The sequence below is a fragment of the Pseudomonas sp. AC083 genome, assembly GCF_979253165.1.
The window spans coordinates 54,595-112,265 of the sequence record NZ_CEEDDH010000017.1 but is presented as its reverse complement, the minus strand read 5'-3'; the positions used below and the strand labels follow the sequence as shown (position 1 = coordinate 112,265).

48 protein-coding genes and 1 tRNA gene (1 of these 49 running past the window's edge) are annotated in these 57,671 nt (G+C 60.1%); 31 read left to right on the top strand and 18 right to left on the bottom strand.

Going from position 1 to position 57,671, the window contains the following annotated elements; translation table 11 throughout:
• Window positions 1-845: the 5' portion of an aminoglycoside phosphotransferase family protein gene (locus AC0IXA_RS21860; RefSeq protein ID WP_016772900.1), read on the bottom strand. It extends 175 nt beyond the left edge of the window; the window shows 845 of its 1,020 coding nt (coding positions 1-845); its start codon is at window positions 843-845; its stop codon lies off the left edge, out of view.
• Between the two features lie 130 nt (window positions 846-975).
• Here AC0IXA_RS21860 and AC0IXA_RS21855 point away from each other — a divergent pair, with 130 nt between their 5' ends.
• From AC0IXA_RS21855 to AC0IXA_RS21805, 11 genes are all read left to right on the top strand, one after another.
• On the top strand, window positions 976-3,777 hold the full coding sequence (locus AC0IXA_RS21855; protein ID WP_341638038.1) for an LPS-assembly protein LptD: 2,802 nt from the start codon (window positions 976-978) through the stop codon (window positions 3,775-3,777).
• On the top strand, window positions 3,752-5,074 hold the full coding sequence (surA, locus tag AC0IXA_RS21850) for a peptidylprolyl isomerase SurA (protein ID WP_177318478.1): 1,323 nt from the start codon (window positions 3,752-3,754) through the stop codon (window positions 5,072-5,074). The genes AC0IXA_RS21855 and surA overlap by 26 nt, the downstream gene beginning before the upstream one ends.
• Window positions 5,071-6,060 (top strand): 4-hydroxythreonine-4-phosphate dehydrogenase PdxA, encoded by a 990-nt coding sequence (gene pdxA / locus AC0IXA_RS21845; RefSeq protein ID WP_341638039.1) that lies wholly within the window; start codon window positions 5,071-5,073, stop codon window positions 6,058-6,060. The genes surA and pdxA overlap by 4 nt, the downstream gene beginning before the upstream one ends.
• Window positions 6,057-6,875, top strand: coding sequence for a 16S rRNA (adenine(1518)-N(6)/adenine(1519)-N(6))-dimethyltransferase RsmA (gene rsmA / locus AC0IXA_RS21840; RefSeq protein ID WP_130887897.1), 819 nt, complete (start codon window positions 6,057-6,059; stop codon window positions 6,873-6,875). Before pdxA ends, rsmA begins: the two co-directional genes overlap by 4 nt.
• 113 nt (window positions 6,876-6,988) lie before the next feature.
• Window positions 6,989-7,369, top strand: a complete 381-nt coding sequence (gene apaG / locus AC0IXA_RS21835) for a Co2+/Mg2+ efflux protein ApaG (RefSeq protein WP_122506055.1) — start codon at window positions 6,989-6,991, stop codon at window positions 7,367-7,369.
• The gene (locus AC0IXA_RS21830) at window positions 7,369-8,250 is read left to right on the top strand and encodes a symmetrical bis(5'-nucleosyl)-tetraphosphatase (protein WP_341638040.1); all 882 of its coding nucleotides are present in this window, start codon (window positions 7,369-7,371) and stop codon (window positions 8,248-8,250) included. The genes apaG and AC0IXA_RS21830 overlap by 1 nt, the downstream gene beginning before the upstream one ends.
• 33 nt (window positions 8,251-8,283) lie before the next feature.
• Complete coding sequence (gene glpE, locus AC0IXA_RS21825; protein WP_016772893.1) at window positions 8,284-8,613, top strand: thiosulfate sulfurtransferase GlpE; 330 nt, start codon at window positions 8,284-8,286, stop codon at window positions 8,611-8,613.
• A 296-nt stretch (window positions 8,614-8,909) separates the two neighbouring features.
• Window positions 8,910-10,832, top strand: coding sequence for a PrkA family serine protein kinase (locus AC0IXA_RS21820; RefSeq protein WP_016772892.1), 1,923 nt, complete (start codon window positions 8,910-8,912; stop codon window positions 10,830-10,832).
• Window positions 10,833-10,951: 119 nt separating this feature from the next.
• Window positions 10,952-12,223 (top strand): YeaH/YhbH family protein, encoded by a 1,272-nt coding sequence (locus AC0IXA_RS21815; protein ID WP_039757709.1) that lies wholly within the window; start codon window positions 10,952-10,954, stop codon window positions 12,221-12,223.
• Window positions 12,220-13,782, top strand: coding sequence for a SpoVR family protein (locus tag AC0IXA_RS21810; protein WP_024014545.1), 1,563 nt, complete (start codon window positions 12,220-12,222; stop codon window positions 13,780-13,782). The genes AC0IXA_RS21815 and AC0IXA_RS21810 overlap by 4 nt, the downstream gene beginning before the upstream one ends.
• Before the next feature lie 63 nt (window positions 13,783-13,845).
• Window positions 13,846-15,075: a multifunctional CCA addition/repair protein gene (locus tag AC0IXA_RS21805; RefSeq protein WP_471814494.1), complete on the top strand. Its 1,230-nt coding sequence runs from the start codon at window positions 13,846-13,848 to the stop codon at window positions 15,073-15,075.
• 84 nt (window positions 15,076-15,159) lie between these two features.
• Here AC0IXA_RS21805 and folK read toward each other — a convergent pair whose 3' ends face one another.
• Both folK and folB read right to left on the bottom strand, forming a co-directional pair.
• Window positions 15,160-15,678, bottom strand: coding sequence for a 2-amino-4-hydroxy-6-hydroxymethyldihydropteridine diphosphokinase (folK, locus tag AC0IXA_RS21800; protein WP_341638042.1), 519 nt, complete (start codon window positions 15,676-15,678; stop codon window positions 15,160-15,162).
• The gene (folB, locus tag AC0IXA_RS21795; protein ID WP_341638043.1) at window positions 15,669-16,025 is read right to left on the bottom strand and encodes a dihydroneopterin aldolase; all 357 of its coding nucleotides are present in this window, start codon (window positions 16,023-16,025) and stop codon (window positions 15,669-15,671) included. The genes folK and folB overlap by 10 nt, the downstream gene beginning before the upstream one ends.
• Before the next feature lie 74 nt (window positions 16,026-16,099).
• Between folB and plsY the strand changes: the two genes are divergently transcribed.
• A complete protein-coding gene (gene plsY / locus AC0IXA_RS21790; protein ID WP_186568892.1) occupies window positions 16,100-16,669 on the top strand; it encodes a glycerol-3-phosphate 1-O-acyltransferase PlsY in 570 nt (189 codons plus the stop codon).
• 23 nt (window positions 16,670-16,692) lie between these two features.
• Here the strand turns inward: plsY and tsaD are convergent, their stop codons facing one another.
• Entirely contained in the window at window positions 16,693-17,718 is a 1,026-nt protein-coding gene (tsaD, locus tag AC0IXA_RS21785) for a tRNA (adenosine(37)-N6)-threonylcarbamoyltransferase complex transferase subunit TsaD (protein WP_341638044.1), read from the bottom strand.
• A 199-nt stretch (window positions 17,719-17,917) separates the two neighbouring features.
• Between tsaD and rpsU the strand changes: the two genes are divergently transcribed.
• The 15 genes from rpsU (at window position 17,918) to AC0IXA_RS21710 (ending at window position 37,542) form a co-directional block, all read left to right on the top strand.
• Window positions 17,918-18,133, top strand: a complete 216-nt coding sequence (gene rpsU, locus AC0IXA_RS21780; protein ID WP_002551877.1) for a 30S ribosomal protein S21 — start codon at window positions 17,918-17,920, stop codon at window positions 18,131-18,133.
• Between the two features lie 486 nt (window positions 18,134-18,619).
• On the top strand, window positions 18,620-20,584 hold the full coding sequence (dnaG, locus tag AC0IXA_RS21775) for a DNA primase (protein ID WP_341638292.1): 1,965 nt from the start codon (window positions 18,620-18,622) through the stop codon (window positions 20,582-20,584).
• A gap of 67 nt (window positions 20,585-20,651) precedes the next feature.
• Window positions 20,652-22,499: an RNA polymerase sigma factor RpoD gene (gene rpoD / locus AC0IXA_RS21770; RefSeq protein WP_024014550.1), complete on the top strand. Its 1,848-nt coding sequence runs from the start codon at window positions 20,652-20,654 to the stop codon at window positions 22,497-22,499.
• A 126-nt stretch (window positions 22,500-22,625) separates the two neighbouring features.
• Window positions 22,626-26,372: a bifunctional diguanylate cyclase/phosphodiesterase gene (locus AC0IXA_RS21765; protein ID WP_471814493.1), complete on the top strand. Its 3,747-nt coding sequence runs from the start codon at window positions 22,626-22,628 to the stop codon at window positions 26,370-26,372.
• Window positions 26,373-26,387: 15 nt separating this feature from the next.
• A tRNA-Ile gene (locus AC0IXA_RS21760) sits at window positions 26,388-26,464 on the top strand.
• Window positions 26,465-26,643: 179 nt separating this feature from the next.
• Window positions 26,644-27,105, top strand: a complete 462-nt coding sequence (locus tag AC0IXA_RS21755) for an Lrp/AsnC family transcriptional regulator (protein ID WP_016772879.1) — start codon at window positions 26,644-26,646, stop codon at window positions 27,103-27,105.
• A 215-nt stretch (window positions 27,106-27,320) separates the two neighbouring features.
• Window positions 27,321-29,003: a flavin monoamine oxidase family protein gene (locus AC0IXA_RS21750; protein ID WP_016772878.1), complete on the top strand. Its 1,683-nt coding sequence runs from the start codon at window positions 27,321-27,323 to the stop codon at window positions 29,001-29,003.
• 12 nt (window positions 29,004-29,015) lie between these two features.
• Window positions 29,016-29,810: a carbon-nitrogen hydrolase family protein gene (locus tag AC0IXA_RS21745; protein WP_471814492.1), complete on the top strand. Its 795-nt coding sequence runs from the start codon at window positions 29,016-29,018 to the stop codon at window positions 29,808-29,810.
• 38 nt (window positions 29,811-29,848) lie between these two features.
• Window positions 29,849-32,260, top strand: coding sequence for a pyrroloquinoline quinone biosynthesis protein PqqF (gene pqqF, locus AC0IXA_RS21740; RefSeq protein ID WP_471814491.1), 2,412 nt, complete (start codon window positions 29,849-29,851; stop codon window positions 32,258-32,260).
• A gap of 156 nt (window positions 32,261-32,416) precedes the next feature.
• Window positions 32,417-32,491 carry a pyrroloquinoline quinone precursor peptide PqqA gene (pqqA, locus tag AC0IXA_RS21735; RefSeq protein ID WP_003444522.1) on the top strand — a complete coding sequence of 25 codons (75 nt, stop codon included), beginning with the start codon at window positions 32,417-32,419 and terminating at the stop codon, window positions 32,489-32,491.
• Between the two features lie 81 nt (window positions 32,492-32,572).
• Entirely contained in the window at window positions 32,573-33,484 is a 912-nt protein-coding gene (gene pqqB / locus AC0IXA_RS21730; RefSeq protein WP_065616547.1) for a pyrroloquinoline quinone biosynthesis protein PqqB, read from the top strand.
• Between the two features lie 136 nt (window positions 33,485-33,620).
• Window positions 33,621-34,373 carry a pyrroloquinoline-quinone synthase PqqC gene (pqqC, locus tag AC0IXA_RS21725; protein ID WP_003228879.1) on the top strand — a complete coding sequence of 251 codons (753 nt, stop codon included), beginning with the start codon at window positions 33,621-33,623 and terminating at the stop codon, window positions 34,371-34,373.
• Window positions 34,370-34,645: a pyrroloquinoline quinone biosynthesis peptide chaperone PqqD gene (gene pqqD, locus AC0IXA_RS21720; protein WP_341638050.1), complete on the top strand. Its 276-nt coding sequence runs from the start codon at window positions 34,370-34,372 to the stop codon at window positions 34,643-34,645. The genes pqqC and pqqD overlap by 4 nt, the downstream gene beginning before the upstream one ends.
• Window positions 34,617-35,777: a pyrroloquinoline quinone biosynthesis protein PqqE gene (gene pqqE, locus AC0IXA_RS21715; protein WP_341638051.1), complete on the top strand. Its 1,161-nt coding sequence runs from the start codon at window positions 34,617-34,619 to the stop codon at window positions 35,775-35,777. Before pqqD ends, pqqE begins: the two co-directional genes overlap by 29 nt.
• Complete coding sequence (locus AC0IXA_RS21710; protein ID WP_471814490.1) at window positions 35,743-37,542, top strand: alpha/beta hydrolase family protein; 1,800 nt, start codon at window positions 35,743-35,745, stop codon at window positions 37,540-37,542. Before pqqE ends, AC0IXA_RS21710 begins: the two co-directional genes overlap by 35 nt.
• 142 nt (window positions 37,543-37,684) lie before the next feature.
• Here the strand turns inward: AC0IXA_RS21710 and AC0IXA_RS21705 are convergent, their stop codons facing one another.
• The 4 genes from AC0IXA_RS21705 to AC0IXA_RS21690 form a co-directional block, all read right to left on the bottom strand.
• The gene (locus AC0IXA_RS21705; protein WP_003228885.1) at window positions 37,685-37,843 is read right to left on the bottom strand and encodes a YqaE/Pmp3 family membrane protein; all 159 of its coding nucleotides are present in this window, start codon (window positions 37,841-37,843) and stop codon (window positions 37,685-37,687) included.
• A 95-nt stretch (window positions 37,844-37,938) separates the two neighbouring features.
• Window positions 37,939-38,259, bottom strand: coding sequence for a helix-turn-helix domain-containing protein (locus tag AC0IXA_RS21700; RefSeq protein WP_039757682.1), 321 nt, complete (start codon window positions 38,257-38,259; stop codon window positions 37,939-37,941).
• A complete protein-coding gene (locus AC0IXA_RS21695; RefSeq protein WP_039757680.1) occupies window positions 38,252-38,608 on the bottom strand; it encodes a type II toxin-antitoxin system RelE/ParE family toxin in 357 nt (118 codons plus the stop codon). The genes AC0IXA_RS21700 and AC0IXA_RS21695 overlap by 8 nt, the downstream gene beginning before the upstream one ends.
• A 250-nt stretch (window positions 38,609-38,858) precedes the next feature.
• The gene (locus AC0IXA_RS21690) at window positions 38,859-40,085 is read right to left on the bottom strand and encodes an aspartate aminotransferase family protein (protein WP_471814489.1); all 1,227 of its coding nucleotides are present in this window, start codon (window positions 40,083-40,085) and stop codon (window positions 38,859-38,861) included.
• A gap of 169 nt (window positions 40,086-40,254) precedes the next feature.
• Between AC0IXA_RS21690 and AC0IXA_RS21685 the strand changes: the two genes are divergently transcribed.
• Window positions 40,255-41,169 carry a LysR family transcriptional regulator gene (locus AC0IXA_RS21685; RefSeq protein ID WP_130902409.1) on the top strand — a complete coding sequence of 305 codons (915 nt, stop codon included), beginning with the start codon at window positions 40,255-40,257 and terminating at the stop codon, window positions 41,167-41,169.
• Between the two features lie 227 nt (window positions 41,170-41,396).
• Here the strand turns inward: AC0IXA_RS21685 and AC0IXA_RS21680 are convergent, their stop codons facing one another.
• From AC0IXA_RS21680 to bioB, 10 genes are all read right to left on the bottom strand, one after another.
• Window positions 41,397-43,175 (bottom strand): acyl-CoA dehydrogenase C-terminal domain-containing protein, encoded by a 1,779-nt coding sequence (locus AC0IXA_RS21680; protein ID WP_016772869.1) that lies wholly within the window; start codon window positions 43,173-43,175, stop codon window positions 41,397-41,399.
• A gap of 155 nt (window positions 43,176-43,330) precedes the next feature.
• Entirely contained in the window at window positions 43,331-45,127 is a 1,797-nt protein-coding gene (locus AC0IXA_RS21675; RefSeq protein ID WP_471814488.1) for an acyl-CoA dehydrogenase C-terminal domain-containing protein, read from the bottom strand.
• A 90-nt stretch (window positions 45,128-45,217) separates the two neighbouring features.
• A complete protein-coding gene (locus tag AC0IXA_RS21670; RefSeq protein WP_039757672.1) occupies window positions 45,218-46,507 on the bottom strand; it encodes a GGDEF domain-containing protein in 1,290 nt (429 codons plus the stop codon).
• A gap of 191 nt (window positions 46,508-46,698) precedes the next feature.
• Window positions 46,699-48,504 carry a phenylacyl-CoA dehydrogenase gene (locus AC0IXA_RS21665; RefSeq protein WP_133336056.1) on the bottom strand — a complete coding sequence of 602 codons (1,806 nt, stop codon included), beginning with the start codon at window positions 48,502-48,504 and terminating at the stop codon, window positions 46,699-46,701.
• 274 nt (window positions 48,505-48,778) lie between these two features.
• A complete protein-coding gene (locus AC0IXA_RS21660) occupies window positions 48,779-49,075 on the bottom strand; it encodes a hypothetical protein (RefSeq protein WP_016772865.1) in 297 nt (98 codons plus the stop codon).
• A 108-nt stretch (window positions 49,076-49,183) separates the two neighbouring features.
• Complete coding sequence (gene bioD / locus AC0IXA_RS21655) at window positions 49,184-49,864, bottom strand: dethiobiotin synthase (protein ID WP_016772864.1); 681 nt, start codon at window positions 49,862-49,864, stop codon at window positions 49,184-49,186.
• Complete coding sequence (bioC, locus tag AC0IXA_RS21650; protein WP_471814487.1) at window positions 49,861-50,670, bottom strand: malonyl-ACP O-methyltransferase BioC; 810 nt, start codon at window positions 50,668-50,670, stop codon at window positions 49,861-49,863. The genes bioD and bioC overlap by 4 nt, the downstream gene beginning before the upstream one ends.
• A complete protein-coding gene (locus AC0IXA_RS21645) occupies window positions 50,663-51,394 on the bottom strand; it encodes an alpha/beta fold hydrolase (protein WP_471814486.1) in 732 nt (243 codons plus the stop codon). The genes bioC and AC0IXA_RS21645 overlap by 8 nt, the downstream gene beginning before the upstream one ends.
• Window positions 51,387-52,565 carry an 8-amino-7-oxononanoate synthase gene (gene bioF, locus AC0IXA_RS21640; RefSeq protein ID WP_471814485.1) on the bottom strand — a complete coding sequence of 393 codons (1,179 nt, stop codon included), beginning with the start codon at window positions 52,563-52,565 and terminating at the stop codon, window positions 51,387-51,389. Before bioF ends, AC0IXA_RS21645 begins: the two co-directional genes overlap by 8 nt.
• Before the next feature lie 160 nt (window positions 52,566-52,725).
• Window positions 52,726-53,781: a biotin synthase BioB gene (bioB, locus tag AC0IXA_RS21635; RefSeq protein ID WP_016772860.1), complete on the bottom strand. Its 1,056-nt coding sequence runs from the start codon at window positions 53,779-53,781 to the stop codon at window positions 52,726-52,728.
• A 91-nt stretch (window positions 53,782-53,872) separates the two neighbouring features.
• Here bioB and AC0IXA_RS21630 point away from each other — a divergent pair, with 91 nt between their 5' ends.
• From AC0IXA_RS21630 to AC0IXA_RS21620, 3 genes are all read left to right on the top strand, one after another.
• Window positions 53,873-54,607, top strand: coding sequence for a double zinc ribbon domain-containing protein (locus AC0IXA_RS21630; protein ID WP_471814484.1), 735 nt, complete (start codon window positions 53,873-53,875; stop codon window positions 54,605-54,607).
• A gap of 186 nt (window positions 54,608-54,793) precedes the next feature.
• Window positions 54,794-55,558: a TOBE domain-containing protein gene (locus AC0IXA_RS21625; protein ID WP_471814483.1), complete on the top strand. Its 765-nt coding sequence runs from the start codon at window positions 54,794-54,796 to the stop codon at window positions 55,556-55,558.
• 69 nt (window positions 55,559-55,627) lie between these two features.
• Window positions 55,628-57,529, top strand: coding sequence for a PhoX family protein (locus tag AC0IXA_RS21620; protein WP_471814482.1), 1,902 nt, complete (start codon window positions 55,628-55,630; stop codon window positions 57,527-57,529).
• Window positions 57,530-57,671: the final 142 nt, after the last annotated feature.

The following is a 57,671-nucleotide window of genomic DNA, read 5'->3' as shown; positions in this document are numbered from 1 at the left end:
CGCTGCACGCCCATCAGGTCGCTGGCGCGCAGGAAGTCTTCAAAATCAGCTTGCACCGGAATGTCCAGTGCCGAGGCCTGCTGCCAGTAACTTTCCAGCCAGCCGCGTACACGTTCTTCCGGCCAGCTGAGGAAAGCATCCTTGAACAGGCAGGTCACGTCGTAGGTCACCGGGCCGTACACCGCGTCCTGGAAATCCAGCACGCCAGGGTTGGGCTCGCTGAGCATCAGGTTGCGCGGCATGTAGTCGCGGTGCACCAGCACTTTCGGCTGCGCCAGCGCGCTGTCGATCAGCAACTCGCTGATGTGCTGCCATTGTTGCTGCTGGGCCGCATCGAACTCGACGCCCAGCTCGCGCTTGACGTACCACTCGGGGAACAATTCCAGCTCGCGACGCAACAAGGCGACGTCGTAACTGGGCAACGGCGCAACCATCGGCAACTGTTGAAAAGCCAACAGCGCTTGCAGGGCATCGTGGAATAACGCGTCGGCATTTTCGCCATCGATGACGTCGAGATAGGTCTTGTTGCCCAGGTCATTGAGCAAAAGAAAACCGCGCTCGAGGTCTTCGGCGTAAATTTTCGGCACATTAATTCCGGATTTCGCCAGCAAAAAGGCGATATCCACGAACGGTTTGCAGTTTTCCTGAGGTGGCGGCGCGTCCATCACGACGAAGCTGCGACCATCGCCCTCCCAGCGGAAGTAGCGGCGGAAACTCGCGTCGCTGCTGGCCGCGGTCAACGTGGCCGGGGGCACGGTGCCCCAGCCCTGCTCCGCAAACAGCTTCGCCAACTGCTCATCGAGCCAAACTTTCAGGTGTTGCAAGCGTACATCTTGGTCAGGCATTGCAAGGGTCTCCGACGGCGCTAGCCGTCAAGCGGGTCATGCTTTATTATCCAGCATCTTTTTCAGACCATCGAGAGGCGTGCGGCCCACACCGCGGGCAGATGGCACGCAGGAAGCCCGGACTAATAAGATGGCATTGAAATCCCCCGCGTTTCGTAAAAAATTTCCGTTGTTGGTAACCGGCAGTCTGCTGGCTATGCAACCTCTGGCCAGTCAATTCGTTGTTGCCGCCGAGCAGTATGACTGCTCCGTCTCGGCTACGGGTGGCTGGGACTGTGCGCCCAAGTCGCCCGCCGCGGCATTGCCGCCGCGCCCAGTGCATGACGGCAGTGCCGTCAGCTCTGCTGGCGAGGCCCCGGCCGACAACGGTTCCGGCGCAGAGACCGGTGCAAAAACCGCACTGGTCACCGAGTCCAAGGGCCGCGGCCTGAAATCCCGTAGCGAAGACTACAGTCACCTCGACTGGGTTCCGCGCGAGAAGCTCACTGCCGCGCAATTGGCCGAGACCGGTCCTTACTGCTCTGGTTCCTATATCGAACCGATTCGTCCTGGCATGAATGACAAGACGAATAAAAGTGACGCGCCGACCTTCATCGGTGCCAAAGCGTCGCGTTATGAGCAGGACACACAAGTCGCCAGCCTCGCCGGTGACGTGGTCATGCGTCAGGGCAGCATGCAGGTCGAAGCCGACGAGGCCAACCTGTATCAGGCCGAGAGCCGTGGCGAACTGGCCGGCAACGTGCGCATCCGTGACAACGGCGCGCTGATCGTCGGCGACCACGCCGATGTGCAACTCGACACCGGCGAAGCCAAGGTCGACAACGCCGAATACGTGATGCACAAATCGCGCATCCGCGGTAACGCGCTGTATGCCAAGCGCGCCGAAAACGCGATCATCCGCCTGAAGGACGGCACGTACACCACGTGCGAACCTAACAGCAACGCGTGGCAGCTCAAGGGCAACAACATCACCCTGAACCCGGCCACCGGCTTCGGTACCGCGACCAACGTGACGTTGCGCGTCAAAGACATCCCGATTCTGTACACCCCGTACATCTACTTCCCGATCGACGACCGTCGCCAGTCAGGCTTCCTGCCGCCGACCATCGGTTCGGGCAGCGACACCGGCTTCATGCTGGTCACCCCTTACTACTTCAACCTTGCGCCGAACTATGACGCCACGTTGTACCCGCGCTACATGAGCAAGCGCGGCATGCTGGTCGAGGGTGAGTTCCGTTACCTGACCAAGTCGAGTGAAGGTCAGTTCGGTGCTTCGTACCTCAACGACGAGGACGATGATCGCAAGCGTCAGTCCGACTACAACGAGACTCGCTACATGTACAACTGGCAGCACAAGGGCGGTCTCGACTCCCGCGTGCTGACCCAGGTTGACTACACCAAGATCAGCGATCCGTATTACTTCCAGGACCTGCAAACTGACCAGATCGGCGTCAAGAGCGACGATTTCGTCAACCAGCAGGGCTCGGTCACTTATCGTGGCGACAGCTACACCGCACGCCTCAACGCTCAGCAGTATCAACTGGCGACCGTTTCGAACATCACACCGTATGGCCGTCTGCCGCAGATCACCTTCAATGGTCAGCTGCCGTATCACCCGGAAGGCCTCGATTTCGATTATCAGACCGAGCTGGTGCGTTTCGACCGCGATCTGAGAAGCGGCACCTTTGTGCAGGAAGACGGTATTACCACCGAGCCGCGTCTGGACAACAACATCACCGGCCTGGCTCGTGCCAATGGCGATCGCTTGAATCTGAAGCCGGGCGTCAGCCTGCCGATGAGCTGGACATATGGTTTCCTGAAGCCATCGCTGAAATATCAGTACACCCAATATCAGCTTGATCTGGACAACACCGGCAAAGCGCAGATCGATGCGCTGTCGCCAGCAAACCAGAAGCTCTATGGCAAGTTCGACAGCAACCAGAATCGTGGCGTACCGATCGCCAGCATTGATAGTGGCCTCTACTTCGACCGAAATACTTCGTACTTCGGCAAGAACTATCGCCAGACTCTGGAACCACGCCTGTTCTACCTGTACGTCCCTGAGGTCGATCAGGAAGATATTCCGGTGTTCGATACCAGCGAAACGACGTTCAGCTACTCCTCGCTGTTCCGTGACAACCGCTTTACCGGTGCCGACCGTGTCGGTGACGAGAACAAGCTGTCACTGGGTGTGACCAGCCGCTGGATCGAAGACAACGGTTTCGAGCGTCAGAAAATCAGCGTAGGCCAGGCTTATTACTTCAAGAATCGCGAAGTGCAGTTGCCTGGCATCGATGCGAAAACCCGTGAAGATTCCAAATCCAGTGTCTCGCCATACGCGCTTGAATACGAATACCGCTGGAACCGCGACTGGCGCGCCACAGCCGACTACAACTGGGACCCGGACAGCCGCAGCCCGCGCTCCGGCAGTGCGATGTTCCACTACCAGCCAGCCGACAACCCGAACAAGGTCATCAATGCCGGCTATCGCTATCGCAACGATCAGGTTCGTTATGACCAGAACACCGGTCAGTGGTCGGTGGGCGGTGGTGACTACGGCGTTCCCGGACAACCTGGCTACGTGAAGGACTACTACAAGATCCAGCAGCATGACTTCTCGGTCATCTGGCCTATCGTTCCGCAGTGGAACGCCATCAGCCGCTGGCAGTACGACTACAACCGCAATCGCACGCTGGAAGCTTTCGGTGGTTTCGAATACGACAACTGCTGCTGGAAACTGCGCCTGATCAACCGTTACTGGGTCTCCTATGACGAGTTCAGTCAGGAAGCTCCGGAAAACGAGAAAGGCGACCACGGCATTTTCCTCCAAATTGTTCTGAAGGGACTCGGCGGCCTGACTGGCGCCAAGGTAGAGAGCTTCCTCGACAAAGGCATTCAAGGTTATCGTGAACGTGAAGACCAAGCTTTCTGATTGTCTGCGCCCGGTGCTGCTGGGCGCGTTGTTCCTGGGTACGGCGGCCAACGCCGCCGTACAGTCCATCGATAAAGTAGTGGCGATCGTCGATAACGACGTCGTCATGCAGAGCCAACTGGACCAGCGCGTTCACGAAGTTCAGCAGACCATCGCCAAGCGCGGTGGCGGTCTGCCGCCTCCGGGCGTGCTCGATCAGCAAGTGCTCGAGCGTTTGATCGTCGAAAACCTGCAACTGCAGATCGGCGAACGCTCGGGCATCCGCATTACTGACGAAGAGCTGAACCAGGCTGTCGGCACCATCGCCCAACGCAACAACATGACTGTTGATCAGTTCCGTGCTGCGCTGGCTCGCGATGGCCTGAACTATGACGACGCCCGTGATCAGATCAAGCGCGAGATGATCATCAGCCGGGTGCGTCAGCGTCGCGTGGCAGAACGCATTCAGGTGTCCGAGCAGGAGGTGAAGAACTTCCTCGCCTCTGACCTCGGCAAGATGCAACTGTCCGAAGAACTGCACCTGGCCAACATCCTGATCCCGACTCCGGAAAGCGCCAACTCTGAAGCGATTCAGAGCGCTTATCGTCAGGCCATGGATGTTTACCAGCAGCTCAAGCAAGGCGCTGACTTCGGTCAGATGGCCGTGGCCAAATCCGGCAGCGACAACGCCCTGGAAGGCGGCGACATGGGCTGGCGTAAAGCCGCGCAGCTGCCGCCGCCGTTCGATCGCGAATTGAGCAGCATGGCCGTCGGCGACATCACTCAGCCTGCGCGTACGCCGGGCGGCTTCATCATTCTGAAGCTGCTGGGCAAACGCGGCGGCGAAGCGCAGATGCGCGACGAAGTGCATGTGCGTCACATCCTGGTCAAGCCAAGCCCGATCCGCGACGAAGCCAAGACCAAGGCACTGGTGCAATCGTTGTATGACCGCATCACCGCCGGCGAAGACTTTGCCGAACTGGCGAAAAACTATTCGGAAGATCCGGGTTCCGCCCTTAACGGCGGCGACCTGAACTGGATCGACCCGAACGTGCTGGTCCCGGAATTCCGCGAAGTGATGGCTTCGACCCCACAAGGTCAACTGTCCAAGCCATTCCAGACCCAATACGGCTGGCACGTGCTGGAAGTCCTTGGCCGTCGCGCCACTGACGGCACCGAACAGGCCCGTGAGCAGCAAGCCATGACCGTACTGCGTAACCGCAAATACGACGAGGAGCTGCAAACCTGGCTGCGTCAGATCCGTGACGAAGCGTACGTAGAGATCAAACTCCCTGGTGCAGACCAGGCAGCGCAGTGAAACCCAAGCGTTTCGCGCTGACACCCGGCGAACCAGCCGGCATCGGTCCCGACCTGTGCCTGCTGCTCGCCTCGCAAGCCCAGCCACATCCCCTGATTGCCATCACCAGCCGCGACCTGCTCCTTGAACGGGCCGCGCAACTGGGGCTGGCCGTCAACCTGCTGGATGTCGCGCCGGGTCAGTGGCCAGATGTTCCAGCACCGGCCAATAGTCTGTACGTCTGGGACACGCCGCTCAGCGCACCGGTAGTCGCCGGGCAACTGGACAGGGCCAACGCGGCGTTCGTCCTCGAAACCTTGACCCGCGCCGGCAACGGCTGCCTGAACGGCGACTTCGCCGGGATGATCACCGCGCCGGTGCACAAAGGTGTGATCAACGAATCGGGTATCGCGTTCTCCGGACACACAGAATTTCTCGCTGACCTGACGCACACCGCGCAGGTAGTGATGATGCTGGCCACTCGCGGTTTGCGCGTGGCGCTGGTCACCACGCATCTGCCTCTGCGCGAGATTGCCGACGCGATCACTCCAGAGCGACTGGAGCGCGTCACTCGGATCCTGCACGCCGACCTGCAAGACAAATTCGGCATCGCCCGGCCACGCATCCTGGTCTGCGGTCTTAATCCGCACGCCGGTGAAGGCGGCCACCTGGGCCATGAAGAAATCGACATCATCGAACCGACATTAGAGCGCCTGCGCGGCGAGGGCATGGACCTTCGTGGCCCGCTGCCTGCCGACACTCTGTTTACCCCCAAATATCTGGAGCACTGCGACGCAGTGCTGGCGATGTACCACGACCAGGGCTTGCCCGTGCTCAAGTACAAAGGCTTCGGCGCTGCCGTCAACGTGACGCTGGGCCTGCCGATCATCCGCACCTCGGTCGACCATGGCACCGCCCTGGATCTGGCCGGCAGCGGCAGGATCGACACCGGCAGCCTGCAAGTCGCCCTGGAAACCGCCTACCAGATGGCCGAGACCCGTTTATGAACGAGCAATACCAACACAAGGCGCGCAAACGCTTTGGTCAGAACTTCCTCCACGATGCCGGCGTTATCGACCGCATTCTGCGCTCCATCCACGCCAAGGCTGACGACCGCCTGCTGGAAATCGGCCCCGGTCAGGGTGCGCTGACCCAAGGTTTGCTGGGCTCCGGCGCGCAACTCGACGTGGTGGAACTGGACAAGGATCTGATCCCGATCCTCAATCAGCAGTTTGCGGGCATGAGCAATTTCAACCTGCATCAGGGCGATGCGCTGAAGTTCGACTTCAATACGCTGAACGCCGCACCGAACAGCCTGCGGGTGGTTGGCAACCTGCCGTACAACATCTCCACGCCGCTGATTTTTCACCTGCTGAACAACGCCGGCATCATTCGTGACATGCACTTCATGTTGCAGAAAGAAGTGGTCGAGCGTCTGGCCGCAGGCCCGGGTGGCGGTGACTGGGGTCGCTTGTCGATCATGGTTCAGTACCATTGCCGCGTGGAACATCTGTTCAACGTTGGCCCGGGCGCTTTCAATCCGCCGCCGAAAGTCGATTCGGCGATCGTTCGTCTCGTGCCCCACGCGGTACTGCCGCACCCGGCCAAGGATCACAAGCTGCTGGAGCGCGTTGTGCGCGAAGCCTTCAACCAGCGCCGCAAAACCCTGCGCAATACCCTCAAGCAATTGCTCAGCAACGCCGAGATCGAAGCCGCTGGCGTCGATGGCAGCCTGCGTCCCGAGCAGCTGGATCTGGCCGCATTCGTGCGCCTGGCCGACCAGCTCGCGATACAGGTCCCGGCAACTCCCGCCGCAGACTGACCCGCGATGAACGCTATCGGGCAGCACACCACTCTGGTTTACTGCCCGATACTTGCCTAGACTGATTCCCCATCAGCTACGCCCCGCGTTCCGCTTCGTTAAGGCCTTCTTGCATGTCCGATTCCCGTTATCAGGTCGATGTCAGCGTCGTCACTCACTATCTGGCAGACCAATCGCAACCCGAACACGACCGTTTCGCCTTCGCCTACACCATCACCGTGCAGAACAACGGCGAGATTGCGGCCAAGCTTCTGTCCCGGCACTGGGTGATTACCGATGGTGACGGCCATGTCGAACAAGTGCGCGGTGAAGGCGTCGTCGGCCAGCAACCGTTGATCGATGCAGGCAAGAGCCACACGTATACCAGCGGCACGGTGATGACCACAAAGGTCGGCACCATGCAGGGCACTTATCAAATGCTCGCCGATGACGGCAAACATTTCGATGCCGTCATCAAACCGTTTCGCCTCGCCGTACCCGGAGCCCTGCACTGATGACGACTTACGCCGTCGGTGACCTGCAAGGCTGTCTCGAACCGCTCAAGTGCCTGCTCAAGCAAGTCGCTTTCGACCCGGCGCTTGACCGGTTGTGGCTGGTCGGCGATCTGGTCAACCGTGGTCCGCAGTCGCTGGAAACCCTGCGCTTTCTCCATGGCATGCGTGAGTCGCTGGTCTGCGTGCTCGGCAATCACGACCTGCACCTGCTGGCCGCCGCGAAGAAAATCGAGCGTTTGAAGAAAAGTGACACCTTGCGCGAAATCATCGAGGCTCCCGACGGCCCGCAATTGATGGAATGGCTGCGCCAGCAGAAGCTGATGCATTACGACGAAACACGCGATGTTGCGATGGTCCATGCCGGCATCCCGCCGCAATGGTCGCTGCGCCGTGCGTTGAAGTGCGCCGCCGAAGTCGAGACCGCCCTGCGCGACGACAACGTATTCCCCGCCTACCTTGACGGTATGTACGGCAACGAGCCGGCAAAATGGGACAACGATCTCAAAGGCATTGATCGTCTGCGGGTAATCACCAATTACTTCACGCGCATGCGCTTTTGCACCGCCGAGGGCAAGCTCGACCTCAAAAGCAAGGAAGGCCTCGACAGCGCCCCGCCCGGCTACAAGCCGTGGTTCCAGCACAAGGAGCGCAAGACCAAAGGCCTGCGCATCATCTTCGGTCACTGGGCTGCGCTCGAGGGCAATATCCACGAGCCGGGCATTTCCGCGCTGGACACCGGATGCGTATGGGGCGGCAGCCTGACGCTGATGAACGTCGACAGCGGCGAACGCCTGTCATGCAAATGCGACGAGCACGGCGGGCTTGCACACACGGTCGCGCCACTTATCCCCGAATCTTCGCCAGTCGACGCGCCGCGTTAGACTGCACTTTCAGTTGAGCTACAGGAACCCGCCATGAGCGAATTCAAACGAATCCCCCCGGAACAGGCGCAGGCCCTGCGTGAACAAGGCGCCGTTGTGGTTGACGTACGCGATCCAGCGACCTTTGCCGCGCTGCACATTAGCGGCTCCAAACATCTCGATAACCATTCGCTGCACGCTTTCATTCAGGGCGCCGACCTTGATGCACCGACCGTCGTGGTCTGCTACCACGGCAATTCCAGCCAGGGCGCAGCCGCCTATCTGGTCAGCCAAGGCTTCTCTGACGTCTACAGCATGGATGGCGGTTTCGAGCTGTGGCGTACGACTTATCCGTCGGAAACCGCGCAAGGCACCGCCGAATAATTTTTTTGCGCAGCGCAGGCCCCGGCTGCCGTGGGCCTGCGCGCGGCAGACGAACGGTCTGCCACAACTAATTACGTATCTCGCCTTTACCTCTCGAATTCCCAACTATCCTTAAGCGCAGGCCATCCAAATCAGGGGAGAGCCGGTACACCGGCGCGCGGGTCATCGGGAGTAGCTTTCGCGGTTTGTCGACCGTGGGAGAATTCTGGGGGGTAAACAGCAGCTGCCATAGCGACTGCTGCCAGCATCGACTGAGTGATCCGGCGTCGGCTCCACGTATCGAGCGAGGTGACGTCATGAGTATCTTTAGCCACTTCCAACAACGCTTCGAATCCACACGCCAGGAAGAACTCTCTCTGCAGGAGTACCTGGAGCTGTGCAAAAACGATCGCAGCGCCTACGTTTCCGCCGCCGAGCGTCTATTGATGGCGATCGGCGAACCGGAACTGCTCGACACTTCGACCAATTCGAGGCTGTCGCGCATCTTCTCCAACAAGGTGATCCGCCGCTATCCGGCTTTTGAAGACTTCCACGGGATGGAAGAATGCATCGACCAGATCGTCTCGTATTTCCGCCACGCCGCCCAAGGCCTGGAAGAGAAGAAACAGATTCTTTATCTGCTCGGCCCCGTTGGCGGCGGTAAATCGTCCCTGGCCGAGAAGCTGAAACAGCTGATGGAAAAAGTGCCTTTCTACGCCATCAAGGGCTCGCCGGTCTTCGAATCACCTCTGGGTCTGTTCAACGCCACTGAAGATGGCGCGATCCTTGAGGAAGATTTCGGCATTCCACGACGCTACCTGAACACCATCATGTCGCCCTGGGCGACCAAACGCCTGGCCGAATTCGGCGGCGACATCAGTCAGTTCCGCGTGGTCAAGCTGTACCCCTCGATCCTCAATCAGATTGCGGTGGCCAAGACCGAACCCGGTGACGAGAACAACCAGGACATCTCGGCGCTGGTTGGCAAGGTCGATATCCGCAAACTCGAAGAATTCCCGCAGAACGACGCTGACGCCTACAGCTACTCCGGTGCGCTGTGCCGGGCCAACCAGGGCCTGATGGAATTCGTCGAAATGTTCAAGGCGCCGATCAAGGTGCTGCACCCATTACTGACCGCTACTCAAGAAGGTAACTACAACAGTACCGAAGGCCTCGGCGCGATTCCGTTCACCGGGATTTTGCTGGCTCACTCCAACGAGTCGGAGTGGCACACCTTCCGCAACAACAAGAACAACGAGGCGTTCATCGACCGGATCTACATCGTCAAAGTGCCGTACTGCCTGCGCGTCAGCGATGAAGTGAAGATCTACGACAAACTCCTGTTCAACAGTTCCTTGTCCAAGGCGCACTGCGCACCGGACACCTTGAAAATGCTTGCGCAATTCACCGTGCTGTCGCGCCTCAAGGAGCCGGAAAACTCCAACATCTATTCGAAGATGCGCGTCTACGACGGTGAAAACCTCAAGGACACTGATCCGAAGGCCAAGTCGATTCAGGAGTACCGCGATTCGGCCGGTGTCGACGAAGGCATGAACGGCCTGTCGACCCGCTTCGCCTTCAAGATCCTCTCCAAGGTGTTCAACTTCGACCCGCATGAAATCGCTGCCAACCCGGTGCACCTGCTCTATGTGCTTGAACAACAGATCGAACAGGAACAGTTCCAGGCCGAAACCCGCGAACGTTACCTGCGCTATCTGAAGGAATACTTGGCGCCGCGCTACATCGAGTTCATCGGCAAGGAAATCCAGACCGCTTATCTGGAGTCCTACAGCGAATACGGTCAGAACATTTTCGATCGCTACGTGCTGTATGCGGATTTCTGGATTCAGGATCAGGAGTATCGCGACCCGGAAACCGGCGAGATCCTCAACCGCGTGGCCCTGAACGAAGAACTGGAAAAAATCGAAAAGCCGGCCGGGATCAGCAATCCGAAGGATTTCCGCAACGAAATCGTCAACTTCGTCCTGCGCGCCCGGGCCAACAACAACGGCAAGAACCCGACGTGGCTCAGCTACGAAAAACTGCGGGTGGTCATCGAGAAGAAAATGTTCTCCAACACCGAAGACCTGCTACCCGTCATCAGCTTCAACGCCAAGGCCAGCAAGGAGGATCAGCAGAAACACAACGACTTCGTTACGCGAATGGTTGAACGTGGCTACACCGATAAACAGGTACGCCTGCTGTCCGAATGGTACCTGCGGGTCCGCAAGTCGCAGTGAGGCAGCTGCAAGCTATAAGCCACAAGCTGCAAGAACAAAGCGCGTGAACCCGAAAACACGGGCATTCGCTTTTACTTGCAGCTTGCAGCTCAAAACTTGAAGCTCCCCGGAGGGGCCTTATGAGCTATGTGATCGACCGACGCCTCAATGGCAAGAACAAGAGCACGGTGAACCGCCAGCGTTTTCTGCGGCGCTACCGTGACCACATCAAGAAGGCTGTCGAAGAGGCAGTCAGTCGCCGCTCCATTACCGATATGGAGCACGGTGAACAGATCAGTATTCCCGGTCGCGACATCGACGAACCGGTGCTTCATCACGGACGCGGCGGCAAACAGACTGTGGTGCATCCCGGTAACAAAGAGTTCACGGCCGGTGAACATATCGCTCGTCCACCGGGAGGCGGCGGTGGACGCGGTCCGGGCAAGGCGGGTAATTCCGGCGAAGGCATGGACGAGTTCGTCTTCCAGATCACTCAGGAAGAGTTCCTCGAATTCATGTTCGAAGACCTGGAACTGCCGAACCTGGTCAAACGCAACCTGACCGGCACCGACACGTTCAAAACCGTACGCGCCGGGATCAGCAACGAAGGTAACCCTTCACGCATCAATATCATCCGTACCCTGCGCTCAGCACATGCACGTCGTATTGCCCTGTCCGGCAGCAGCCGGGCAAAGCTTCGTGAAGCCAAGGAAGAGCTGGCAAGGCTCAAGCGCGAAGAACCGGACAACTTCGGCGATATTCAGGAACTCGAAGCTGAAATCGAGAAACTCAGCGCGCGCATTCATCGCGTGCCGTTCCTCGATACCTTCGACTTGAAATACAACCTGTTGGTCAAGCAACCCAATCCTAGTTCCAAAGCAGTGATGTTTTGCCTGATGGACGTTTCCGGTTCGATGACGCAGGCGACCAAGGACATCGCCAAGCGCTTCTTCATCCTGCTGTACCTTTTCCTCAAGCGTAACTACGACAAGATCGACGTGGTGTTCATCCGTCACCACACCAGCGCCCGGGAAGTGGACGAAGAGGAGTTTTTCTATTCTCGTGAGACCGGCGGCACCATTGTTTCCAGCGCCCTGAAGCTGATGCAGGAAATCATGGCCGAGCGGTATCCGAGCAACGAGTGGAACATTTATGCCGCTCAAGCCTCCGACGGCGACAACTGGAACGACGATTCGCCGATCTGCCGTGACATCCTCATCAACCAGATCATGCCGTTTGTGCAGTACTACACTTACGTGGAGATCACCCCGCGCGAACATCAGGCCCTGTGGTACGAATACGAACGCATCGCCGAAGCCTTCTCTGACACGTTTGCCCAGCAGCAACTGGTCTCGGCCGGAGATATCTATCCGGTCTTCCGTGAACTCTTCCAGCGCAGGTTAGTGACATGACCGCCAAAGAGCAGAAACGCCAACCGATTTCCACCGGCTCCGAATGGACATTCGAGCTGATCCAGACCTACGACCGCGAAATCGCCCGGATCGCGGCCCGTTATGCACTGGACACCTATCCCAACCAGATCGAAGTGATCACCGCCGAGCAGATGATGGACGCCTATGCCTCGGTGGGCATGCCGCTGGGCTATCACCACTGGTCCTACGGCAAACACTTCCTCAGCACAGAGAAATCCTACAGTCGCGGGCAGATGGGCCTGGCCTACGAGATCGTAATCAACTCCGACCCGTGCATCGCCTATCTGATGGAAGAAAACACCATCTGCATGCAGGCGCTGGTGGTGGCCCATGCCTGCTATGGCCACAACAGCTTCTTCAAGGGCAACTACCTGTTCCGCACCTGGACCGATGCCAGTTCGATCATTGATTACCTGGTGTTCGCCAAGCAGTACATCATGCAGTGCGAGGAACGCCACGGCATCGACGCCGTGGAAGATCTGCTCGATTCCTGCCATGCCTTGATGAATTACGGCGTCGACCGCTACAAGCGTCCGTATCCGATCTCCGCCGAAGAAGAGCGCCGGCGGCAAAAGGACCGTGAAGAGCACATGCAGAAGCAGATCAATGATCTGTGGCGCACCATTCCCAAAGGCGCGGACAAATACAGCGACAAGGACAACGCCCGCTTCCCGGCCGAACCGCAGGAAAACATCCTCTATTTCATCGAGAAACACGCGCCACTGCTGGAACCCTGGCAACGCGAAATCGTGCGCATCGTGCGCAAGATCGCCCAGTATTTCTATCCACAGCGCCAGACTCAGGTCATGAACGAAGGCTGGGCGACGTTCTGGCATTACACGCTGATGAATGATTTGTACGACGAAGGCCTGGTCACCGACGGCTTCATGATGGAATTCCTCACCTCGCACACCAGCGTGGTATTCCAACCGGGTTTCGACAGTCCGTACTACAGCGGCATCAACCCGTATGCGTTGGGTTTCGCCATGTACCGCGACATTCGGCGCATGTGCGAAGAGCCTACCGAAGAGGATCGCCGCTGGTTCCCGGACATCGCCGGTTCCGACTGGCTGTCGACCATCAAGTTCGCCATGAGCAGTTTCAAGGATGAGAGCTTCATCCTGCAGTACCTGTCGCCGAAGGTGATCCGCGATCTGAAGCTGTTCAGCATTCTCGATGATGACCAGAAAGACGATCTGCTGGTGCCGGCCATCCATGACGAGGGCGGCTACCGCATCATCCGGGAAACCCTGGCAGCGCAGTACAACCTCGGCAATCGTGAGCCGAACGTGCAGATCTACAGCATCGACCGGCGCGGCGATCGCTCGCTGACCCTGCGTCATCAGCAACACGACCGCAAACCACTGGGCGACTCAACCGAAGAAGTGCTCAAGCACCTGCACCGGCTCTGGGGCTTCGACATTCATCTGGAAACCCTGCAAGGCGACCAGATCATGAAAACCCATCACGTGCCGCCACGCAGTGAACACAGCGAGGGCGATTACGGCCGGCTCGATCTGGCCGTGATTCATCTTTGATCCGGTTCTGGCCTCCGAAAGTCTGACGCAAGGGTTATCCTGTCGGACTGACGGAGGTTTTTTATGCAGGTTTACAAGGTTGGCGGCGCGGTACGTGATCGCCTGTTAGGGTTGCCGGTCACTGATGTCGACCGGGTCGTGGTCGGTGCAACCACTGAAGAAATGCTCGCTCAGGGATTCCGCCCGGTCGGCGCGGATTTCCCGGTGTTTCTGCACCCAAAAACCGGCGAGGAATACGCCCTCGCCCGCACCGAGCGCAAAAGCGGTCGCGGTTACGGAGGTTTCACCTTCTACGCAAGTCCCGAAGTCACGCTTGAAGAAGACCTTATTCGACGCGACCTGACGATCAATGCCATGGCCGAGGACGATCAGCTCAACTTGACCGATCCATATCATGGTCAACGCGACCTCGAAGCACGAATCCTTCGCCATGTTTCCCCGGCATTCGCCGAAGATCCGCTCCGTGTCCTGCGCGTTGCCCGCTTTGCTGCACGCTACGCAGGGTTGGGCTTTACGGTCGCCGCTGAAACCATGGACTTGATGCGCCAGCTCAGTGAGTCCGGCGAACTGCAGGCGCTGACTGCCGAACGCAGTTGGAAGGAGATTTCTCGAGCATTGATGGAAGACCACCCGCAGGTGTTCATCCAGGTCTTGCGCGACTGTGGCGCACTCAAGGAGCTAATGCCGGAAGTCGACGCCTTGTTCGGCGTACCGCAGCCGGAGACCCATCACCCGGAAATCGACACGGGCCTGCACACCTTGAGCGTGCTGGAGCAATCAGCGCTGCTCAAGCAACCACTGACGGTGCGCTGGGCCTGCCTGCTGCATGACTTGGGCAAAGGCCTGACGCTGGAAGAAGAATGGCCCAGGCATATCGCCCATGAGCACACCGGGCTGAAGCTGATCAAAGCGGTCAACGAGCGCTTCAAAGTCCCCAAAGACTGTCAGGAACTGGCGCTGCTGGTCGGCCAGTACCACACCCATGGGCACCGGGCGCTGGAGCTGAAAGCCTCGACGCTGCTGGAGTTGCTGCAGAGTTTCGATATCTATCGCCGGCCGCAGCGCTTCGAGGAGTTTATCGCCGCGTGCGAGATGGACGCTCGGGGCCGCAAAGGCCTGGAGCAGCGCAGTTATCCACAGGCGGATTACTTGCGCGGAGCGGCGAAAGCCGCGCGGGAAGTGGCGGTGCAGCCGTTGCTGGAGCAGGGATTCAAGGGGCCTGAACTGGGCGAAGCGCTGAAGCGGGAACGACTGAAGGCGTTGAAAACCTACAAAGAGGCGGCGACAGCCTGATAAAAATTTCGCGAGCAGGCTCGCTCCCACAGGACACCGCGATCCAATGTGGGAGCGAGCCTGCTCGCGAAAGCGAATTTGATATCACCGCAAATCCGAAGGCGTGAGCTGCTCCCCCCGCCATTCGAACGCAACCGGCGCCAACACCTGATCAATTTGCGCCTCAGCCCACAACGTCGCAAAGCTTTGGCCCACCCCCGGATGCACTCGCTCCGGCGCAATCAACGACAACGGCCACAGCACAAATGCGTTTTTCAGGATTTCCGCACGCGGCAGTACCAATCCGTCGAAATTACCCACCAGATCGCCATACAGCAGCACGTCGATATCCAGCGGCAAGCCCTTGCGATCCGGGGCATAGCGACCGTTATCCGCCTCAATGAATTTCAAGCGGCGATCAAGCTCCATCAACGGCAGTTCGGTGTAGGCCGAGACCACGAAATTGAAGAACGGTCCGCTCTTGATGCCAACCGGCTGGCTCTCGAACACCGCCGAACATCGGATATCCACCAGGAACGTGGCCAGCGCATCGAGACCGGCGCGCAAATGGGTTTCGCGCTCGATATTGCTACCGAGCCCGAGGTAGACCTGAGTCAGCGACATCCGCGCTCGATCTCCACACCCACACCACCCTTGGCGGCCGGAACGGCGCCCGGCTTGGTCAGTTTCAGTCGCACCCAGGTGATGTTGAATTCGGTCATGAGCACTTCAACCAGACGCTCGGCAAAGGTTTCGACCAACTGGAAATGCGCCTGCTCGGCGAAGGTCTGAATGCGCGTGGAAACACTGGCGTAATCGAGCGCCAGGGTCAGGTCGTCACCGGCGGCGGCCGGGCGATTGTCCCAAGCGAAGCTCAGATCAAGCCGCAGACACTGACGGATGCCGCGCTCCCAGTCGTAGGCACCGATCACGGTGTCGACTTCCAGGCCCTCGATAAACACTCTGTCCAAGCACTTCTCTCCGCTGCACGACAAGGGCGCGATGCGCCGTTAGAATCAGGGCGTCCTCGCCCGGAATAGTTAGCATGTTTTGGTTACTGGCGATTCTCGCCTACCTGCTCGGCTCGCTGTCCTTCGCCATTTTGCTCAGCCGCCTGACCGGAAATCCGGATCCGCGAATGAGTGGCTCGGGTAATGCCGGCGCCACCAACATGCTGCGCCTGGCCGGTCGCAAACTGGCGATCCTGACCCTGCTCGGTGATCTGTGCAAAGGCCTGCTGCCGGTGCTGATCGCCTCGGGCGCGGGCCTCTCACTGCAGGATCAGGCCTGGATTGGCGTGTGCGCCGTGATCGGTCACCTGTTCCCTTTGTACTTTCGCTTTCGCGGCGGCAAAGGCGTTGCCACTGCCGCCGGCATGCTGCTCGGCCTGTATCCACCCGCCGCACTGCTGGCCGTATGTGCCTGGCTACTGACGTTCTACCTGACCCGCACCAGCTCGCTGGCGGCGCTGATTGCCACGCCACTGACCCTACCGTTGCTGGCCTGGCAAGAGCCGGAAGCCTTGCTGCCAATGAGCGCGCTGACCTTGCTGATTGTCTGGCGCCATCGCGGCAATCTACGCGACCTGTTTGCCGGGCGCGAACGGCATTTCTGACTGCCGTTCATGAGCGTCGCTCATTACAGCGCCGACAACTGTTCCATTGGCCAGCGGGCCTGCACGGTGATTGCCAGACTTTCCTGCTGACCGGCCTTCAGGCGCTGGCAACCGGCAAACGCGATCATCGCGCCATTGTCGGTGCAGAACTCCGGGCGCGCATAGAACACATCGCCCTTCATATCGCCGAGCATCTTTTCCAGCGAAACCCGCAACGCCTTGTTGGCGCTGACGCCACCGGCAATCACCAACCGCTGCATGCCTGCCTGTTTCAGGGCGCGCTTGCACTTGATGGTCAAAGTCTCCACCACGGCCTGCTGGAACGCCAGCGCGATGTCGCAACGGGCTTGCTCGCCGTCGTCCCCGGCGCTGACGCATTGCTGCCAGGTGTTGAGGGCGAAGGTTTTCAGGCCGCTGAAGCTGAAGTCCAGACCCGGGCGATCACACATCGGACGCGGAAAGGTGAAACGTCCTGCGACGCCCTTCTCGGCCAGCTTGGCGATTTCCGGCCCGCCGGGGTAATTGAGGCCCATCATCTTTGCGGTTTTGTCGAAGGCTTCACCGGCTGCATCGTCGAGCGTCTCGCCGAGCAGGCTGTATTGGCCAATGCCGTCGACCTGAACCAACTGCGTATGGCCACCGGAAACCAACAAAGCGACGAACGGGAATTGCGGCGGTTTCGGCTCCAGCATCGGTGCCAGCAAGTGGCCTTCCATGTGGTGCACGCCAAGCGCCGGAATGCCCCAGGCAAACGCCAGCGCCTGCGCGCAGGATGCACCCACCAGCAGCGCGCCGACCAGGCCAGGACCTGCGGTGTAGGCGATTGCGTCGATCTCGGTCGGCACACAGTCGGCCTCGGCCAACACCTGCCGGATCAAGGGCAGCATGCGTTTGACGTGGTCACGCGAGGCCAGCTCCGGCACCACACCGCCATAGACGCGGTGCAGGTCGATCTGACTGAACAGCGCGTCGGCCAGCAGACCGCGCTCACTGTCATATAATGCGACGCCGGTTTCGTCGCAGGAGGTTTCTAATCCCAGTACTAGCATGGGTTTGCGCCTTGTTTAGGCTGAATTCGAAGGCGCGCATAATAGTCGCCACGTGATGCCCCGACCAGCGGTTTTCGATCAGAGGCTTTGCATTCCGAGCGATGAGGGGTTAACATCCGCAACCCTTAAAAACCGACGTCTTCAAGTGCTCTTTTGCCGCGAGGATGTTGACCCCGGTAATGAATGAAGGTAGCTCTGGATGCCAGCCGTCAAAGTAAAAGAGAACGAACCCTTCGACGTAGCTCTGCGTCGTTTCAAGCGCTCCTGCGAAAAAGCCGGTGTACTGGCTGAAGTTCGTAGCCGCGAATTTTACGAGAAGCCAACTTCTGAGCGTAAGCGCAAAGCAGCAGCCGCTGTTAAGCGTCACGCCAAGAAAGTTCAGCGCGAACAGCGCCGCGCCGTTCGTCTGTACTAATCCACAGACGTTCGTAGCAAGCTTCTTGCCTAAGCCCGGCCCTCAGCCGGGCTAATGGCATTTGCGTAAAACGCTTGATGCTTCACCGTCGACGCCGCCGATGCGACCGAGACAAATCTGCTTCACCGCGTCAGGCCTGGCTCTTTTGCCAGCGGTGCACGTCTTTTCTGACGAGCCTTTCAAGGCTACTGACGAGCACACCCACTGATTCCTCTTACGACGATCAGCCCAAGGCACCTGCATGCGTGCCCGCTTTATTGAGCTATCCGAGGCCGACAACCGGCCGTCAGCGGATTCAGCGCAACACTTTCAAATAGTCGAAGACTGATAGGTACTAACGTCAGTGGATTTTCGGCAGATACACTTCCCGACAGCGATCACGCAGACGACACCGGTCGAGCCGCACTTTTTGTGCGTTTCCAGCAATGGCCCGCGTCCGACAGCCTGTCGCAACGGATTTATTGCAGCGCAGACGACGAGAACGCCATGGCCGGGCTGATTCCCCAGAGCTTCATTGACGACCTGCTGAACCGCACCGACATCGTCGACGTGGTCAGCTCGCGCGTGCAATTGAAGAAGGCCGGCAAGAACTACACCGCCTGCTGCCCGTTCCATAAAGAGAAAACCCCTTCGTTCAGTGTCAGCCCCGACAAGCAGTTCTATTACTGTTTCGGCTGCGGCGCTGGCGGCAACGCCCTCGGCTTTCTCATGGATCACGACAACCTGGACTTCCCCCAGGCCGTCGAAGATCTGGCCAAAGCCGCCGGCATGGACATCCCCCGCGAAGAAAGCGGCCGCGAGCGCAAGCCGCGTCAGCCGACCGATTCGCCGCTGTATCCACTGCTCACCGCCGCCGCTGATTTTTACCGGCAGGCACTCAAGAGTCATCCGTCGCGCAAGGCTGCGGTGGATTACCTGAAGGGTCGCGGCCTGACTGGCGAGATCGCTCGGGATTTCGGCCTCGGTTTTGCACCGCCGGGCTGGGACAACCTGCTCAAGCATCTGAGCAGCGACACGCTGCAACAGAAGGCCATGATCGAAGCCGGCCTGCTGATCGAGAACGCCGAAACCGGCAAGCGCTATGATCGTTTCCGCGATCGCGTGATGTTCCCGATCCGCGACACCCGTGGACGGATCATCGCCTTCGGCGGTCGCGTACTGGGCGACGACAAGCCCAAGTACCTGAACTCACCGGAAACCCCGGTATTTCATAAAGGCCAGGAACTCTACGGCCTCTATGAAGCGCGCAAGAACAATCGCAACCTCGATGAAATCATCGTTGTCGAGGGTTATATGGACGTCATCGCCCTCGCCCAGCAAGGCTTGCGCAATGCCGTCGCCACGCTGGGTACCGCGACCAGCGAAGAACATTTGAAACGCCTGTTCCGCGTCGTGCCGAACGTATTGTTCTGCTTCGACGGCGACCAGGCGGGCCGCAACGCCGCGTGGCGCGCACTGGAAGCGACCCTGCCGTGCCTGCAAGACGGTCGTCGCGCGCGGTTCCTGTTTTTGCCCGAAGGCGAAGATCCGGACACCCTGGTTCGCGCCGAAGGCACCGACGCTTTCAAAGCGCGCATCAATCAGCACGCGCAGCCGCTGGCCGATTATTTTTTCCAGCAACTGACCGAAGAAGCCGACCCGCGCTCACTTGAGGGCAAGGCGCACATGGCCACCCTCGCCGCGCCATTGATCGATAAGGTTCCAGGCGCGAACCTGCGCATCCTCATGCGTCAGCGCCTGACCGAGATTACCGGCCTGAGCAGCGAGACCGTCAGCCAATTGGTTCAGAGTGCGCCGCAGGAAGCACCGCCCGCCTACGATCCGGGCTTCGATTACGACGCCATGCCGGACTACAGCGACTACCATCAGCCGCAGGCACAGGACATGTACGCGCCGCAGCAGGAATGGACGCCGAAGAAACCCGGCGCCGGCGGCAAGAAGTGGGACAAGAAACCATGGGACAAGAACGGCAAGCGTGGTGGCGATCGCGAACAGCAGCGCCCGCGCACGCCGATTGGCGTTGAATCGCCGACCCTGACGGCATTGAGAACATTGCTCCATCATCCGCAACTGGCCAAGCGCGTCGAGGACGCCGGGCATATTGCCGATGAAAATCAGACCAACGCCCAGTTGCTTGTGGCGCTGCTCGAAGCCGTACAGAAGAATCCCAAGCTAAACTCATTTCAGTTGATCGCGCGATGGCACGGCACTGAACAGGGTCGCTTGCTCAAGGCACTGGCAGAAAAGGAATGGCTGATTGACGGAGATAACCTTGAACAACAGTTTTTCGACACCATTACTAGCTTGTCCGCCCGCCAACGCGAGCGAAATCTCGAACAGTTACTCAGGAAAGCGCGGCAAAGCGAACTGAGCGTCGAAGAGAAAAATCAACTGCGCGACCTTTTAAGTCGCAATGTTTCCGCATCAAACCCGACCTCAACTGGCGCGTGAGGTCATAGCTCAGGTATAATCCTCGGCTTGTTTTTTGCCCGCCAAGACCTTCAGTGGATAGGGTGTTATGTCCGGAAAAGCGCAACAGCAGTCTCGTATTATTGAGTTGATCAAACTGGGTCGTGAGCAGAAGTATCTGACTTACGCCGAGGTCAACGACCACCTGCCCGAGGATATTTCAGATCCGGAGCAGGTGGAAGACATCATCCGCATGATTAACGACATGGGGATCCCCGTACACGAGAGTGCTCCGGATGCGGACGCCCTTATGTTGGCCGACGCCGATACCGACGAGGCCGCTGCGGAAGAAGCAGCCGCTGCGTTGGCGGCGGTGGAGACCGATATCGGTCGCACCACTGACCCGGTGCGCATGTACATGCGTGAAATGGGTACGGTCGAGCTTCTGACCCGTGAAGGCGAAATCGAAATCGCCAAGCGGATCGAAGAAGGCATTCGTGAAGTGATGAGCGCAATTGCGCACTTCCCTGGCACGGTTGACCACATTCTCTCCGAGTACACCCGCGTCACCACCGAAGGTGGTCGCCTGTCCGACGTCCTGAGCGGTTATATCGACCCGGACGACGGCATTGCGCCGCCTGCGGCAGAAGTGCCGCCGCCGGTTGACCCGAAAGCCGTCAAGGCCGACGACGATACCGATGACGATGATGCCGAATCTTCCGATGACGAAGAGGAAGCCGAAAGCGGTCCGGACCCGGTCATCGCTGCACAGCGCTTCGGCGCCGTGGCGGACCAGATGGAGATCACCCGCAAGGCCCTGAAAAAGCACGGTCGTCACAACAAGGCAGCGGTTGCCGAGTTGCTGGCCTTGGCCGAGCTGTTCATGCCGATCAAACTGGTGCCGAAGCAATTCGAAGCCCTGGTCGAGCGTGTACGCAGTGCTTTGGATCGTCTGCGTCAGCAAGAGCGCGCGATCATGCAGCTGTGCGTACGTGATGCACGTATGCCGCGCGCCGATTTCCTGCGTCAGTTCCCGGGCAACGAAGTCGACGAAAGCTGGTCCGACGCGCTGGCCAAAGGCAAGAGCAAGTACGCCGAAGCCATCGGTCGCGTGCAGCCGGACATCATCCGTTGCCAGCAGAAGCTGATTGCGCTGGAAACCGAGACCGGCCTGACTATCGCAGAAATCAAGGACATCAACCGTCGCATGTCGATCGGTGAGGCCAAGGCCCGCCGCGCGAAGAAAGAGATGGTTGAAGCCAACCTGCGTCTGGTGATCTCGATCGCCAAGAAGTACACCAACCGCGGCCTGCAATTCCTCGATCTGATCCAGGAAGGCAACATCGGTCTGATGAAGGCGGTGGACAAGTTCGAATACCGTCGTGGTTACAAGTTCTCGACTTATGCCACCTGGTGGATCCGTCAGGCGATCACTCGCTCGATCGCCGACCAGGCCCGCACCATCCGTATTCCGGTGCACATGATCGAGACGATCAACAAGCTCAACCGTATTTCCCGACAGATGCTGCAGGAAATGGGTCGTGAACCGACCCCGGAAGAGCTGGGCGAACGCATGGAAATGCCTGAGGACAAGATCCGCAAGGTACTGAAGATCGCCAAAGAGCCGATCTCCATGGAAACCCCGATCGGTGATGACGAAGACTCCCATCTGGGCGACTTCATCGAAGACTCGACCATGCAGTCGCCAATCGATGTCGCCACGGTGGAAAGTCTGAAGGAAGCGACTCGCGAAGTGCTGTCCGGCCTCACTGCCCGTGAAGCCAAGGTACTGCGCATGCGTTTCGGTATCGACATGAACACCGACCATACGCTCGAAGAAGTTGGCAAACAGTTTGACGTAACGCGTGAGCGGATCCGTCAGATCGAAGCCAAGGCGCTGCGCAAGCTGCGCCACCCGACGCGAAGCGAGCATCTGCGCTCCTTCCTCGACGAGTGATACCAGAACCCCCGGCCCAGGCCGGGGGTTTTGTTTTATGGCAGATTAAATTCCCCGCTCCGCCCTCCCCGCCGCGTACCCCGTCTACACTCGAAACAATCATCCCCAAGCCGCGACGAGAGCGTTATGCCTAGACTGGCGCCCGTGCTTTTTCTGCTGTCATTGATGATCTGCACCGCCACGGCTGACGCGCTGACTCTCACCGATGAAGAACGCAGCTGGCTGGCGGCTCACCCTGACTTGCGCCTGGGTGTCGACGCGTCGTGGCCGCCTTTCGAATTTCGTGACGATCAGAACCGCTATCAGGGTCTGGCCGCTGACTATATCGACGTGATTCGCCAACGCCTGGCGATCAAGCTGACGCCGATCGAACCGGCAAGCTGGACGGTGGTGCTGGAGCAGGTCAAAAAAGGCAAGATCGATTTGCTGCCGGGAATCATGTCCACGCCGGAGCGCCAGAATTATCTGTCATTCACCCGGCCGTACCTCGACTTCCCGATCGTCATCCTCGCCCATGTCGGCGGCGCCCAGCCGCGCAAACTCGACGACCTGTACGGGCTGAAAATCGCTGTGGTGGAAAACTATGCCCCCCACGAACTGCTGCGCACTCACCACCCTGATCTGAATCTGGTAGCCATGCCCAACGTCAGTTCAGCGCTGCAAGCCCTAGCGACTGACGAAGTGGACGCGGTGGTCGGCGATCTGGCTTCCAGCGTCTGGAGCCTGCGCCAGCTCAAGCTTGACGGCCTCTATGTCAGCGGCGAAACGCCGTATCGCTATCAACTGGCGATGGCCGTGCCCCGGGACAACAAGGTACTGGTGGGCATTCTCGACAAAGTCCTCGCCGACATGACCCCGGCGGAAATCAGTAGCATCCAGGAACATTGGGTCGGCAATGTGCTCGACCACCGCACGTTCTGGTCGGACCTGCTGATGTACGGTCTGCCCGGTCTGTTGCTGCTGATGACGATCCTCGCCGTGGTGATTCGCATCAACCGCCGCCTGAGTTCGGAAATCAGCCGGCGCATCGACCTCGAACAAGAGCTGCGCAGCAGCGAATATCACTACCGCGGCCTGGTGGAGAGCTTGTCAGCCATCGCCTGGGAAGCGCGGATGAGCGACTTCACCTACAGCTATGTTTCGCCCCATGCTGAAGACTTGCTCGGGTATCCACAGTCTCACTGGCTGATTCCGGGTTTCTGGCACAACATCATTCATCCCGCCGACCTGACCCGCACGCAGAACTATTGCAGGGAAGCGCTGCGCCAGGGCCGCGATCACATCGTCGACTATCGCGTGATCACCGCCGACGGCCGCTGCCTGTGGGTGCGCGACATTGTCAGCCTGATCGAGCATGGCCACGAACCGGTGATGCGCGGGTTGATGATCGATATCAGCGAAATCAAACGCACTGAAGAAGCGCTGCGGCTGTCCGAGCAGAAGTTCGCGTCAGTGTTCGAGCAATGCCCGGACATTCTGGTGATTGCACGCCTGTCCGACGGCTGCCTGCTGGAGGTCAACGAGGCCTTCGAGGAGCAGATCGGCCTCAGGGCCGAGGACGTGATCGGCCAGACCGCCACCAACCTCAATATCTGGGGCATCCCCGGCGTCGGGCCGGGCCTCTTGCAGCGTTTGCAGGCCGGCAGTATCCGTAATCTGGAAATGCCCTTTCGCCGCAACAACGGCCAGTTGTTCACCGGGCTGATTTCCGCCGAGCCTTTCGACCTCGACACCACGCCGGCGCTGGTGGTCGTGGTGCGCGACATCAGCCAGCTCAAGGAAACCCAACAGCAACTGCAAACTTCTGAAGAAAAATTCGCCAAGGCTTTCCATGCGTCGCCCGACGGTCTGTTGCTGTCGCGTCAGAGCGACGGCCTGCTGTTGGAGGTCAACGAAGGCTTCAGCCGCATCACCGGTTTCAACAGCGCCATGTCGGTGGATCGTTCGACGCTGGATCTGGGTATATGGGTCAACCTCAACGAACGCAAACAGATGCTCGACCTGCTGCAACGCGACGGTTTCGTCCGCGACTTCACATGCCACATCCGTCGCAGCGACGGGCAGATTCGCCTGTGCGAAGTGTCCAGTCGCCCGCTGCCGATCGGCGACGAGGATTGCATGCTGACCATCGCCCGCGACATCACCGAACGCCATCTCATGCAGGAAAAACTGCAGCAGGCCGCGACCGTTTTCGAGAGCACCGCCGAGGGCGTGTTGATCACCGATACTCAACAACACATCAGCGCCGTCAATCGCGCTTTCACCGAAATCACCGGTTACAGCGAAAGTGAAGCGCTGGGCCACACGCCACGCTTGCTGGCGTCAGGGCTGCATGACAGCGCTTTCTACGCGGCGATGTGGCACCAATTGACCGACGAAGGCCACTGGCAAGGCGAGATTTCCAACCGGCGCAAGAACGGCGAGCTGTACCCAAGCTGGCTGACCATCAGCGCCGTGCGCAATCGCGACAAGTTCATCACCCACTTCGTCGCGGTGTTCGCCGATATTTCCAGCCTCAAGCATGCCCAGGCCAAGCTCGATTACCAGGCTCACCACGACCCCCTCACCGGTTTGCCCAACCGCACCTTGTTCGAGAGTCGCCTGCAAACGGCCCTGACCAGCCAGCAGGAAAATGGCGGCCAGGGCGCGGTGCTGTTTCTCGATCTCGACCGCTTCAAACACATCAACGACAGCCTCGGTCACCCGGTCGGCGACCTGTTGCTCAAGGGCATCGCCGTGCGCTTGAAAGAACAACTGCGCGATATCGACACGGTCGCGCGATTGGGCGGTGACGAATTCATCATCCTGTTGCCAGGCTTGCAGCAAGCCAGCGACGCCGACAACATCGCGACGAAACTGCTCAACTGCTTCGGCGCGCCGTTCCAGGCCGGCGAACACGAGTTCTTTATCAGCGCCAGCATCGGCACCAGCCTCTATCCCCGCGACGGTTGCGACGTGGCCACCTTGGTGAAAAACGCCGACGCGGCGATGTATCGCTCCAAAGCCAAAGGACGCAACCGCGTCGAAAGCTATACCCGGGATCTCACCGCCCAGGCCAGCGAGCGCATAGCGCTGGAGCACGAACTGCGCCGCGCCATCGAGCGTGATGAGCTGTTTCTCTATTACCAACCAAAAATCAGCCTGGTCGATTACAGCCTTGTCGGCGCCGAAGCGCTGATTCGCTGGCGCCACCCGACCTTCGGCGACGTGCCGCCCGAGCACTTCATACCGCTGGCGGAAGAGAACGGCATGATCCTGCAGATCGGCGATTGGGTGCTGGAGACCGCTTGCCGGCAAATGTTCGAGTGGAACGAGATCTACCAACCGCTCGGTCCGCTTTCGGTAAACCTCGCCGGTGCGCAATTGCGTCAGCCCAACCTCTTGGTGCGCATCGAACAACTGCTCAAGGACAACCGCCTCAGGCCGGATTTACTGCAACTGGAAATTACCGAGAATTTCATCATGAGTCAGGCCGAAGAGGCGCTGGCGGTGCTGCACCAACTCAAACACCTCGGTGTGCAACTGGCGATCGACGACTTCGGCACCGGCTACTCCTCGCTCAGCTACCTCAAACGCCTGCCGCTGGACATCCTCAAGATCGACCAGTCCTTCGTCCGCGGACTGCCTGACGACCCCCACGACGCAGCCATTGTGCGCGCCATCATCGCGCTCGGTCGCAGCATGCAATTCACCGTGATTGCCGAAGGCGTGGAAACCCAGGCGCAACAACAATTCCTCGCTGCTGAAGGGTGCGAACAGATACAGGGCTACATCGTCAGCCTGCCGCTGCCACCGGAGGAATTCGCCGCGACGTTTCTGCATATAACCGTATCGGATTTTTCGGATAGCACAGCCGCGAAACCGTCGCTATAATCCGCGGCCTACTGAGGGCCTATAGCTCAGTTGGTTAGAGCAGAGGACTCATAATCCTTTGGTCCACGGTTCGAGTCCGTGTGGGCCCACCAAATTGAAAAGCCGCGCTGAATGCGCGGCTTTTTTGTGGGCGAGTGGTTGGGTTTCGTCTTGGCGGGCGCAACGTTCTGGAACTGCGCAAGAAAATCCGTTTGAGAGAACGCTGAGAGCCCCAACGCGATTGTCCCTGTAACATCCTTAACCTGATTGTCCCATGCCTCCGGAGTCCCCCTTGCCAGACACCCGCCAACCCATCCTCGACGAAATCGACCGCCAGCTGATCGCCGCGCTGCAGATCAACGCCCGTGAAAGCGTGGCCATGCTCGCCCGTCAGCTAGGCATTGCTCGCACGACGGTGACGTCGCGTCTGGCCCGCCTGGAAAAGGCCAAGGTAATCACCGGTTATGGCGTGCGCTTGGGTCAGCGTGTGGTCGATGGTGGCTTGCAGGCCTACGTCGGGATCAAGGTGCAGCCGCGTTCCGGCAAGGACGTGCTGCGACGTTTGAGTGCGATGGCGCAGGTGCAACAGCTGTGTGCGGTGAGTGGCGAGTTTGATTATGTGGCGTGGTTGCGCACCGATTCGCCGGAGCAGCTGGATCAATTGCTGGATCAGATTGGCAGCGTCGATGGGGTGGAGAAAACCACGACTTCGATCATTCTGAGCAGCAAGATTGATCGCGGGCAGCCGGTCTGAGCATTGGCCGGGCATTCTGGCTGAGCCGCTTCGCAAGCAGGCCCGCTCCCACTTCTTTGGTCGGTATGCAGCCCGCAATCGTCATTCTGCACAACAATCAGGCAAAACGACGACACATTGCGTCTTATTAACGCGCTCCACGCTCCCTAGAATGGCTGGCATCTTTTCCTATACTCAGACGCGAATCCTGCGTCGGGTCGCCAATAAGGTCAGCCATGAACAAGAACAATCGCCATCCTGCAGACGGAAAAAAACCAGTCACCATTTTCGGTCCGGACTTTCCGTTCGCGTTTGACGATTGGATCGAGCATCCCGCCGGGTTGGGGAGCATTCCTGAGCAGCACCATGGCGCTGAGGTGGCGATTGTCGGGGCGGGCATCGCCGGTCTGGTGGCTGCGTATGAACTGATGAAACTCGGTTTGAAGCCGGTGGTGTACGAGGCGTCGAAACTCGGTGGTCGTCTGCGCTCGCAGGCCTTCAACGGCACCGATGCTATCGTCGCCGAGCTCGGTGGCATGCGCTTTCCGGTGTCCTCCACAGCGTTCTATCACTACGTCGACAAGCTCGGCCTCGAAACCAAGCCTTTTCCCAACCCGTTGACCGGCGCTTCTGGTAGCACCGTGATCGATCTGGAAGGCGAAACCTATTACGCCGAAAGCCTGAAGGATCTTCCTGCATTGTTTCAGGAAGTGGCTGACGCCTGGGCGGATGCGCTGGAAGCCGGTTCGCAGTTCTCTGATATTCAGCAAGCCATTCGCGATCGCGATGTGCCGCGCCTGAAAGAGCTGTGGAACAAGCTGGTGCCGCTGTGGGACGACCGGACCTTTTACGACTTCGTCGCCACCTCGAAAGCCTTCGCCAAATTGTCGTTCCAGCACCGCGAAGTGTTCGGGCAGGTCGGTTTCGGCACCGGCGGCTGGGATTCAGACTTTCCCAATTCGATGCTGGAAATCTTCCGCGTGGTAATGACCAATTGCGACGATCACCAGCACCTGGTGGTCGGTGGCGTCGAGCAGGTGCCGCAGGGCATCTGGCGCCACGTGCCGGAGCGCTGCGTGCACTGGCCGGCGGGCACCAGCCTGAAATCCCTGCACCGTGGCGCACCGCGTTCCGGTGTGAAGAAGATTGCCCACGCACCGCAAGGCCGTTTCGCCGTAACCGACAACAACGGTGACACCCGCGAATACGCCGCCGTCCTGACAACCTGCCAGAGCTGGCTGCTGACCACTCAGATCGAATGCGACGAAACCCTGTTCTCGCAGAAGATGTGGATGGCCCTCGACCGCACTCGCTACATGCAGTCGTCGAAAACCTTCGTGATGGTCGACCGGCCATTCTGGAAGGACAAGGATCCGGAGACCGGCCGCGACGTGATGAGCATGACCCTCACCGATCGCCTGACCCGTGGCACCTATCTGTTCGACAACGGCGACGACAAGCCGGGAGTGATCTGCCTGTCTTACTCGTGGATGAGCGACGCGCTGAAAATGCTCCCGCATCCGGTAGAAAAACGCGTTGAACTGGCATTGAACGCGCTGAAAAAGATCTACCCGAAAGTCGACATCGCCGCACGGATCATCGGCGATCCGATCACCGTGTCGTGGGAAGCCGATCCGTACTTCCTCGGTGCCTTCAAGGGCGCCCTGCCCGGCCATTACCGCTACAACCAGCGCATGTATGCGCACTTCATGCAGGACGACATGCCGGCCGAGCAGCGCGGGATTTTCATCGCTGGCGATGACGTGTCGTGGACCCCGGCGTGGGTCGAAGGCGCGGTGCAGACTTCCCTCAACGCGGTGTGGGGCATCATGAAGCATTTCGGCGGTTCGACACATAAAGAGAACCCGGGCCCGGGTGATGTGTTCAAAGACATCGGCCCTATCGCCCTGCCCGAGTAAGAGGATTCCCCGATGCGCGTAGCCGTTTACCAATGTCCACCGCTGCCACTGGACCCCGCCGCCAACCTGCAGCGCCTGCATCAGGTAGCGATGGAGGCCAAGGGCGCCGACCTGCTGGTGCTGCCGGAGATGTTCATGACCGGCTACAACATCGGCGCCGAAGCGGTGAGCACGCTGGCCGAGGTCTACAACGGTGAATGGGCGCAGCAGATCGCCCGGATTGCCAAGGCTGCGGGTCTGGCGATCGTTTACGGTTATCCGGAGCGCACCGCCGACGGTCAGATCTACAACGCCGTGCAACTGATCGACGCCCATGGCGAGCGCCTGTGCAATTACCGCAAGTCACACCTGTTCGGCGACCTCGACCGGTCGATGTTCAGCCCCGGTGACTCCGACTTGCCGGTGGTTGAATTGAACGGCTGGAAGCTCGGCTTCCTGATCTGCTATGACCTGGAGTTTCCGGAAAACGCGCGGCGCCTGGCCTTGGCCGGCGCCGAGCTGATCGTGGTGCCGACGGCCAACATGATTCCGTTCGATTTCGTTGCCGATGTCACCGTGCGTGCCCGCGCCTTCGAAAACCAGTGCTACGTGGCTTACGCCAATTACTGCGGGCATGAAGGCGATATTCAGTACTGTGGGCAAAGCAGCATTGCCGCGCCGGACGGCAGCCGTATCGCCCTGGCAGGTTTGGACGAGGCGTTGATCGTCGGTGAACTGGAGCGCCAATTGATGAACGACTCACGTCAGGCCAATCGCTATCTCAGCGATCGCCGCCCGGAGCTTTACGGCGCGCTCAACCGCCGCTAATCCGCTAGCATGGGCACTTCACTGTTCTGGAAGTGCCCATGCCTGCGCCGACTCATCCCCGCCCCCACTCTGAAACCCTGGCCAACGGCCTGCGCGTGACCCTGCGCCACGTGCCCGGTCTCAAGCGCAGCGCTGCGGCGTTGCGCGTGGCGGCCGGCAGTCATGACGTGCCGCTGGCATGGCCGGGGCTGGCGCATTTTCTCGAGCACTTGCTGTTTCTCGGCACAGAGCGTTTTCCCACAGACGAAGGGCTGATGGCCTACGTGCAACGTCACGGCGGGCAGGTGAATGCCAGCACCCGCGAGCGCACCACAGACTTTTTCTTCGAGTTGCCTGTGTCGTCCTTCAGCGCGGGGCTCGAGCGTCTGTCAGACATGCTCGCCCGGCCACGGATGAATCTGGACGATCAACTGCGTGAACGGGAAGTGCTGCAGGCGGAGTTTGTCGCCTGGTCGCAGGATCAGACAGCGCAACAGCAGTTTGCCTTGTATGAAGGTTTGCCAGCGGAGCATCCGTTGCGTGGGTTTCATGCGGGCAATCGGGACAGCTTGCAGGTCGAATCGCCTGGGTTTCAGTCGGCGCTGCAAGACTTCCATCAGCGGTTTTATCGAACCGGGCAAATGACCCTCAGTCTGGTCGGGCCGCAAAGTATCGATGAGCTTCGGGAGCTGGCGCAGCAATTCGCAGCGGTGTTGCCGGTTGGGGAAAAAGTTGCCCAGGCCGCACCGCCACCGTTGGCAGTGAAGAGTTATCAACAGGTTGGCGCTCACGCGAACCTGTTATTTGCTTTCGACGCGTTGCCCGAGTCATCCGCCGAGGCGATGGCTTTTCTCTGTCATTGGTTGAATAGCGCAAAACCTGGTGGATTGCTCGCATACCTGCATCAACAGAATCTGGCTGACGGCCTGAAAGCCACGCCGCTTTACCAGTTCGCCGGGCAAGCGCTGCTGCATCTTCAATTCCATGCCGACGGCGACCGCGTGGATACCATTCGCGAACGCCTGCTGGATTGGATGAGCTTCTTCGCCCGTCAGGACTGGACGCCGTTGCGCGAGGAATACGCCGCCCTGCTTCAGCGCCAGCAGCAAGTCAGCGGCGCGTTGCAAGTGGCACGGCTCGATCTCGAGCAGCAGGCATTCGGCCTGTCCGAATCCGGCGCTGCCGCACTTGAGCACATCCTTCGCGAAATCGGCGTTGTGGATAACTTCGGCGATCATTGGCATCTGCCCGCCGCCAATCCTTTTTTGCGCGTCAGTGAACCGCTGGCCAACGCCGGGCTGATTCGCGGCCAGACCAGCGCCCACCGTGGCCTGCGCACCTTCGCCCAGGATCGCTCGCGCAGCCGTCGCGAACGGTCGCCTATGCAGTTCAGCCAGACGCTGCCGGACAACAGCGATGAAGGCGCGATTTACCTGCGCTGGCAGGTCGAGGCGGCGGCCAGCGCCGATCTGCGCGCAAGATTGCAGCGCAGTCTGCGCCAGACACGGCAGGATGCGTCCGAAGCCGGAGTGGACTTGTCTTTCAGCGCCACAGGTAACCAATGCCTGCTGAAAATGACCGGACTTCAGGAACCGATGCCCAGCGTCCTCGAGCATGCGCTGAAATGTCTGACGATGATCGACGCCGATTCGCCGCGCGACGAGGTGCAGATACCGTCGATGCCGATCCGCCAACTGCTCGAAGCGTTGCCAGAGAAATCCCTGCCCACGATTGAAACCAGCGATGACGCCAATCAGCTGTGGACAACTTCGCGCTGGGACGGCCTCGCTCTAGGGCTAAATCAACAGACCCAATCAGCCTTGGGCCTGGCGCTGAGCCGCATTCCCGGCACACCGGACACTCAGCTACCGGTCATGCCAACCACACAAGGCCAGTATCAATGGAGCCAGATCAACACAGCCTCCAGCGAACACGCCTTGCTGCTGGTCTGCCCGACTGCCAGCCGCGACATCGCTGATGAAGCTGCATGGCGCCTTCTGGCTCAGGTGTGCCAGACGCCTTTTTACCAGCGCCTGCGCGTCGAATTGCAATTGGGGTACGCCGTGTTCAGCGCTCTGCGTCAGTTGCACGGCATGACCGCGATTGTCTTTGGCGTGCAATCGCCGACGAACCCGGCGGGCAAGTTGCTCGAATACATGCAGGAGTTCTTCAACGGCATTGCCGCGTTGATCGAAACGCTCGATGACGCAAGCCTCAAGCAGCAGCGCCAAAGCCTCGCCGGTCAGTTCGACGACGCCACGCTTTCCGCCAAGGATGCTGCCGAGCTGCTGTGGCAGGGCAAACTCGCTGGCCATTCGTCCGATTATCGTGAGCAGTTGGTCGCGGCGATCCAGCAGCTGAATCGCCAGGCTTTACTCGATGCTGCACAGCGTCTGATCAACGCCGAGGGCGGCTGGCATTGCCTGGCCAATGAATCGATGCCGGACGCGCCGTGGCAAGCGATAAACTGATCATTACCAAGGCTGCAAGGAGCTTTCTCAAAGATTCACGGGTCACGCCGTTGAAATTTTGAGTAACATAGCCGCCTAACTAATTGGAACATCACCGCGCTGCCGTGGACTATAACTATGGATAGCGCTATCCCAACCCTCAGAAGGAGACATCTCATGGCCTGGACCAAACCTGCTTACACCGACCTGCGTATCGGCTTCGAAGTCACCATGTACTTCGCCAGCCGCTGAGTTCTGCCTACGCAGAATCGCAGTGCAACGCCTCGGCTCGCCGAGGCGTTTTATTTTCCGCGTTGAAATGATGGAGCGTTCATGTTCGTCCAGATTCTGGGTTCGGCCGCCGGTGGCGGTTTTCCGCAGTGGAACTGCAACTGCGTCAACTGCGCAGGTTTTCGCGACGGCAGCCTGAACGCCAAGGCCCGTACCCAATCGTCCATCGCCATTTCCGATGACGGCGTGAACTGGGTGTTGTGCAATGCCTCGCCGGACATCCGCGCGCAACTGCAAAGCTTCGCCCCGATGCAACCAGGCCGCGCCCTGCGCGACACCGGCATCAGCGCGATCATCCTGATGGACAGCCAGATCGACCACACCACCGGCCTGCTCAGCCTGCGCGAAGGCTGCCCGCATCAGGTCTGGTGCACGGACATGGTTCACGAAGACCTGAGCACCGGTTTTCCCCTGTTCAAGATGCTCACTCACTGGAACGGCGGGCTGGACTGGAACCGTATCGAGCTCGACCAGAGCTTCACCGTAGCGGCCTGCCCGAACCTGCGTTTCACACCGTTGCCGTTGCGCAGCGCCGCGCCGCCGTATTCGCCGCACCGTTTCGATCCGCATCCGGGCGACAACATCGGTTTGATCGTTGAAGACCTCAACACCGGCGGCAAGCTGTTCTACGCGCCAGGGCTGGGCAAGGTCGATGCGCCGCTGCTGGAAATCATGGCGGGCAGCGATTGCCTGCTGGTCGACGGCACGCTGTGGGATGACGATGAAATGCAGCGCCGTGGCGTCGGCACCCGCACCGGTCGCGAGATGGGCCACCTGGCGCAGAACGGCCCCGGCGGCATGCTCGAAGTGCTGGAGCAGTTGCCCGAGCAGCGCAAGGTACTTATCCACATCAACAACACCAACCCGATCCTCGACGAGGATTCGCCGGAGCGTGCCGAGCTGGCGCGGCGTAATGTTGAAGTGGCGTTTGATGGCATGAGTATTGTGTTGTAGCGACCGGCCTCTTCGCGAGCAAGCTCGCTCCCACATTGGATCTGTGCCGTACACAAAACCTGTGGGAGCGAGCTTGCTCGCGAAGGCGTCCGAATAGACACCCAGGATTTCAACGGTTGTTCCCCGGAGAACCGCAATGACCGACACCCCGCTGTCCCCCACCGAATTCGAAGCGGCCCTGCGCGCCAAAGGCGCCTATTACCACATCTACCACCCTTACCACGTGGCAATGTACGAAGGCCGCGCCACCCGTGAGCAGATTCAGGGCTGGGTCGCCAACCGCTTCTATTATCAGGTGAACATTCCCCTGAAAGACGCGGCGATCCTTGCCAATTGCCCGGATCGGGAAATCCGCCGCGAGTGGATTCAGCGCCTGCTCGACCACGACGGCGCGCCCGGTGAAGATGGCGGCATCGAAGCCTGGCTGCGTTTGGGCCAGGCTGTTGGCCTCGACCCGGACCAATTGCGTTCTCAGGAGCTGGTGCTGCCCGGCGTGCGTTTCGCCGTCGATGCCTACGTCAACTTCGCCCGTCGCGCCAGTTGGCAGGAAGCCGCCAGCAGCTCGCTGACCGAGTTGTTCGCGCCGCAGATCCACCAGTCGCGCCTCGACAGCTGGCCGCAGCATTACCCGTGGATCGACCCGGCCGGCTACGAATATTTCCGCACCCGCCTCGGTCAGGCGCGGCGTGACGTCGAGCATGGGCTGGCGATCACGCTTGAGCATTACAAGACCCGCGAAGGCCAGGAGCGCATGCTGGAAATTCTCCAGTTCAAACTGGACATTCTTTGGAGCATGCTCGATGCCATGAGCATGGCCTATGAACTGAACCGTCCGCCGTATCACAGCGTGACCGAACAACGGGTCTGGCATAAAGGAATTACCCTATGAATTTCGACCGCAGCAAAGTGCCGAGCTGGCGCCCGGGCTATCGCTTCCAGTACGAACCGGCGCAAAAAGGCCATGTGTTGCTGTACCCGGAAGGCATGATCAAGCTCAACGAAACGGCCGCGCTGATTGGCGGCCTGATTGACGGTGAGCGCGATGTCGCGGCAATCATTGCCGAACTCGACAAGCAGTTCCCCGGCGTGCCCGAGCTCGGTGACGACGTCGACCAATTCATGGAGGTTGCCCGTGAGCAACACTGGCTCACCCTTGGCTGATCTGCCGGCCAAACCGCAAGTCGGCCTGCCGCTGTGGCTGCTCGCCGAGCTGACCTACCGCTGCCCGCTGCAATGCCCGTACTGCTCCAATCCGCTGGATTTCGCCGAGCAGGGCAAAGAGCTGACCACCGAGCAATGGATCAAGGTGTTTCGCGAAGCGCGGGAGATGGGCGCGGCGCAATTGGGATTTTCCGGCGGCGAACCGCTGGTGCGTCAGGACTTGGCCGAACTGATCCGTGAAGCGCGGCAGTTGGGTTTCTACACCAACCTGATCACCTCCGGCATTGGCCTGACCGAGCAGAAAATCAGCGACTTCAAAAAGGCCGGGCTTGATCACATCCAGATCAGTTTTCAGGCCAGCGACGAGCAAGTGAACAACCTGCTCGCGGGCTCGAAAAAGGCCTTTGCGCAGAAGCTGGAAATGGCTCGTGCGGTGAAGGCCCACGGCTACCCGATGGTGCTGAACTTTGTCACCCATCGGCACAACATCGACAAGATCGACCGCATTATCGAACTGTGCATTGCGCTGGAGGCTGACTTCGTCGAACTCGCCACTTGCCAGTTCTACGGCTGGGCGCAGCTCAACCGTGTCGGTCTGTTGCCGACCAGGGAACAACTGGTGCGCGCCGAACGCATCACCAACGAATACCGGGCCAGACTGGAAGCCGAAGGGCATCCATGCAAGCTGATTTTCGTTACCCCGGACTACTACGAAGAACGCCCGAAAGCCTGCATGAACGGCTGGGGCAGCATCTTCCTGACCGTCACCCCGGACGGCACCGCCCTGCCCTGCCATGGTGCCCGCCAGATGCCGGTGCAGTTTCCCAACGTGCGCGATCACAGCATGCAACACATCTGGTACGACTCGTTCGGCTTCAACCGTTTTCGCGGTTACGACTGGATGCCCGAGCCGTGCCGCTCTTGCGACGAGAAAGAAAAAGACTTCGGCGGCTGCCGCTGCCAGGCGTTCATGCTCACCGGCGACGCCAGTAATGCCGACCCGGTGTGCAGCAAGTCCGAACATCATGGCGTGATCCTCAAGGCCCGCGAAGAAGCCGGGACCGCCACTCAAACCATCGAACAATTGGCCTTTCGCAATGAACGAAACTCACGCCTCATCGCCAAGGGCTGAGCCTTTCAGCGCCGCCCAAACCGTCGCCGCCGGAACCGACTTCGCCGAACTGCAGCTCGGCGCCCATGGCGTGTTCTGGAATGAATACCGCCCCGAGGATGCCGCGTGCCGAATCTGGCATTGGCGCGATGGCGCAGCGAAACGTCTGACGCCGGACGGTTTCAGCGTGCGTAGCCGCGTGTACGAATATGGCGGTGGTGCGTTTTGTCTGACGCCTGACGGGGTGGTTTTCGTCAATGAAGCGGATCAGCAGCTGTATCGGCAGGCGCTGGATGGCGAGCCGGTCGCGCTAACGTCGACTGACTGCCGCTACGGCGATCTGCAATTCGCCGCTGGCCGAGTATTGGCGGTTGAGGAGCAGCAGGATCGGCATCGACTGTTGGCGATTGATCTGGCGAGCGGTACGCGACAGGTGCTGGCCGAAGGTGCTGATTTCTACGCGTCGCCAACGCTGAGCCCCGACGGCCAGCGGTTGGCATGGATCGAGTGGAGCCGACCGCATCAGCCGTGGACCTCGACGCGGTTGATGGTCGCGGAAGGTGATTTTTCTGCGCCTCGCTGTGTTGCCGGTGCGCAGATGGAAGAGTCGATCCAACAGCCGCGCTTCGACGCGGACGGCCGGCTCTACTGCCTGACTGATCGTGGCGGCTACTGGCAGCCGTGGGGCGAAACGTCTGATGGCTTGCACGCGCTACCGAGTGCCGAGACCGATCACGCGCCCGCGCCCTGGCAACTGGGCGGCTGCACTTGGCTGCCTGTCGGTGATCAATTCTTAGCCAGCTGGAGCGAGGATGGTTTCGGTCGCCTGGCCCTTGGAAATGAAGATTTCAGCGGTGACTACAGCCGCTTCCGCCACTTGGCGATGGATCAACAATTCATCTATTGCATCGCTGCATCGCCGACCAGCCCGTCGGCAGTGATCGCCATTGATCGTGTCTCTCATGCTGTGAAAATCCTCGCTGGCGGCGTGGCTCCATTGCCTGCCGAACGCATCAGCCGTCCGCAGACCTTGCGTTATCCGAGCGGCTCCGGCGAGGCGCACGGCTTCTTCTACCCGGCCATGAGCGGTGACGCAAAACCGCCGCTGGTGGTGTTTATCCACGGCGGCCCGACGTCGGCGTGCTATCCGATCCTCGATCCGCGCATCCAGTACTGGACGCAGCGCGGCTTTGCCGTCGCCGACCTCAACTATCGCGGCAGCAGTGGCTATGGTCGCGAATATCGTCAAGCGCTGCATTTGCGCTGGGGCGAGGTGGATGTCGAGGATGCCTGCGCGGTGGTCAGCTATCTCGCTGATCAAGGCTTGATCGATGGCGAACGCGCGTTCATTCGCGGTGGCAGTGCAGGTGGTTACACCACATTGTGCGCACTGGCGTTCAGGCAGGTTTTCCGCGCAGGCGCCAGCCTCTATGGCGTCAGCGATCCGGTCGCGCTGGCACGGGCCACGCACAAGTTCGAGGGCGATTATCTGGACTGGCTGATCGGCGATCCCGAGCGAGATGCTGAACGCTATGCCGCACGCACGCCATTACTGCACGCAGACAACATTCGCGTGCCGGTGATTTTCTTCCAGGGTGAACTGGACGCGGTGGTCGTGCCGCAACAGACCCGCGACATGGTCGCGGCGCTGGAGCACAACGGCATCCCGGTCGAAGCGCATTACTACCCTGACGAACGCCACGGCTTTCGTCGCGCGGCTAACCAGGCGCATGCGCTGGAGCGGGAGTGGACGTTTTATCGGCGAGTGATGGGACTGCCTGACTGAGCCCTCACTTTGAGACTGCGTCGCTCCAATCGCGGGCAAGCCCGCTCCCACAGGTTATTTGGTGTACACAAAAATTGTGATCACTCATGACACTGTGGGAGCGGGCTTGCCCGCGATAGCTATTGATCAGACGCCACTGAACTCAACGCTTGGCGATGATATACACCGCATGCACGATCCCCGGAATGTAGCCGCACAACGTCAGCAGAATGTTCAGCCAGAACGCCCCGCCAAACCCGACCTGCAGAAACACGCCCAGTGGCGGCAACAGAATAGCGATGATGATACGAATGAAATCCATGGGGCAGCTCCTGAATGGGGGTTGGCTCACTTGAGCCATACAAGCTAATCGACCTGCGCCGTTCGTCAGGGTTCAGTGCAATAGCTGCGTTAGGCTCAAGCGAGAATTTTCAACCCATGTTTTTGTACGATGCTCAGTAGTTTGAGCGCCATACCGCTGGGATGTTTGTCACCCGATTCCCATTGCTTGACCGTGGATGCACTGGTGTTGAGATAGCGTGCAAACACCGGCTGGCTGACCTTGTTACGCTCGCGTAGCGCCTTGATCTCCTCAGCCGGGATCGCTAAGGGAACCGATGCCAGACAGGAGTCATCGAATTCTCGCATCGTTGCTTTGTTGATTGCTCCGACAGCAAGCAACGCCCCGGCTGATTCGTGTATCGATTCAAAGACTTCACTTTTGAATTTCTTACTCATGACATATCTCCACAAACTCCTTCATCGCCAACAAGTCGCTGATCTGCTCTTCCGTCAGTTGCGCATAAACCTTTGCCAATTTACGTAAATCCTTCAATTCTGTTGGCGTGATATTGCTTTGATCCTGCTTGGCGAAAAGCACTTGGTAGATCCAGTAATGTCCACCTTTTGCCAAAACAATCGAACGGTGGCGGTTCGCCTTCAAGCGCTTCTTCCACACGCCTCCGCCAAGATCGTCCGCCTGTCCCTGAAGCATCTGGTGAAACGCCTCCTGCAACTCTTCATCTGTGATCCACGCCCTGCTGGCCTGGAGGGCGAAGCGTTTGGTCTTGAACAACCTCAATGGCATAGGTATCCCTTCCAAAAACATACCACCCAGTGGTACAGATCGCAAAACGGCTTTTTCGGTGATACCGATCAGGCCGTGGCCGCATCCCTTGCTGGCATTCTCTAAAAGACCATCCGCGGTACGATCCCTCAAGCTCTAAATCCCGTCTGTAAAACCCGGCCACAAAAAAACGCCCCACGCCAAAAGAATCAGGCGTGGGGCGTGCGTTATACCGCGAGACGGTTCGGGTAATCGGTTGGAGCTGCTCAGCTCAGACGGCAATGCCCTTGCGGCATTGCACTTGGGCGGCGCGCACTCGCGAGAAGGCGCGGCCCAGGCGCAGGAGCATTTCGTCGATGTTGGCTTTGCTGACAGTGAGGGCCGGGGTGAAGCGCAGGCAGTCAGGCTGCGCGGCGTTCAATATCAGGCCTTCGTGAAGTGCGGCGTGAACGACGGCGTCGGCGCATTCGTCGGACAGCGTCAACCCGTAAAACAGGCCTTGGCCGCGCAACTCGCCGTGACCGTAGCGGTGCGCCAGTCGCGCCAGGCGTTCGCGCAGGTGCTGGCCGTTGTCGTTGACCTGCTGAAAGAAGCTGCGGTCATGGATGCTGTCGAGCACTACCAGACCGGCCGCCGTGATCAAGGCGTTGCCGTGATGGGTGCCGCTCAGCTCGCCAGTGGCGAAGCAGCAGGCCTTGCCTCGCGCCAGCAAGGCCGCTAACGGCAAGCCGCCGCCAAGGCCTTTGCCGAGCACGACGATATCGGCGCGAATGCCGTAGGACTGTTCGGCGAGCAAGCTGCCGCAGCGGCCCATACCCGTCTGCACTTCGTCGAGAATCAGCAGAATGCCCAGGTCACGACACAGTCGCTCGACGCCTTTGAGGTAGTGCTCGGTCGCCGGAATGACTCCGGCATCGCTCTGGATCGGCTCCAGCATGATCGCCACGGTCTGCGCATCAACCGCCGCATGCAGCGCCGGCAGGTCGTTGAATGGCACTCGATCGACCGTCGCCAGACTGCGGCCATGGCAACCCTGCTGCGCCACGATGATCCGCGAAGCGCCACCGCGATGCAGTTGGCCCCATTTGCGCGCCAGTTTGATCGCCGCCTCACAAGCCTCGCTGCCACTGTTGAGCAGGTACGCCTGATCGCTGGACGTGCTGGCGCACAGACGTTCGGCGAGGCTGAGCATGCCGCGATTATGCAGATTGCAGCCGGGATTGATCAGTGCCTGGGCCTGATTGGCGATGGCTTTGACCAGCGCCGTGGGGCTGTGGCCAAGGCTGTTGGCGCCGCCGGCCTGGGAAAAGTCGAGGTAGGCGCGATCGTTGCTGTCCCACAGCCATGAACCCTGGCCGCGAACGAACACTTGATGCGGCTGCTCGACACTGGGCATCAGGCGTTGGGCATTGAGCTGGTCGGTCATAGCGGATGGCCCCGCCTCGAAGGTGAGGTCATCCAGACTCGGCGTCTGGCGCCGCAAATTGAACAGATTCATGCGGAAAAACCTCGCCTGAGGTTTTCTGAACTGCCTATGTAATCACGAACGAAGCAAATGGAATTCGTCACGCTTTCTGGCCCTGCAAGCCTTGTGAATGCGGTTAGACTAGGCGCGCAAACGGCTTCAGGCCATTTCGATTTCCCAGCCATTTCGATAAGCGCGCCTTATGGATTTCAAACAACTGCGTTATTTCGTCGCGGTCTACGAAGAAGGCCATGTCGGCCGTGCGGCTGAGCGCTTGTCGATCTCGCAACCGGCGCTGTCGCAACAGATCCGTCAGCTGGAGCAGAATCTCGACGTCACCCTGTTCGAACGCAGCAGTAAACGCCTGCTGCCGACCCTCGCTGCGCACACGCTGTACAACCACGCGTTGCCGCTGCTCGATGGCTTGCAGCGGGCGCGCGAGGCATTGGGTAACTTCAAGGGGCAGGCATTGCGCACCCTGGCGATCGGTGTGCTGCAAACGGTGCACACCAGCCTTGTGCCGCAAATGCTCGAGCGTGTGCGCAAGGCGCAGCCGCATCTGGTGGTGCAGATCTATGAACTTACGGGGCTGGAAATCGAGCGGCGTCTGCTCAATGGTTCGCTGGACATCGGCATCAGCTATCTGCCGCCGCGCCAACCCGGTCTGCACGGGGTGTTGCTGTATGAAGACGAACTGACGCTGGTGATCCCTGCAGACCATCCATTGCGCGAGTTCAAGAAAGTCTCGATGCGCCAGGCTGCTGAACTGCCAATGCTGCTGCTCGGCGAAGAGTTCCAGATTCGGCAGATCTGGCAGGCACAACTGACCAGCCTCGGTCGACGCCCGCAGGTGCAGGCCGAGCTGAACAATATGTTGGGGATTCTCGACAGCCTGCCGCACACCCGGCTGGCGACGGTACTGCCGGGACGTTCGCAAAAGGAATACGACGATGCCGATCTGCTGTGGAAACCGCTAAGCGAGCCACGGGTACCGTTGCAAGTCGGCCTGGTGTGCCGAGATGTGCAACGCCAGCAGGCCTCGTTGGCATTGCTGCGGACATTGCTTGAAGAGGTGATCGATCGCGAAGTGAAGCCGCCTCTAGATCCGCTCGCCTGAAACTTTTCTTCAAGCAAAAGAAAACCCCGCCGAAGCGGGGCTTTGCAGACTGTTTCCCTGACATCCATTTCACTCCGCCACCCTGGCAGAATCCTACGTGTCCGTGTTGTTTACTTTGCGCTTCCTGCGCGACGTCCATGAAATGTAGATTAGCCGTGGATCCAATATACGGATATGGGAGAACAGCAGCACGTCACGTAAGCAAATGCTTACATGACGTCTACGGATCAGAACTGCGCCGCATCCAGCAGGAACAGCGACTCGCTACCGGCCTTGACCGACGCGCTCAACGAGTGGATACGCGGCAGCAAACGGGCGAAATAGAAACGTGCGGTGCCCAGCTTGCTCGCATAGAAATCATCTTGCGCTTCCTTGCCCAGCGAGGCTTTGGCCATCAACGCCCACATGTAGGCGTAAGCGGTGTATCCGAACGCTTGCAAATATTCGACCGAGGCCGCGCCGATTTCGTTCGGATTGTTTTTCGCCCGGTCAAGCAGCCACGCGGTCAGCTCGTCGAGGGTGTCGACGGCATCGTTCAACGGCTTGGTGAACTCGCCCAGATCGGCGCTGGCGGTTGCGGTGAAATGGCGAATCTCGTCAGCGAACAGCTGGTAGAACGCGCCGCCACTGCCAACGATCTTGCGCCCGACCAGGTCCAGCGCCTGAATACCGTTGGTGCCTTCGTAGATCTGGGTGATGCGCACGTCACGCACCAGTTGCTCCTGCCCCCACTCGCGGATGTAGCCGTGGCCGCCGAAAATCTGCTGGCCGTGGACGGTGGTTTCCAGACCCAGGTCGGTCAGGAAGGCTTTCGCTACCGGCGTCAGCAACGCCACCAGATCTTCCGCGCGCTTGCGGGTGGTCGCGTCTTCGCTGAACTTGGCGGTGTCCAGTTGCATCGCCACATACGTGGAGAACGCACGGCCGCCTTCGTTCGAGGCTTTCATGGTCAGCAGCATGCGTCGCACGTCCGGGTGGACGATGATCGGGTCAGCAACTTTGTCCTTGTTCTGCGCGCCGGTCGGCGAACGGCTCTGCAGACGATCGCGCGCATATTCAACAGCGTTCTGATAAGAGCGCTCGCCGGTGGCCAGGCCTTGAATACCAACACCCAGGCGCTCGTAGTTCATCATGGTGAACATCGCGGCCAGGCCTTTGTTCGGCTCGCCGACCAGATAGCCGACGGCTTCGTCGAAGTTCATCACGCAGGTCGCCGAAGCCTGGATACCCATCTTGTGCTCGATCGAACCGCAGTTGGCCGGGTTGCGCGCGCCGAGGCTGCCGTCGGCATTGACCATGAACTTTGGCACCAGGAACAGCGAAATGCCTTTCGGACCGGCCGGGGCGTCCGGCAGCTTGGCCAGTACCAGATGAATGATGTTTTCGGTGAGGTCGTGCTCGCCGCCGGTGATGAAGATCTTGGTGCCGCTGACCTTGTAGGAACCGTCGGCCTGAGGTTCGGCTTTGGTGCGAATGATCCCCAGATCGGTGCCGGCGTGCGGCTCGGTCAGGCACATGGAGCCGGCCCAGATGCCGGCGTACATGTTCGGCAGGTACGCAGCTTTCAGTTCTTCACTGGCGTGAGCGTTGATCGACAGGCAGGCGCCGGCGGTCAGCATCGGATACAGACCGAACGCCAGGCTGGCGGAGTTGACCATTTCTTCGACCTGCGCCGACACGGCTTTGGGCATGCCCATGCCGCCGTAGGCCGGATCGCCGCCAACACCGACCCAACCGCCTTCAGCATAAGTCTGATAGGCCTGTGGGAAACCGGCCGGGGTGGTGACGGCACCGTCCGCCCAATGGCAACCTTCCTCGTCAGCGGCACGGCTCAGTGGCGCGATGCTTTTGCTGGTGACCTTGCCGGCCTCTTCGAGAATCGCTTCAACGGTTTCGGCATCGACGGTCTCGGCCAGCGCCGGCAGCTCGGCCCAGAGTTTGGCGACTTCGAACACTTCATTGAGGACGAAGCGCATATCGCGCAGCGGCGCTTTGTAGTCAGCCATGGCAAACCTCGCAAGATCTAAACAGGTGGTTCGTGGAATGATGTTTTCTTAGCCCGAGTGTACCTCAACAACTTTTGCGACACATAGGGTCAGCCGGTGACTGATTTGTTATTTTTAGTCACCGGAAAAAGATCGCCGCGATCTTTCGATCTGCCCTACAAAGCAAAAGCCTGCGCCGGCAAATTCATCAAACAATCACTGCCCGCCTCGATCGCTGCCTGATGCGCAGCCGTACGCGGCAACAAGCGCTTGAAGTAGAACTCGCACGTCGCCAGTTTGCCCTTGAGAAAATCAGCCTCACCCTCGCCCGCCTCCAACTGTGCCTGGGCAACCAACGCCATGCGCAGCCACAGGTAGCCAAGGATGATGTAGCCGCTGTACATCAGATAATCGACCGATGCGGCACCGACTTCGTCCGGGTTCTTCATGGCGGCCATACCGACCTTCATGGTCAGGTCGCCCCACTGTTGGTTGAGCCCGTCAAGTTGCGCGACGAAGCCGCCCAATTGCGCGTGGCCGGCGTTCGCTGCGCAGAACTTGTGGACGATTTTGGTAAAGCCCCGCAGCAGCTTGCCCTGACTGCCCAGCACCTTGCGCCCGAGCAGGTCCAGCGCCTGAATGCCATTGGTGCCTTCGTAGATCGGCGCGATCCGGCAATCGCGCACCAGTTGCTCCATGCCCCACTCACGAATGAAACCGTGGCCGCCGAATACCTGCATGCCGTGATTGGTCACTTCCAGCCCGGTGTCGGTCATGAACGCCTTGCAGATCGGCGTGAGGAACGCCAACAGGTCTTCGGCTTCCTGACGCCCCTCGGCGCCGCTGCTCAGGTGCGCGACATCGAGCATCTGCGCGGTGAAATAGGTCAGCGCGCGGTTGCCTTCGTTGAAGGCTTTCATGGTCAGCAACATGCGCCGCACATCGGGGTGGACGATGATCGGGTCAGCAGGTTTTTCCGGGGCCTTGGCGCCGGTCAGCGCACGCATTTGCAGGCGGTCGTTGGCGTACTTGATCGCGCCCTGGAAACTCGCCTCGCCCAGACACAGCCCCTGCATGCCGGTGCCGAGGCGCGCGTGGTTCATCATGGTGAACATGCAGTTGAGGCCTTTGTTCGGCTCGCCGATCAGATAACCGGTGGCAGCATCGAAGTTCAGCACGCAGGTGGCTGAAGCCTTGATGCCCATCTTGTGCTCGATCGAGCCGCAGGAAACGCCATTGCGCTCTCCCGCTTCGCCTGCTGCATCGGGCAGGAACTTGGGCACGATAAACAGGGAAATGCCCTTGGTTCCGGCCGGTGCGTCCGGCAGCTTGGCCAGGACCAGATGGATGATGTTGTCGCTCAGGTCATGCTCGCCGGCGGAAATGAAAATCTTGCTGCCGGTGATCGCGTAGCTGCCGTCGGCCCGTGGCACCGCGCGGGTCTTGATGATGCCCAGATCGGTGCCGCAGTGGGCTTCGGTCAGGCACATGGTGCCGGTCCACTGGCCGGCGGTGAGTTTGCTCAGGTAGGTGTCTTTCTGTTCGGCGGTGCCGTGAGCGTGAATCGCCGACATCGCGCCATGGGTCAGGCCCGGGTACATGCCCCAGGACGTGTTACTGGAACCGACCATTTCGCTGATCACCAGCCCCAGCGAGCTAGGCAACCCTTGGCCACCGTAAGCCGGATCAGCCGCCAACCCATGCCAGCCGCCCTCGACATATTGAGCGAAGGCCTGCTTGAAGCCTGTAGGCGTTGTCACCACGCCGTTGTCGAAATGGCAGCCCTCTTCATCGCCGCTGCGATTGAGCGGGGCCAGCACGTTCTCGCAGAACTTCGCGCCTTCTTCGAGGATCGCGCTGATCATGTCCGGGCTGGCGTCATGCGCGCCGAGACTGGCGTAGCTGGTATGGAAGTCGAAGACGTGATCGATCAGAAAGCGCATGTCGCGCAGGGGAGCTTTGTACTCGGGCATGGTGGCTTCTCCGTCAGCAGATTCCTCCAACCTACTGCCGGCCACCACGCGCGACAATCATCGTGCAGGCGCTGAATGCGCCGTCATCACTCAACCCGCAGCAGCGTCCATGCGCACCGCGCCACGGCGGTTCTGCCCGAACGCCATGACGCAGTTACGCCCGGCGCCCTTGGCGCTGTACAACGCCTGGTCGGCGGACTTGAGCACTTCTTCAGGGGTGCGCTGCTCGACACGTTCGGCGACGCCGATGCTCACCGTCACCGACACCGCCGAGGCGCCGGAACCGCTGCGGCGCTGGCGTCCTTGCTGGTCGTCCTGCGGGCGGTTTTCCTGGTTGCGCAACTGAATGCTGTAGGACGCAATCGATTCACGGATTACTTCCAGGTGCGGCATGCATTCCTCAAGGGTTTTGCCTGCGAACACCAAGGCAAACTCCTCACCGCCGTAGCGATACGCCCTACCGCCGCCACTGATTTTCGACAGTTTGCTGGCGACCAGGCGCAGCACCTGGTCACCGACATCATGACCGTGGGTGTCATTGAATTTCTTGAAGTGATCGACGTCGCTCATCGCCAGCACGTAGTTGCGCCCCAGGCGCTGCATACGTTCGTTGAGCGCACGTCGTCCCGGCAGACCGGTGAGCTCGTCGCGGAAGGCCATTTGATAGGCCTCATGTGCAACCGCTGCGGCGATCATCAGCATCACCTGACTGCACATGATGTTCAGGGTGAACGGCAGAATGAAGGTCTTCGGCAGCATCCAGAACACCCCGAGCAAGCCAACCAGTTGCGCCGCGTGCAACGGGCGCGGGTTGCGCCAGTATTGCCAGGCCAGAAGCAGGAAGGCCGAGATGAACACCGGATAGGACAACTGGATGAGACTCATCCATGCCCCGTGCAGCGCCGGCCAGCGGATCTCCGACAACCACAGCAGTAGCGCCTGTGGGTAACTTTGCTCCAAGCCCAGCGCCACGCTGCCAAATGCCAGCAGCACGGCAAAACGCGCGACCATGTCCTGAAACAGATGGGTACGCTCCTGCCACGCCGCGAACAACCCGAACAACAACGGCAGCAGCAGGCAGACCAGATGAAACACCACCGCAGCGTCCTCGCGAACCTTGCCGTTGTCGCGGTAGAAATCGGTCTGGGTGTCCAGCAGAAAGTAGGCGATGTACACCGTGAGCATCAGAAACAGTTCGCGCTGACGTCGATACACCGCGCAATAAGCGCCACCGAGGAGCAGAACCAATGTCGGCAGAACGTTGAACAGCGACGTGAAAAACACGCTGAGGTCTTTGACGTACGCGGCCGCCAGCCCCGCAAGCAATAACAGCAGTGATGGCAGGAAATGGCTGAAACGTACAGCGGAAGAACGCGGCAAGGGTAAGCTCCGACCCGTCATAGCAAAGAGATGGCATTGTGCCTGCAAAGTGCGGCCAAGCCCACACAATGTGATCCAGATCACACACGGTCTCTATAACGGCCGGAAGCTCGACTATCTGAGCGATCCGCCAACAAAAAAACCGCTGCCCCCTAACGGGAGCAGCGGTTTTCCTCAGACTGCGTTAAGGCTTAGTAGCCCAGCGCGAAGTCTTCTTCTTTCATGTCCATCAGATTGCCAGCACCCGACAGCATAGTGGCCACGTGCGTACGGGTACGCGGCAGGATGCGCTGGAAGTAGAAGCGCGCGGTTTGCAGCTTGGCGGTGTAGAACGCCTCGTCGCTGGTACCGGCGGCCAGTTTTTCCGCAGCCAGACGCGCCATGTCTGCCCAGAAGTAGGCCAGGCAGGCATAGCCGGAGTACATCAGGTAGTCCACGGAGGCCGCGCCGACTTCTTCGCGATCTTTCATGGCAGCCATACCAACCTTCATGGTCAGCTCGCCCCATTCCTTGTTCAGTGCAGCCAGCGGCGCGACGAATTCCTGGACGGCTTCGTTGCCTTCGTTGGTCTGGCAGAACTTGTGGACGATCTTGGTGAAGCCTTTCAGAGCTTCGCCTTGAGTCATCAGCACTTTACGGCCGAGCAGGTCCAGAGCCTGAATGCCGGTGGTGCCTTCGTACAGCATCGAGATGCGGCTGTCGCGAACGTTCTGCTCCATGCCCCACTCGGCGATGAAGCCGTGGCCGCCGTAGATCTGCACGCCGTGGTTGGCGGCTTCAAAACCGACTTCGGTCATGAACGCTTTGGCGATCGGGGTCATGAACGCCAGCAGTGCGTCGGCCTTCTTCTTCTCTTCTTCATCGACGCCGTATTTGACGATGTCGACCTGCTTCGCAGTGAAGTAGACCATCGCGCGGTTGCCTTCGGCGAACGCCTTCATGGTCAACAGCATGCGGCGCACGTCCGGGTGGACGATTATCGGGTCAGCGGCTTTGTCCGGCGCTTTCGGGCCAGTCAGCGAGCGCATTTGCAGGCGATCACGAGCGTATTTCAGACCGCCCTGGAAGCCGATTTCGGCGTGAGCCAGACCTTGCAGCGCGGTACCGAGACGGGCGGTGTTCATAAAGGTGAACATGCAGTTCAGACCTTTGTTCGCCGGGCCGATCAGGTAACCAGTGGCGCCATCGAAGTTCATCACGCAGGTGGCGTTGCCGTGGATGCCCATCTTGTGTTCCAGCGAACCGCAGCTCACTGCGTTGCGCGCGCCGATGGAGCCATCTGCGTTGGGCAGGAATTTCGGCACGATGAACAGCGAGATGCCTTTGGTGCCAGCCGGAGCATCCGGCAGACGCGCCAGTACGATGTGGACGATGTTATCGGCCATGTCGTGTTCGCCGGCCGAGATGAAGATCTTGGTGCCGGAGACTTTGTAGGAACCGTCGGCCTGAGGCTCGGCCTTGGTGCGCAGCATGCCCAGGTCGGTGCCGCAGTGCGGTTCGGTCAGGCACATGGTGCCGGTCCATTCGCCGGAGACCAGTTTGGTCAGATAGGCTTCCTGCTGCTCAGGGGTGCCGTGCTCGGAGATGGTGTTCATCGCACCGTGCGACAGGCCTGGGTACATGCCCCACGACCAGTTGGCTTCGCCGACCATTTCGCTTACCGCCAGGCCCAGCGACTCAGGCAGACCCTGACCGCCGTGCTCAACGTCGTGGGCCAGGCTTGGCCAGCCGCCTTCGACGAATTGCTTGTACGCTTCTTTGAAGCCAGTCGGGGTTTTCACGCCGGACTCGCTCCAGGTGCAGCCTTCGATGTCGCCCACGCGGTTCAGCGGCGCCAGTACCTGCTCACAAAACTTGGCGCCTTCCTCGAGGATGGCGTCAACCATGTCCGGCGTGGCGTCTGCGCACGCTGGCAGGCTCTGATAGTGCGCTTCGTAGCCGAGCAGTTCGTCACGAACGAAGCGAATATCACGCAAGGGGGCCTTGTAGTCAGGCATAGCGATAAACCTCTGCTGATGTAACCGGGAATGAACGACCGTGTTGAGTTGTTGTGACGGTCAAACAGTTGTTTGAAACATACGTTTACGCCGAAATCTTGTCAAGCATCGATCTTTTGCCGTTCGTCATCACGCTCTCCAAATGCCGGAAACGAGAAATCGCCGCGACTTCACGTAAGCCACGGGCGTTGTAAAAAGATTAGTTGAGCAAGAAGGACTTAAACGAAAAACGCCGCGACATGGCGCGGCGTTTCGGGATCTAGAACAAATTCATTCAGGCAAAGGTATCGATGATCGTCCCGAGCACTTCGTCGGATGCCTTGGCCACCTTCACACCCAGCTCTGCCTGAATCTTGCCCTGCGACAGCTCGACGATATTGCTCGCCAGATCCGATTCCTGTGCGCGATCCACGCCGCGAAGGCGATTGACCTGCACTTCGGACGACTGGCTGGTCACCGAACGTTCGATGGTGTTGTTGGCGATCTGGCTGGCCGCCTGATCAACGCGGTTCTGCCCGGACTGAATCGAGCTCAGTCCCGCATAAAAAGCTGTGTTGCCGGAGATTTCCATCGTCACTCTCATCCCTGCAAAGGATCAATGCTCGCCATTGAAGCAGACGCGCCGGCAAAACACCCGTCAAAAACACTAATGGCACAGTGCCTGTTCATAGCGAGAACCTTAATCGAGCAAATCCAGTTGCAAATGCTCGGCCACCGCTTCGGCGCTCAACGCCTTGAGTTTCGGCACCCGGCCCAGGCATGGCGCGGGGATGCGCTCGGCCAGGGTCGCAAGGTTTTCCTCCAGCCGCGAAGTTTTCGGATCGATAATATTGGCCACCCACCCCGCCAATTGCAGGCCATCGCGGGCAATCGCCTCGGCGGTCAGCAACGCATGACTGATGCACCCAAGCCTCACGCCCACCACCAGAATCACCGGCAGCTTCAGCGCAATCGCCAGGTCCGAGAGATTGTCCTGATCCGCCAACGGCACCCGCCAGCCGCCCGCGCCTTCGATCAGAGTGAAATCGGCGTTCATCGCCAGAATCCCGCGCATCGGCGCCAGCAGCGATTGCACCGTCAGCGCCACTCCCGCTTCGCGCGCCGCCAGATGCGGAGCGATCGCTGGCTCGAACGCCACCGGGTTGACCTGTTGATAAGTCAGCGGCAACGAACATTCGGCCAGCAGCGCCAAAGCATCGGAATTACGCAAGCCTTTGGGCGTGACGTCGCAACCCGATGCCACCGGTTTGCCCGCCGCCGTGCTCAAGCCTGCCGACCGCGCCGCATGGAGCAATCCGGCAGCAACGGTGGTCTTGCCGACATCGGTGTCGGTACCGGTGATGAAATAGGCTGCGCTCATAGAGGTTTCTCCAACACGGCGTATACCACCTGATACGTTGCCGGCAGCCCCGACGCCTGACGGAAGCGCTCATACGCGTCGATCAGCCCGAGAATCCGCGTCCGGCCGGTCAAACCGCCCGGCCGCCCGGGATTCAGATTGTGTGCACCCAGCGCCTTCAGCTCGTGAGTCAGGCTGCGCACATCCGGGTAATGCAACACGTGCGGCTGATTCTGCAGCGCCAAAATGCGCATGCCACTGCCGGCACATAACTGTTCATAGCGGGCGAACTCGCGGAAGCGATTGACGTGCACCAGCCCGTCGACCTGCTGCCAACTCTCACGCAACTCGAACAGCGTCCCTGTACACAGACTAGCAAAGGCAAAAATCCCGCCCGGTTTAAGCACGCGCAAGGCTTCGCTGAGCACCGCCTCGAAGTCGGCGCACCACTGCACCGCGAGACTGGAGAAAATCAGATCGACGCTCGCATCCTGCAACGGCAGCCGTTCGGCATCGCCAGCAATGAAATGCTCAGCGCCACCCAATGGCCGTGCGTGATTGAGCATGCCCTCGGCAATGTCCAGCGCGACACCGCTGCCCTGGGTGAAACGCGAGGCCAGCGCACGGGTGAAATAGCCGGTGCCGCAACCGAGATCGAGCCACCGCGACGGCATGAAACTCCCAGGCAAACGCGCAAGCAGCTGCGTGCCGACGTCACGCTGAAACTCGGCGACGCTGTCGTAACTGGCCGCAGCACGGGAAAAAGACGCCGCCACCTGACGCTTGTCGGGCAAGCCCCCAGGCAGCACAAGGGACAGATCAGTCATCAGCGCACTCATGAAGAAAAGCCTGGATCGCGCCCGCGACTCCGTGCGGGTCTTCCAGCAGAAAAGCATGGCTGGCCTGTTCGATCAGACCAATTTCGATATCCGGCAACAGCGCGAACAATGCGCCGGCCGCTTCCGCCGGGACCAGCGCATCCTGTCCGCCGAACAGATGAAACTGCGGGCCGCGAAACCCCAGCAACGCTTGGCGTGTGTCCAGTTGCGCAAGGAGCTCCAGACCCGCCATCAGCGCAGTCGGCGCGGCTGCCGGTGCACCACCGAGCAGCAAGCGCGACAAGCCACGCGAGTCTGGTGAACCTTGCGCACATAGCAGAGCGAAGCGCTTGAGCGTGGTACGCGGGTCGGCCTGGCAACCGGCAAGAAACGCATCGAAAGTCTCGCCGGGCATCGCGCTCGGCCACTGTTCATGAGCAACAAACGCAGGGTTGCTTGCCAGCGTGAGCAGCCCGCAGCACGCCTCACCGCGTCGTGCCGCCAACTCAGAGGCGAGCATGCCGCCCAGCGACCAGCCACCGAGCCAGACTTCCTGTGGAATGCGCGCATCGAGTTCGTCGAGCCAGTCTTCAAGATCAGCGGAATCCAGCTCCGGCAGCGGTTCGATCTCGACTTGCAGATGTTCGTCGAGGCCACGCAATGCTGCGGCCAGCGGTTCCAGCGGCGACACGCCGAGGCCCCAGCCGGGCAGCAGGATCAGACGATTACGCATGGCTTGGCTCCAACGACAATCGGGCGAAACAATCTGCCAATCCTTCCAGCAACTGTTGCACTTGAGCTTCGCTGTGGGCGGCGGTCAGCGTGACGCGCAACCGCGCGCTGCCGGCCGGCACGGTCGGTGGGCGAATCGCAGTAACCATCAGCCCGCGCTCGCGCAGCATCTGCGACAACCGCACGGCGCGGCCGGCATCGCCGATCATGATCGGCTGGATCGGCGTGAAGCTGTCCATCAGCTCCAGTCCGATCTGCTCGGCGCCGTGGCGGAACTGGCGAATCAGCGTCTGCAAGTGTTCACGGCGCCAGTGTTCGCTGCATAACAGCTCGAGGCTTTTCAGCGTCGCGCAGGCCAGCGCCGGTGGTTGGCTGGTGGTGTAGATATACGGGCGGGCGAACTGGATCAGGCTTTCGATCAACTCTTCGCTGCCGGCGACAAAGGCCCCGGCTGTGCCGAAGGCTTTACCGAGAGTGCCGACCAGCACCGGCACATCGTCCTGGCTCAGGCCGAAATGCTCGACGATGCCGCCACCGTTGGCGCCCAACGGGCCGAAGCCGTGGGCATCGTCGACCATCAGCCACGCGCCTTTGGCCTTGGCCGCGCGGGCCAGCGCCGGCAGGTCGGCGATGTCACCGTCCATGCTGAATACGCCATCGGTCACCACCAGTGTGTTGCCAGTGGCTTTCTCCAGGCGTTTGCCCAGGCTTTCGGCGTCGTTGTGCAGATAGCGGTTGAAACGCGCGCCGGACAACAGGCCCGCATCCAGCAAAGAAGCGTGATTGAGCCGGTCCTCGAGCACCGTATCGCCCTGCCCGACCAGCGCGGTGACCGCGCCGAGGTTGGCCATGTAGCCGGTGGTGAACAACAGCGCACGCGGTCGCCCGGTCAGATCGGCGAGTGCTTCCTCCAGCGCGTGATGCGGGCTGCTGTGGCCGATCACCAGATGCGACGCGCCACCGCCGACCCCCCAACGCTCGGCACCGGCGCGCCAGGCTTCGATCACCTGCGGATGATTGGCCAGGCCCAGATAGTCGTTGTTGCAGAAAGCGAGCAGTGGTTGGCCGTCCACCACCACTTCCGGCCCTTGCGGCGATTCGAGTAGCGGGCGCTGCCGGTAGAGGTTGTAGGCACGGCGGGCAGCAAGGCGTGCGGCGAGATCGAAAGACATGCAGGCCTCGATTTTCAAATGACACAGATCCCCTGTGGGAGCGAGCCTGCTCGCGAATGGGCGTCACATCCAACAGGGATGTTGGCGGCCAAACCGCTTTCGCGAGCAGGCTCGCTCCCACAGGGGTTTTGCATTCCTTCAGGGCAATCCGCGCGGTTTATTACACCGCAGCGTTGTAGAACTGCTCGCTACTCTTCTGCTCCACCAGTGCCTGCTCGATCGCAGCCTGATGAACCTCATCGGAATGCTCTTCGCGAGCTTCCGGCTGGATACCGAGGCGCGCGAACAGCTGCATGTCCTTGTCCGCCTGCGGGTTGGCGGTGGTGAGCAATTTGTCGCCGTAGAAAATCGAGTTGGCGCCGGCGAAAAATGCCAGGGCCTGCATCTGCTCGTTCATCGCTTCGCGACCGGCGGACAGGCGCACATGGGATTGCGGCATGAGGATGCGCGCGACGGCGAGCATGCGGATGAAGTCGAACGGGTCAATGTCTTCGGCGTTTTCCAGCGGCGTGCCGGCGACTTTCACCAGCATGTTGATCGGCACCGACTCCGGGTGCTCCGGCAGGTTGGCCAACTGGATCAGCAGATTAGCGCGATCGTCCAGCGATTCGCCCATGCCGAGAATGCCGCCGGAGCAGATTTTCATCCCCGACTCACGCACGTAAGCCAACGTCTGCAGACGTTCGCTGTAAGTGCGGGTGGTGATGATGCTGCCGTAGAACTCCGGCGAAGTGTCGAGGTTGTGGTTGTAGTAATCGAGACCGGCCTTGGCCAGCGCCTCGGTCTGCTCCTGATCGAGACGTCCGAGGGTCATGCAGGTTTCCAGGCCCAAGGCTTTCACCCCTTCAACCATCTTCAACACATACGGCATGTCTTTGGCCGACGGATGTTTCCACGCCGCGCCCATGCAGAATCGCGTCGAACCAATGGCTTTGGCGCGGGCCGCTTCTTCGAGGACCTTCTGCACTTCCATCAGTTTTTCTTTTTCCAGACCGGTGTTGTAGTGCCCGGACTGCGGGCAGTACTTGCAGTCTTCCGGGCAGGCGCCGGTCTTGATCGACAGCAGTGTCGAGACCTGCACGCGGTTGGCGTTGAAATGCGCGCGGTGCACCGTTTGCGCCTGGAACAGCAAGTCGTTGAATGGCTGTACGAAGAGTGCTTTGACTTCGGCCAGAGACCAATCGTGACGCAGGGTGGCGGTGGTGCTCGCGCTCATGGGCAATTCCTTGGTTATGCTTGGCTGGCGCCGGGGAAAATGGAATATCCACAGGCGCTACACGGATGTTCGGCATATTTAAGGAAGAGCGATGCGCTGTCAACCGCAATACCAGGGACCGGTTTACATCTGTTTAAAAAACGTACAGACCTGTTTGCTGTGCGATGAGCCCGCTGAAGCACAAATGCCAATGTGCGAGGCCTGCGAAACCGAATTGCCCTGGCTCGGCAGTCATTGTCAGAGCTGCGCTTTGCCGCTGGCGGCGGATGGCCTGACTTGCGGCGAGTGCCTGCTAGAGCCTCCGGCCTTCGAGCAGGTCGCCGTGCCCTGGGTTTATGGCTTCCCCGTGGACAGTCTGATTACACGCTTTAAACACAACGCGAAATGGCCGTTTGGTCACCTGCTCGCCGACGTTCTCGGCCAATACCTGCAGCATCGCTTCGCCGAGGACTTGCCGCGACCCGACGTGCTGCTACCGGTGCCGCTGGCCAATAAACGCCTGCGTCGGCGAGGATTCAATCAGGCGGCGATGCTCGCGCGCTGGTTGAGTGTTTCGCTGGGTTTGCCCTGTGAAGAACAGCTGCTGCGGCGAGTCATCGACACCGATGCTCAACAGGATCTCGATGCCAAGGCGCGCAAACGCAATTTGCGCAATGCCTTTGCGCTGGCGCCTGATGCAGAGGTAAGCGGCCGCCATTTCGCGCTGGTGGATGATGTTCTGACCACGGGCGCGACCGCTCAAGCGCTGGCGCGGTTGTTGATGAATGCAGGTGCGGCGCGGGTTGATGTGTATTGCCTGGCCCGGACGCCGAAGCCCGGTACCTGAAGCGAATACAGATCTCCTGTGGGAGCGAGCCTGCTCGCGAATCGGTGTCACATTCAACAAAGATGTTGTTGGTCAGACCGCTTTCGCGAGCAGGCTCGCTCCCACAGGGGGCTTTGCGTCAGGCTTGACTCATGCGTTGCAAGTGGCCAACGTCCCTCTCATCGCCCGAGCCAGAAGCGTTCTGCCATGTCCCTGCCCACCCTGCTCTCCCAACACATCGTCCGCCGTCCGCAGCGCATTGCCCTGCTGCAACACATCGCCGAGCAGGGCTCGATCACCCGTGCGGCGAAAAGCGCGGGGCTCAGTTACAAGGCGGCATGGGATGCGATCGATGAGTTGAACAACCTGGCGCAGAAACCCTTGGTCGAGCGCGTGGTGGGCGGCAAGGGTGGCGGAGGCGCCAGACTGTCCAGCGAGGGCGAGCGAGTGCTGCGCCTGTATCAGAAATTGCAGGCGTTGCAGGCGCAGGTGTTGGAAGCGGCCGAAGACGCCAGTGATCTCGACCTGCTCGGGCGGCTGATGCTCAGGACCAGCGCGCGCAATCAGCTGCATGGCACGGTCGCGGCCATTCAGGCGCAGGGGCGCAACGATCTGATCCGCCTCGAACTGGCAGAAGGCATTGCTCTGGAGGCACAGATCACCCACGACAGCACCGTGCATCTGGAATTGCAGGTCGGTACCGAAGTGATGGCGCTGATCAAGGCTGGCTGGCTTGAGTTGCTCGGCTCCGATCAGCCGGCCACGCCCGGACACAATGTCCTGCGCGGCACCATCGAAGCCATCCTCGATGCCGAGGACGGTCCCAGCGAGGTGCGCATTTCCCTGCCCAACGGCCAGACACTTTGCGCCTTGGCCGAACCGCTGCACTTGCGCAACCAGCAACTCGCCGTGGGGTCTGCGATGCAGGTGCAATGCGCGCCGTCCAACGTGCTGATCGGCACGCCGCTCTGATTTGTCTTGCCACAAAAGCGTCATCGACCCGCATTAAGGTGTTGCCCATAACCAAGCAGGGAGCCTGATGTGAGCCTATTAGAAGAAAACCAATCCACTGATCTGGAAAAAATGGTCGGCCTCAGCCGTCGCGGTTTCATCAGCGCCGGTGCCTTGTGCGGCGCGGCGATGTTCCTCGGCGGCAACCTGTTGAGCCGCAGCGTCATGGCCGCCAGCGTCAGCGCCGGCAACAGCCGCCTGCTCGGTTTCGAGAGCATTCCGGCGGCGACCACCGACGCCATCAGCCTGCCCAAGGGCTACAAGTCTTCGGTGCTGATCAGTTGGGGCCAGCCGTTGCACAAGAACGGCCCGGCCTTCGATCCGAGCGGTAACGGCACCGCTGCCGCACAGGAAGTGCAGTTCGGCGACAACAATGACGGCATGAGCCTGTTCGCCTTCCCGGACGACAAGAACCGCGCGCTGATGGCGATCAACAACGAATACACCAACTATCGCTATCTATATCCGCATGGCGGCATGCCGCAGTCGGCTGAAGACGTGCGCAAGGCATTGGCCTGCGAAGGCGTGTCGGTGATCGAAGTGCAGCGCAAGAACGGCCTGTGGCAATTCGTCCAGGGCTCGCGCTACAACCGTCGGATTCACGGTAACTCGCCGCTGCGCATCAGCGGTCCGGCCCGCGGCCACGACTTGATGAAAACCGCCGCCGACAAGCACGGCAAAAAAGTCCTCGGCACCTTCCAGAACTGCGCCAACGGCAAGACACCGTGGGGCACCTACCTGACCTGCGAAGAAAACTTCACCGACTGCTTCGGCAGCAGCAACGCCCAGCAGCAGTTCGATGCCGCGCAAAAGCGCTATGGCGTTGTCGCCAGCAGCAAAGACATCAACTGGCACCCGCACGACCCGCGTTTCGACATGGCCAAGAACCCCAATGAGCTCAACCGTCACGGCTGGGTGGTCGAGATCGATCCGTTCGATCCGCAATCGACTCCGGTCAAACGCACCGCGCTGGGCCGCTTCAAACATGAAAACGCCGCGCTGGCCGAGACCGACGATGGTCGCGCTGTGGTGTACATGGGCGACGACGAGCGTGGCGAGTTCATTTATAAATTCGTCAGCCGCGATCGCATCAACCATCGCAATCAGAAAGCCAACCGCGACATCCTCGATCACGGCACGTTGTATGTGGCCAAATTCGATGCCGGCGACGGCAACCCTGATCACCCGAAAGGCCAGGGCCAGTGGATCGAACTGACCCACGGCAAGAACGGCATCGACGCCAGCAGCGGGTTTGCCGATCAGGCCGAAGTGCTGATCCACGCGCGCCTTGCCGCCAGCGTCGTTGGCGCAACACGCATGGACCGCCCGGAGTGGATCGTCGTCAGCCCCAAGGACGGCCAGGTTTATTGCACCCTGACCAACAACGCCAAGCGCGGCGAAGACGGCCAACCGGTGGGCGGGCCGAACCCGCGCGAGAAGAACGTCTATGGGCAGATTCTGCGCTGGCGCACCGACCGCGACGATCACGCTTCGAAGACCTTTGCCTGGGATCTGTTTGTGGTCGCCGGCAACCCGGGCGTGCATGCCGGGACGCCGAAGGGTGGCTCATCGAACATCACCCCGCAGAACATGTTCAACAGCCCCGACGGTCTGGGTTTCGACAACGCCGGCCGCCTGTGGATTCTCACCGACGGCGACTCGAGCAACGCTGGCGACTTCGCCGGCATGGGCAACAACCAGATGCTCTGCGCCGATCCTGCGACCGGTGAGATTCGCCGTTTCATGGTCGGGCCGGTCGGTTGCGAAGTGACCGGCATCAGCTTCTCGCCGGATCAGAAGACCCTGTTTGTCGGCATCCAGCATCCCGGCGAGAACGGCGGTTCGACCTTCCCCGAGCATCTGCCCAATGGCAAGCCAAGGTCCTCGGTGATGGCGATTACTCGCGAAGACGGCGGGGTTGTCGGCGCCTGATAAACCGCTTTCGCGAGCAGGCTCGCTCCCACAGGGAATCGTATTCCAAGGTGGGAGCGAGCCTGCTCGCGAAGAGGCCCGGGCAGACACCAACACCCTTCGCGCCGCCATCTGCGCTACCATGCCGAGCCGGACGCAGCAG

What these genes read in the sequence shown, in the direction of transcription:
- AC0IXA_RS21855 (WP_341638038.1), top strand. Translation starts at nt 976, where the DNA reads ATGGCATTGAAATCCCCCGCGTTTCGTAAAAAATTTCCGTTGTTGGTA.
- rsmA (WP_130887897.1), top strand. Translation starts at nt 6,057, where the DNA reads ATGAACGAGCAATACCAACACAAGGCGCGCAAACGCTTTGGTCAGAAC.
- apaG (WP_122506055.1), top strand. Translation starts at nt 6,989, where the DNA reads ATGTCCGATTCCCGTTATCAGGTCGATGTCAGCGTCGTCACTCACTAT.
- AC0IXA_RS21830 (WP_341638040.1), top strand. Translation starts at nt 7,369, where the DNA reads ATGACGACTTACGCCGTCGGTGACCTGCAAGGCTGTCTCGAACCGCTC.
- glpE (WP_016772893.1), top strand. Translation starts at nt 8,284, where the DNA reads ATGAGCGAATTCAAACGAATCCCCCCGGAACAGGCGCAGGCCCTGCGT.
- AC0IXA_RS21820 (WP_016772892.1), top strand. Translation starts at nt 8,910, where the DNA reads ATGAGTATCTTTAGCCACTTCCAACAACGCTTCGAATCCACACGCCAG.
- AC0IXA_RS21815 (WP_039757709.1), top strand. Translation starts at nt 10,952, where the DNA reads ATGAGCTATGTGATCGACCGACGCCTCAATGGCAAGAACAAGAGCACG.
- AC0IXA_RS21810 (WP_024014545.1), top strand. Translation starts at nt 12,220, where the DNA reads ATGACCGCCAAAGAGCAGAAACGCCAACCGATTTCCACCGGCTCCGAA.
- AC0IXA_RS21805 (WP_471814494.1), top strand. Translation starts at nt 13,846, where the DNA reads ATGCAGGTTTACAAGGTTGGCGGCGCGGTACGTGATCGCCTGTTAGGG.
- folK (WP_341638042.1), bottom strand. Translation starts at nt 15,678, where the DNA reads ATGTCGCTGACTCAGGTCTACCTCGGGCTCGGTAGCAATATCGAGCGC.
- plsY (WP_186568892.1), top strand. Translation starts at nt 16,100, where the DNA reads ATGTTTTGGTTACTGGCGATTCTCGCCTACCTGCTCGGCTCGCTGTCC.
- tsaD (WP_341638044.1), bottom strand. Translation starts at nt 17,718, where the DNA reads ATGCTAGTACTGGGATTAGAAACCTCCTGCGACGAAACCGGCGTCGCA.
- rpsU (WP_002551877.1), top strand. Translation starts at nt 17,918, where the DNA reads ATGCCAGCCGTCAAAGTAAAAGAGAACGAACCCTTCGACGTAGCTCTG.
- dnaG (WP_341638292.1), top strand. Translation starts at nt 18,620, where the DNA reads ATGGCCGGGCTGATTCCCCAGAGCTTCATTGACGACCTGCTGAACCGC.
- rpoD (WP_024014550.1), top strand. Translation starts at nt 20,652, where the DNA reads ATGTCCGGAAAAGCGCAACAGCAGTCTCGTATTATTGAGTTGATCAAA.
- AC0IXA_RS21765 (WP_471814493.1), top strand. Translation starts at nt 22,626, where the DNA reads ATGCCTAGACTGGCGCCCGTGCTTTTTCTGCTGTCATTGATGATCTGC.
- AC0IXA_RS21750 (WP_016772878.1), top strand. Translation starts at nt 27,321, where the DNA reads ATGAACAAGAACAATCGCCATCCTGCAGACGGAAAAAAACCAGTCACC.
- AC0IXA_RS21745 (WP_471814492.1), top strand. Translation starts at nt 29,016, where the DNA reads ATGCGCGTAGCCGTTTACCAATGTCCACCGCTGCCACTGGACCCCGCC.
- pqqF (WP_471814491.1), top strand. Translation starts at nt 29,849, where the DNA reads ATGCCTGCGCCGACTCATCCCCGCCCCCACTCTGAAACCCTGGCCAAC.
- pqqB (WP_065616547.1), top strand. Translation starts at nt 32,573, where the DNA reads ATGTTCGTCCAGATTCTGGGTTCGGCCGCCGGTGGCGGTTTTCCGCAG.
- pqqC (WP_003228879.1), top strand. Translation starts at nt 33,621, where the DNA reads ATGACCGACACCCCGCTGTCCCCCACCGAATTCGAAGCGGCCCTGCGC.
- pqqD (WP_341638050.1), top strand. Translation starts at nt 34,370, where the DNA reads ATGAATTTCGACCGCAGCAAAGTGCCGAGCTGGCGCCCGGGCTATCGC.
- AC0IXA_RS21710 (WP_471814490.1), top strand. Translation starts at nt 35,743, where the DNA reads ATGAACGAAACTCACGCCTCATCGCCAAGGGCTGAGCCTTTCAGCGCC.
- AC0IXA_RS21705 (WP_003228885.1), bottom strand. Translation starts at nt 37,843, where the DNA reads ATGGATTTCATTCGTATCATCATCGCTATTCTGTTGCCGCCACTGGGC.
- AC0IXA_RS21700 (WP_039757682.1), bottom strand. Translation starts at nt 38,259, where the DNA reads ATGAGTAAGAAATTCAAAAGTGAAGTCTTTGAATCGATACACGAATCA.
- AC0IXA_RS21695 (WP_039757680.1), bottom strand. Translation starts at nt 38,608, where the DNA reads ATGCCATTGAGGTTGTTCAAGACCAAACGCTTCGCCCTCCAGGCCAGC.
- AC0IXA_RS21690 (WP_471814489.1), bottom strand. Translation starts at nt 40,085, where the DNA reads ATGAATCTGTTCAATTTGCGGCGCCAGACGCCGAGTCTGGATGACCTC.
- AC0IXA_RS21685 (WP_130902409.1), top strand. Translation starts at nt 40,255, where the DNA reads ATGGATTTCAAACAACTGCGTTATTTCGTCGCGGTCTACGAAGAAGGC.
- AC0IXA_RS21680 (WP_016772869.1), bottom strand. Translation starts at nt 43,175, where the DNA reads ATGGCTGACTACAAAGCGCCGCTGCGCGATATGCGCTTCGTCCTCAAT.
- AC0IXA_RS21675 (WP_471814488.1), bottom strand. Translation starts at nt 45,127, where the DNA reads ATGCCCGAGTACAAAGCTCCCCTGCGCGACATGCGCTTTCTGATCGAT.
- AC0IXA_RS21665 (WP_133336056.1), bottom strand. Translation starts at nt 48,504, where the DNA reads ATGCCTGACTACAAGGCCCCCTTGCGTGATATTCGCTTCGTTCGTGAC.
- AC0IXA_RS21660 (WP_016772865.1), bottom strand. Translation starts at nt 49,075, where the DNA reads ATGGAAATCTCCGGCAACACAGCTTTTTATGCGGGACTGAGCTCGATT.
- bioD (WP_016772864.1), bottom strand. Translation starts at nt 49,864, where the DNA reads ATGAGCGCAGCCTATTTCATCACCGGTACCGACACCGATGTCGGCAAG.
- bioC (WP_471814487.1), bottom strand. Translation starts at nt 50,670, where the DNA reads ATGACTGATCTGTCCCTTGTGCTGCCTGGGGGCTTGCCCGACAAGCGT.
- AC0IXA_RS21645 (WP_471814486.1), bottom strand. Translation starts at nt 51,394, where the DNA reads ATGCGTAATCGTCTGATCCTGCTGCCCGGCTGGGGCCTCGGCGTGTCG.
- bioF (WP_471814485.1), bottom strand. Translation starts at nt 52,565, where the DNA reads ATGTCTTTCGATCTCGCCGCACGCCTTGCTGCCCGCCGTGCCTACAAC.
- bioB (WP_016772860.1), bottom strand. Translation starts at nt 53,781, where the DNA reads ATGAGCGCGAGCACCACCGCCACCCTGCGTCACGATTGGTCTCTGGCC.
- AC0IXA_RS21630 (WP_471814484.1), top strand. Translation starts at nt 53,873, where the DNA reads ATGCGCTGTCAACCGCAATACCAGGGACCGGTTTACATCTGTTTAAAA.
- AC0IXA_RS21625 (WP_471814483.1), top strand. Translation starts at nt 54,794, where the DNA reads ATGTCCCTGCCCACCCTGCTCTCCCAACACATCGTCCGCCGTCCGCAG.